Below are 56,311 nucleotides of genomic sequence, written 5' to 3' on the forward strand. Positions count from 1 at the left end.
ATCTGCGCCAAGCATAGGGAATCACATCATACGTGATCTGGGAATCCTGAATCTGAAAGCCCGCGACACGCTCTAGTCCGTCTTTTCTCCAAACACGGATTGAAACTTTTCCCAAGCCTCCTCGTCGATTGATCGCTCTTCGTGAATGCCAAGAGCACGACCATGCTTTAAAATTTCATCTCTCTGCGATCGGCTAAATTCAACTTCATGCTCCAAATACCAAAGAAATGCACCTTCAAATGCTATCTCTAGCTCTCCAAGGGTTATGTATTCGTGAAGCGCCTCTTGAAGGCCCTGATCACTGATAGGCTTCATATCTAGAATCATATTCAGGAAAGATTCTGCACGATAATATGTCTGATCTACCATACCGGATATGCCGACGATATGGTTCCAGGATATTTAGAATTGGCTGGGAAGTCATCGACCACGATATTTACTCCATCTCGGTTCCCGTGATAAACATTTTGCGCCCATGTACCTGTCGTAACAGAGGTTGGATTGTCCTTCACGTCCTGAACGTTGTGAATGATACGATCATCACTCCAAGACTTCGGGAACTGCGTTTTATCTGGATATTTGTGCCTACCATTCTAAGAATGTCTATTCAAAATATGGACATCTCGGTGATTTTCCAAAGACTTAGGGTTAGTGATAGGCGAATGCGTCGGTGCTTGCGTGAACCTGCCCTGGTCATCTCGCCAGCGCTTCGCATTCGGATCGTAGCGTGGGCACCCCGCGAGACCGAGAGGATCAATCCAATCGTTGGGATTAGTCACATAGCCATGTGGTCGTGTCCCGCCAGCCAAACCTAGCGGGTCGCTCGACAGGTATTACCCCGCTTCTGCATCGTAGTACCGGAACCGGTTGTAGTGCAGCCCGCTTTCTTCGTCGGCCCATTGACCCTGAAAGCGGATCTGATAGGTCACATCTTCGCCATTGGCGACCTCCAACCGCCAGATGTCGATCTTTTCTTCGTTGCCTCAGAGCCCGAACTTTGCCCGCCAGGCTTTTCGTTTGCCGTCTTCTGACACGAGTTCGTGGAGCGTGCCGATGTGGTCGGTCACTACATAATAGAGCTCATCCCCAGCGAGCTTTGCCATGGGCCGGAAGGTACCCTCCTCATAGACCCAAGCCGCTGTTCCGTCTGCATAAATCGGGGCGTCAGAGACAATCTGGTCGCCGTCCCATTGATAGACCGGGATGTCGTTGACTGAGTATTACAGGACATCAGAGACTAGCCCTCTCACCCATAAATATGGCAGATAGCTATGGCAAGCGGCGCACGCTTCGCTTGTTCTGAACTTGCCAAGAAATCAGCTTTCCCGCATTTCCCAACCAAGCATTTACTTCATCAAGTCGCTGCTGGGGTACTTCCCACAGAAAGTGCCCATTAGGCCAAGCGGTCAGTGCGCCAAGATCAGAGGTATTCTCGACCCCGTCTTTCAATGTCTTTCCTTCGATGACCATCTGACATTGCGTTTCATTCAAAATGTTGATTGGATAGACCATTCTTAGCTTCGCTGTCAGATAGCTCTCCTTGCCATCAAAGCGGCCTGGCTGTTCTTGTGTGAATTTGAAGACGTTTTCGTTCGGCAGGACCCCAACCGATCCTTCGCCTGCACAGTAACTTGTGGCAAGAGAAGCAGATTTGATATCGAAACCGATTGCGTACCGATATGGTACCATCTGACTTATCTCAAAAAAGAAGTCTTTCAGTTGCAGCGCATTATCAGAGATACTTCCTGGAACATTACCGCCGATATGCGGGAACGAGCCATACGCATAGCTGGAGTGATAGAACATAGCGCGCCAAGGTTTTTCGGAAGTAGCCGTGTCGTAAATGTAAAAGCTTTCGTGGCTGTCGATGGACAACCGGTTTCTTATCTCGTCAAGCGTAGCTTCAACTAGATGAAGGGTCTCTCCATCTGCATCCGGCTTAGTTTCTTCGTATCTTGTGACCTCCGATATACTAAGCGAAAAAAGCTCAAATAGTCTTTCTCCCGCCGTTAAGGCCTTTTCGCCCGCATCAGTTGCGATGCCATAAATTACCACACCTATCATCAGATACCTGCAATCAGATTATCTAACTGGCTTATAATAGTTGATGCACTGTATGGATGATCAATAACAACGACCTGTCCCTGCTGGCTTGCCGGCAATTTGTTCATTGCATTCCTGTTCCGCGACATCAGATTTGGATAGCGGCTTCCCATATCGGTCTTTGAAGCAAGTTCAATTGAATGTACACGACCATTGCTGTCAATCGCCATGACATCGGGCCGCCTCCGTGATTGCCCTGCACCCGAGTTGTACTGCCAGTTCATGTGAATCTCTCGGAACTTGCCACTCATAGCCAGCTTGTTTGCAATGACTTCTGAGAATTGGTCATGACCCGGTGTTCCATCCCTCTGGCCTTTGCCATAGATAGGCGTGTCGTTGACGACCCTCACGGGGCAGCTGGCCAAACCAAATGGATCAATCCAGTTATTGGGGTCATCAACATAGTTGTGTGGTGTGATCCCACCTCGCAGCCCAATTGGATCGTATGACAAATACTGCGCCGCTTCAGCAACATAGTAGCGATACCTATTATAAAGCAGCCCGGACTCTTCATCTTCCCACTGACCCTGAAATCTTATCGAGCAAGTCGCGCCATCTTCGCCCGCTGTCTCAGAGCGCCCGATGTCGACTTTCTCCGCGTTCCCCCAGAGCCCGAATTTCGCCCGCTAGGCGGTGTGTTGGCCGTCCTCCTATCGTTATTTTGACTTTTCGCTTTTGTAGATAGCAGCTGCCGCACTACCGTCGTGCGCGTAGACCGTTTCGAACGACTGGGGCAGGCCAGAACTTATTTGCGCTAGATAGGTTTCGTATTTGTCCAATAGTTGTAAGAAATCGTGGGTGTGCATCATGACTTGTTGTTCATCAACATATTCACAGAAAATATAGACGTAAGGCCCAACAATATAAACATGATGCGCATTGCCAGAGCCCAGATAAACGATATTTTCATTAGAAATTCTCGCAATTTTTTCTCTCCAAAACGATATTCCATCTACGCTTACGACGTCGTCTTGAAGCCATGACCCGATTTCGAGTCCACCGTTGGTGAGAGGATTTGACACGAGATACAAACGTTCAGTGTTCTTTGCTGGGCTAGGAGTAAGAGTTAATTTCATCTCATCCACCATATACTGGCCATGCAGCATCCGCACCACCGGTACTGGAGTAGTAACCCTCCATGGGCACCCCTGATGGAGAAGTGCCTTGCCATTTGCTCGGGTTGCCCGGCATTGGCGATGCATTTTGGAATGCACCGGCGATTTCTTGCTTAGTTTGTCGTCTAGACCAATGATCAGGGAAGAACGAAGTCGTAGCGTTCTTATCTACCCACCGCCCAGTTGCAGGATCTCTTACTTGTATTTTCCCCGTTGATACGCCGTTCCTGTCGGGGCCATTGATTTGTTCCCGGACGCGTGTGTTACTCGATCTACTATAGTGCCCCCCAGAACCGTTCCCCATGCCGTTAATGTTTCCGTCCAGAATATGGTCATACCTGATATTACAACTAGCAAGACCAAGCGGGTCAATAAAATTATTTGGGTCAGTTACGTAGCTTTGCGGGCGACTGCCTCCAGCCAAAGCTAACAGATCGCTAGAACAATACTGCCCAGCTTCCGCGTCATAATACCGGAAACGGTTGTAGTACAGCCCGCTTTCCTCATCCGCCCATTGTCCCTGGAAACGGATTTGACAGGTGACATCCTCGCCGTTTGCGACCTCGCCCCGCCAGATGTCGATCTTTTCCGCGTTCCCCCACAGGCCGAATTTCGCCCGCCAGGCCATCCTCGGACACCAGTTCGCGCGGTGTGCCGATGTGGTAGGTCACAACGTAGTAGAGGTCATCCCCCGCCAATTTCGCCATCGGACGGAACGTGCCAGGTTCGTAGACCCAGGCCACTGTTCCGTCCGCATAAATCGGCGCGTCGGCGCTGATCTGGTCGCCGTCCCACTGATAGACCGTTTACTCAGTTGTTAGGGTGAAATCTTCTAACCCGAACTGAAAAAGGTGACGAGCTTCCTATAAAAGTCGTCCACGTACATTGTTTTCTCGTTCAAGTTCAGTGCTTCTGCATGCGCTAAGATAAGCTATTTTTCCTTACTACTAAATTCAGTAGGTTGCTGCATATAACACAGCATGGCACTTTCGAAGGCAATTTCGGTTTCTCCAACACCTATAAATTTCTTAATTTCATCTAATATACTTGAATTTGAAATTTGGTATTTATCTAACAATTCCGTCAGAAAAATCTCCGATTGCTCCAAGGTAAAATTCATTGCACAGGGTACCCGGTTGATATTTTGCCAGCGTGAGTATGGCCAGGTGAATAATCATAGACCTCGATGTTCACACCGTCACGTTGACCCCGATAATACGTCGCCCCGTGCGCTCCAACACCCGTTGACGTCGGATTGTCCTTAACATCTTGGATATTATGCAAAATGCGATCATCGCTCCAACTCTTGGGAAATTGGGTTTTGCCCGATTTGCGGTGCCGAGCCACCCAATTCTAGCGAATGTCTAGTCGACGCTATATGAGATCAGGGGGGGGGTTCCTGAATCAACGGAAAAATTATTTACAACCCCTATGCAGTAAAGAATATTGAGCGCAAAATCATTCTCGAGTTGAGAGAACTTGGAAAATCCATGCATTCTTAGAAGCAAGACTTCTTCTTCGCCCAACGCAAATTTACTTAACCCATCCTTAGGAGAGCGCAACGACCTCATACAGTCAATCCACGCATGCATGTTGCGACCATAAAAATCTGGGAACCCGAAAACCTGAGAAAATAGATCATGAAAGTCTTCCCGACTAGCTATTTTGGCGAAATCGACATCAATGGTCTTAAACATTTTCAATCTCAGTAACTCGGATCAAGTTCGATAAAGGTTCGATAGTGATCAGGTGTGAAGTATTGCCGCCCAGTATTGGTTTCACGAACAATCCTCATAGGACCGGACTGGCTAGCCCCATGCCAAGCACGTACTGTCCATTCTGTGTAGCTACCTGACTGGAGTATAGATGAATTTGGGTCAACCAAAGAACTGTTATCATATGGCGTACCATCTCGATCAAACTGAGATGTATCACCCCTTCGAATTCTGTCGCGCGTGGCGTTTATCTCGCGCATTTGCGCGGGCGTGAGGTCAACGCCCGCACGCTGTCTTGTCTGGGCAAAAAGTTGTGAAGGATTCTCGGCATAGGCGCATGCTGCTAGCCCGCGTGGATCTATCCAATAATTTGGATCAGTCACATATCCTTGAAGCCTAATACCGCCTTTGAGTCTAATCGGATCACTCGACAGATACTGCCCCGCTTCTGCGTCATAATACCGGAACCGGTTGTAGTGCAGCCCACTTTCCTCGTCGGCCCACTGACCCTGGAACCGGATGTTGCAGGTGACTTCGCCGCCGTTGGCAGCCTCGCCCCGCCAGATGTCGATCTTTTCCGCGTTCCCCCGCAGGCCGAATTTCGCCCGCCAGGCCGTCCGCTTGCCATCCTCGGACACCAGTTCGCGCGGCGTGCCGATGTGGTCGGTCATGACGTAGTAGAGGTCATCCCCAGCAAGCTTCGCCATGGGCCGGAACGTCCCCGGCTCATAAATCCAGGCCTCTGCCGCGTCCCAGGCCACTGTGCCGTCCGAATAAATCGGCGCGTCCGCGACGATCTGGTCGCGGTCCCATTGTAGGCGCCCACTTCGCCGGGGCGTCTCCGTCATCAGTCTGCTTCTATCCAATCCTGTAATCCAGCCTGCTTCAAGGCGTTACGAACTTCGACAACCTGTGGATCGGTTGGGTCAATTGCCGCGCTTCGATAGACGTCGTTTCGTATTTTTCCTCTATCCAAACCAGTAAGTTCGGAGAATAGTAGGACCATATGCTCGTCCGAAAGTTCATCGTAGAATACACGCATGATTAAAGGCAGTTTAGTTAACCACGTGCGTTCGGGATGCGAGTTTTCGATTAGGTTTTGAGCGCTTTCAACAAAGTGGGGAATCTCAGACATGCTACGTTCCTGTAAGCGGGACGGGATCATGTACAATTACATCGAAATCGACTCCTTGAGCCGATGCACCTCGTACAAACTTCGCGTCACTGGTTATAGTCGGAATAGACATATTGTCTCCTGTACCGAAGATAACCTTATCATTGGCGCCCACCTTCTTTGTCGTTTGAAGATTGGCAGCCCGTGAAGATGGGTTGCCAGGAACAACCGTCACACGATACATAAACCGTTGCGCGCGCGCTTTTTCTTGGGGGCCAGCAACTCTTATCATGTTATCAAATTCGGCCTTTGCTGTCTGTGTCATTACCATGTCACGACCATTCAGCTCGGCCTTTAGCTTGTGCCGCATGGGGGAATTTTGCGAAACAAACGCTGATACGGTACCGGTATCAATGTTTACTTGGCCAGGGCAACCAGACAAACCTAGTGGGTCTACCCAATTATTTGGATCGGGAACATAACTCTGAGTTCTTGTTCCCCCTGATAGGGCCACAGGATCCCTCGACAGATATTGCCCCACCTCTGCGTCATAATATCTGAACCGATTATAGTGAAGTCCGCTTTCTTCGTCGGCCCATTGCCCCTAGAACCGGATGTTGCAGGTAACTTCGCCTCCGTTTGCGGCTTCGCCTTTCCAGACTTCGATCGCTTTCTCGTTACCCCACAGCCCGAACTTGGCCCGCCAGGCAGTCCTCCGCCCGTCTTCGGACACCAGTTCGCGCGGGGTGCCGATGTGGTCGGTCACAACGTAGTAGAGATCCTCCCCGGCGAGCTTCGCCATGGGCCGAAAAGTGCCGGGCTCGTAGACCCACGCCTCCGCCGCGTCCCAAGCCACTGTTCCGTCTGCGTAAACCGGGGCGTCGGCGATGATCTGGTCGCCGTCCCATTGATGGGCCGGGATGTCGTTGACTGAGTATTACAGGACATCGGAGACTAGCCCTCTGGCCCGTAAATATGGCAGATAATTATGGCAGGCGGCGCGGGCTACGCTTGCTCTGAGCTTGCCAAGAAATCAGCTTTCCCGCATTTCTCAACCAAGCGTTCGTGTTCGCAAGCCTGTCATCGGGTACATCCCACAAAAACAAATCGCGAGAAAGATGTGATATCTGGCCCAATTCAGTAGATTCCTGCACCCATTCCTTCAACGTCTTGCCATCGATTGATATTTCGCAATGCTCTTTGTTGATTACATTGAGCGGGTACACAATCCGAAGCATTCTTCCGTTATACCGGCCTTCGCCACCCCTTAATTCTGGTATCTCTCGTGCGAACAAAAAAACATTTTCATTGATATCAACCTTCGTTATCCCACTCCCTGTGGCGTAATTCCAGGCGGACGAAGTCTTGTCCGATGGATAGAGAATTGCGTAACGAAAATCGAGCATTTCAGCCAAAAACGACAGAAAGTCGGCCAAAATTTCCTTCGCCGTTTCACCTGGATCGGCGAACTGAGCACTGATGTAAGGAAAGCTTCCAAAGTCATTTATATTCTGATGAAATGCAGCGCGCCAGGGCTTGTGGTTTTCGTCCTCATGAAACAGCGCGAATGCCTCAATGTGCCCTTTAGACACATTCGAGGTTAAGTCTTCTAACCCAATATCATGTACTTCGAAATCGCCGGGATGGTCGCCCCTTTCAAGCAGTCTTGGCGTTGTTGCATGCGTTATCTCAAGACCAATTCTCTCAAAATATGCCCTTCCCGCTTCAAGGATTTTGCGGGTTTGGCCTGATGTGACCCCATAAGCTGCGATCCCAAAGCCCATTGGTCAGATTCCACCGATCAGGTTATCAAGCGCCGACTTGTAAGGATGCTCAAGAACAACAACTTCTCCCCTTTGATTCGGCGGCAGTCTATTCATAGCAGTGTTATTTCGTGTTGTTAGATCTGGCAACTTGCGTCCCATATCGGTTTTTGAGGCTAGCTCAATAGAATGCACACGACCGTTGTGGTCAATGGCCATAACGTCCGGCCGCCTCCGTGATTGCCCCGGCCCTACACCCGAGTTGTACTGATGGTTCATGTGAATCTCTCGGAACTTGCCACTCATAGCCAGCTTGTTTGCAATGACTTCTGAGAATTGGTCATGACCCGGTGTTCCATCCCTCTGGCCTTTGCCATAGATAGGCGTGTCGTTGACGACCCTCACGGGGCAGCTGGCCAAACCAAATGGATCAATCCAGTTATTGGGATCGGTAACATATCCTTGGGGTCTGGTTCCGCCGGACAAACCCAGCGGGTCGGTCAACAGATACTGCCCCGCCTCAGCGTCATAGTACCGGAACCGGTTGTAGTGCAGCCCGCTTTCTTCGTCGGCCCATTGGCCTTGGAACCGGATCTGGCAGGTGACTTCGCCGCCATTGGCGGCCTCGCCCCGCCAGATGTCGATCTTTTCCGCGTTCCCCCACAGCCCGAACTTTGCCCGCTAGGCCGTGCGTCGCCCATCTTCGGACACCAGTTCGCGCGGGGTACCGATGTGGTCCGTCACCACGTAGTAGAGATCATCCCCAGCGAGTTTGGCCATGGGCCGGAAAGTGCCGGGTTCGTAGATCCAGTCCTCTGCCGCGTCCCACGCGACTGTGCCGTCTGCATAAATCGGGGCGTCCGCGACGATCTGGTCGCCGTCCCACTGGTACGCACGGCTTTCGCCGGGTTGCAGGTCGACTTCTTCGTCGCGCCGTCCGGCGACAACCTTCAGCCGCCGCCCGAGGGCGTCATAGCCGAAATGCCAGGCCGACCTAAAGCTGCAGCGGAATCACCGAGTCCCTAAGTTCTAGGTCGCTTCCTTAGGGGCCCTTCTAGACTCCGACGCTGACCGGGTACCATCAAAATAGAATGTCAATGTCGGCCCGTAGTCTTCGTATCTTTCAACGACAAACTGCCCGTCGAGCGCCGCCAACCTTTTTCGCCAATTCCTTTCTAGTTCGTCCGCAATTCTCTGATAAGTCTCTTCAGAATAATCGCGAAGCGATGCAAGGTCGTAGACATGCAGGTGATTTAGCAGCTTCTCAAGAGCGATACGGTCATTGCTCCTTTCCAGCCAATCGTCAATCGTCTGGCGATTATCCACATTCTTATTCAGGTGAAGTCCGCGATACTTATGGACTTCCAGAACGGAGTGAGACTCGATCTCCTCTGCCAATATCTCGTCCAATTCTTCCATCATGGTATTTCGCTAGATAATGCAGGCCGAACAGTGGATTGCTTTCGGACAAACACTTGGCCATTCGGCGCAGTGTTACGATCATAGTGAACCACATGAGGTGTTGGAACGCCCCCATGAGCGGCACCGGTGACATCAACACGATACAACGGAAGGCCATCGTCGCCCCAAACTTGATAGTGTGTCACATTACCTGAAGAGTCCTTGCGATACATTACCGAATTCGGCGCCTGTGGCGTCTTTGGGAAGTGCCCGCCGGTATGTTGAGTGCCGGCGGTCGTTACGTCCCTTCCAGCGACAGGGGGCCCTGCGAATCTTCCCTTAGAGTCACGCCAACGACCTGCGTTGGCGTCCCATCTTAAAGGGCAACTGGCCAACCCCAAAGGATCAACAGAGTAGTTGGGGTCACTAACGTATCCAATAGGTCTGGGTCCGCCTTCCAGCTTAATTGGATCACTCGACAGATACTGGCCCGCCTCCGCGTCGTAATACCGGAATCGGTTGTAGTGCAGCCCGCTTTCCTCATCTGCCCATTGCCCCTGAAAGCGGATGTTGCAGGTGACTTCGCCGCCGTTGGCGGCCTCGCCCCGCCAGATGTCGATCTTTTCCGCGTTCCCCCACAGGCCGAATTTCGCCCGCCAGGCCGTCCGCTTGCCATCCTCGGACACCAGTTCGCGCGGCGTGCCGATGTGGTCGGTCACGACGTAGTAGAGGTCATCCCCAGCAAGCTTCGCCATGGGCCGGAACGTCCCCGGCTCATAAATCCAGGCCTCCGCCGCGTCCCACGCTACGGTCCCATCTGCATAGATCGGCGCATCGGCGACGATCTGGTCGCCATCCCATTGATACGCGCGGCCCTCGCCGGGCTGTAGGTCGATCTCTTCGTCGCGCCGTCCGGCGACAACTTTCAGCCGCCGTACCCGCCGCCCCAAGGCATCATAGCCATAGTGCCAGACCGATCCATCAGGAGCCGAGAGCCGCACAAGCCGGTCTTCGCCGTTCCATTGCATGCGCCAGATACGGGGGCGGAAGCCGGGTTCTTCGACCCGTTTTTCGATCACCCGCCCGCAGCTGTCGTGAGTGTAATACGTCCGGCCCCGGGATTTGACCCGGCCGCCAGCGGATTGCTGGACCGGGGCAAAGCCGCTCGCGTCAATGGTGGCCGATAGGTTGCGGGCGGGGTCGTAGTGATAGCCCATACGCGCCACTTCGGCACCGCTGCGGTCAAGCTGGCGGGTTGCCGCGACTTGGCCGCGCTTGTCATAGTTGAACTGGGTTTGGCCCCAATGGCTGTCCATCTGCGAAATCGCCCGACCCGCCTTGTCCCAGTCATAGCTGCGATGGGCGCGGGTCATGCCGCCCGCTGCCGCGACGCCGGCTGCGCTGGATTTAGAAAGATCGCGGATCGCCTCCGCCGGACCGGCGATCTGGGTCCGCAGATAGCCCGCAGCTGTGTAATCCTGCGCCAAGGTAAAGCCAGCAGGACTGTGCCGCAGCGTCTCAAGCCCACGCGCGTCGTGCCGCAGGCTAAGCGGTGCGTGATCGCCGATGGTGATCTCTGCGGGCAATCCGGCGGGCGTGTATCCGGTAGTCAGCGGCAGCACGTCACCCGCCCGTTTCGTCCGCATACCAGAGCCGGGGGCGTATTCTGATTTGATCTCGCGCCCGTCGATTTTCTCGCTGACAATCCGGCCCAGCGCATCATAGGCATATGCAATGGTTGCGGTATCGTTCTGCGCCATCGTCATCATGCCACGCGGGTCATAGGTGAACCGTGTGACAGACGGCCCGTCAGCCCCCAGCACCCGCATCTCTTGCAGTTCGCCACGCAGGGAATAGTGATACTGCGTCTCCGTACCGTCCGGGGCAAGCTTGCGGGTGACCTGACCGGCGGCATCCCGGACGTAGCGGGTCACAAGCCCAGAAAAATCCCGCTCTGCCATCAGCCCGCCAGCGGCGTCATAGTGGTATTCGTAGCGTTCACCCAGCGCGTTGATCACGGCGGTCAGACGCATTTCGCTGTCATGCTCCAGCCGCATGGTGTTGCCCATGGGATCAGTCACTTCGACGGGCAGGTCAAAGGCCCCAGCCTTGAAGTGGCGGGTATTCCCTTCGGCGTCCGTAACGGACGAGAGTTGCCCCTCCCCATCCCATGACATCTGCATGGTGGCCCCGCCGGGCAGTTCAGCCTGCCGGACCCCACCGCGCGGATTGTCCGGACCGCGCCGCACGTCATAGCGGGTGACCGCACCGGCGGCATCCTCTACCCGGATCAGCCGCCCTTCGCGGTCATAGTGCACGCGATCTTCACCCCCATCGGGGTTCACATACATCCGTGGCCGCAGGAATTCGTCGTAGTAAATACGGTCCTGTGCACCACCGGGGCGTTCGACACGCAGCACTTCGCCCCGGTCGCCCCGGCGAAAGGCCACATCATCGCCCATCGCATCGGTGATCCGGCTAAGATTGCCATTGTCGTCGTAATAAAACCGCTCGGTCCCGCCTGCCGCATCAGTAAAGGCGCTTAGCAAACCGCCGCTGTCATAAGTCCAGGCTTGTGTATCGCCTACCGGATCTGTGACCGATGTCAGATTGCCCGCCTCATCATAGGTCATTTCGTCCCGGCGGCCCAATGGGTCAACACGCGCAGTCACGTTAAAGCTGCTATCCCATTCGGTCAGCCATTCGGCCCCGTTTTCGTCGATATGCTTCCAGACAAGTCCGCGTTTGTGGAAATGCGTGCTCTGATGACCCAAGGAGTTGGTGACAACGGTCTTGCCGCCTGCGGGGTCATGGTCCAAGTCCACAGCCATATGGCCGCTTTTCGACCAAGAGCGCACGATCCGATCATTGCGGTCATACTGATAGAAAACCTCGGTCGCGTTGGTATCCGCCCAGCGGTTGATGCGCCCGTCGCCGTCATAGCCATAAAACAATGTGCCGAATTGCGAAGACCGTGCTTCGCTCAGCTTGCCGGTTGTCGTGTAGCCCCATGTGAAGTTGCAATCGCCATGATCGTGATCGACCATCGAAGCAGCACGCAAAACCCCATTTTCGCATTTGATATCAAGAACAAAGCCGTCCGAATGGCTGACACTGACCAAGTTCGCGCCGTGATAGCGAAAGCTGATCTTGTTGCCGTTGCGATCCTCAATCGCAGAGAGCAAAATACGCTTATCCAGCCGGTGCGCGAATTTGTAGAACAGCTGTTCACGGCGGTTAAAAATGTAGATATCGCCATCCCGCTGCCCCATCATTTCCAGATGTGGCATGCGGATATTTTCCGACATGATTTCGGGGTCAGGAGTGTGGAACACCACTTTGGTGCCATCAGGATCCTGATAGGTGGTTATCTCGCCGTCAGTCTGCAAATGCTGGGACCAAGTGCAGGCCCAGTCATGGCCCATCATCCCAGTTGCGCCACGAGCATAGGCGCGGGACAGTGCCAGCGGGATTGTCCCGGGGATGAACAGGTCCGTCCGATACTCCATCAACTGACCAGTTGCGACATCAATCGGGTCACCACAGCCATTCCGGCAGGCCCGTGGATTCGGGCCATCTACATCTGCACTGCGCCGCCGTCCCTTGCTGCCGCGTGGGATCGGCAAAAAGTTCAGAACACCAAGCCCGATCCGGGTCCAACGTTGCGCCCAGCCACCATCAATGTCCAACGCGATCGGGCTGGTATCCATGTCGATGGCGATGGATTTACATCCATCGTTGATGACACCCGCACAGGTCGTTTTATGCCCGATACGCGACATGGGCATCCCATTGACGGCGACAGTCTCGGCGCCTTCGGCGACGGCCATGACCTTGTGAACGCTGCACAACACGGGTGCGCCAACAAATGCAACGGGTTTGCCTTCAAAGAACACATTGGGCGAACCTAAAGTGATGGTGCCTTGATTGGTCCCGTATTGCCCGGCGGCCGATGCAAAACCCATTCCCAACCCGGCGACGGCACCAGCGGCAAGCCCAGCCGCCGCGATCACGATCAGGGCCGTACCGCCAGTGGCAACGATCAGCGCACCAACAGCCACCGCTGCGACAGCCCCCAGCGCCATGGCACCCAAAGTGGCCATTGGGCTGGTATGCGCAATCGGATGGCCCATGGTTGCGGGCATTTCACCTTGTTCCGGCAGACGCTGCCAGCCAAGAAGATCACCCATGACGGCATGACCCAGTTTGTCACCCACCCAGGCACCCGCGATGCCACCTGCGATCCCCGCGGCGATGCCAACAGCAACAGGTGCGGCAGCAGCCATCGCACCTGCACTAACACTGGTGCCCGCAGCAGCGGCAGCGGTGCCGCCGGAATAGGCGGCATACCCCAGCATCCCGCCACTAAGGGCGTAATTAAAGGTATTCCCCTCAACCACGTTGAGCGCATTATCAATGAACATTTCACCGCCACTGCGGTCAAATTCACTGCGCAACGTACCGCGCGGGGCGGATTCCAGCGGGCTGTTCGCCGCAGTGCTGTGGCGGCTTGCATTCTGACCAACGGTCATCCCTGTGAGCAAACCACCAGCCATCAGATCAGCCTGTCGGTTCTGTCAGTTGCAGCGTCGCGGTGATCCGGCGGACCTCGGCCTTTTGGGTATCGCTCATCTTACCGGGCATGGAAGCGGTCAGCACCATTGCGTGTGCGGGCGCATCAACAGTGGTGATGATCTGATGCATCGGACCTTGCTTTGCATTCCATGTGCATTCCAGTTCAACCGCCTGACGGCCCGAAATATGCAGCCCGCTTTGCTTGATGATGGTGAAATCGGTCAGCGCTTCGCTGGCCTTTTCAATCTCGCCGATCACATATTCTTCGAACTGCATGCCCCATGGGACATCATCGCGCGTGACAGTGAAGGACAGGCCTGGCACAGACCCCGAACCACCGCTGGCAATGATGTTGATCGACTGGTCTTTCCAGCTTTCAGGAAGATCAATGCTTCCTTCATTCATGTGGTACATACGTGTTTATCCGGCACTGTCTTTGTTAAGGTGGATCATGCCCGCAACCTGATCAATGAAGCCTTCGTTCAGCAGGATTTGAGAGCTGCCATGACGGATCACCACCGCGTCAGGCGTCAGAACGATAGTGCTGTTGCCCACGGTCAATGAAATCTCATCCGTCGCGGTATAGCTGATCACGCCCGGCCCGGCTTCGCCCCCATTGGCGGTGGCCTGAACAACGGTCGCCGTGACAGCGCGGGTCAGCGCAACATTCTCGGTCAGATTGCCGGAATCAACATTTGTTGTCTTGTGGCCTGTTTGCAGGACTTTCAGCTCATCCCCGGTTTTCAGATCAACCTTGCGATTACCGTCGCGCAGGAACGTTGTTTCATTATCAAGGATCGTGCGGTTCAGGTCTTTCTGCGCATGAACGCGAATTTCCTCTTTGCCTGCCTGATCCTCGAACATCATCTCGTTATAACCGCTGCCCTCATGTGTATTCGTGCGGAAACCGCTTTGGGTCTTAGAGGCAGGCAGCCCGGCATTCGGCATGTTTTTCTGGTTATAGACGCAGCCTGTCACGACAGGGTTGTCCGGATCGCCTTCAAGGAACTGAACGATGACCTCCATCCCGATCCGCGGGATCACCATGCCACCCCAGCCGCCGCCAGCCCAATTCTGGGCAACGCGGCAACGCATGGATTTCGCACCGCTCAGGTCCCAATGAAAGCGGACAAGGATGCGCCCGAATTCGTCGCAATCAATCTCACCATCGCCCACAACCATCGCCGTCTGCGCGCCTTGGATCACCGGCGACTGCGTCTTGCGGCGCGGGGCAAGCGGGGCAGTATCGGGCATCAGCACATAGGACCCGGAATAAGCCATTCCGTCACTTTCAGCGCCGCCCGACCCATAGGAATCGGACACATAGGAATGCGTGGCCGACAGACAGACAAATGTACTGCCAGTGACACCAGACAGTTGATCGCCGCTAACACTCACCTTCATCCCGGCACCAAGGCTGGTACAATCGCCCACTGCCCGGTGGCGTATATCACCACCACGTTCCTGTGCCGTGCGCAATGCGGCCACCTGTTTGCCGTCATCACCTTCAAGAAAGCCGCCGGGATAGTCGAAGCTTTCGATCTGACCATTGGCATATGCGGCATCACCGACTTGATCGACCTCCATCGCGGCCATCGGCTTTTTGAAGTTGTAGTCAATCATGCGCACCGCGCCGGTGGTCATGTTGCGTTCAGGGGCCCATTCCCAGAAATGCTCTTCTGCGTCCTGCGCAGCACCTTCGAACGGTTTATAAATCCGGGCTTCACCGACCACAAAATCATGCTGTTCGAGCGAATCCGTCAGCACCATCGTGTGCGATCCGACCTGATGGGTGAAATGGTAAGAAATGCCAAAGCGTTCCATCAGGCGGGTTGCGAAATCCAGATCGCTTTCGCGGTATTGAACGGTATATTCCAGTTCCGGGTAGGATTTGGTCAGACGGTTGTCGAGCGCGGGATTACCCATGCTGCTATAAGTGGAAAACAGCTCTTCCAGAATTTGAACAACGGTCTTGGTGTGAAAGATCCGCTGGTTACGCCGCTTGCTGGCAACCCAAAGCCACGGGCGCAGTATCAATGCATAGCGGTAGCCGTTTTCACCAACACCGGCCCATTTCGCCTGTGTGACCAGACCATCAAAGACCTTCGGATCATGATCCTGCGTCTCAATCTCAACCGTGGCATGGGTGCCGATCAGCGCATCGAAATCCAGCGCAGGTGTCGGGCTCAGTGCATCCACGGAATATTCGAACAGCTTGTTGACGTAGTCAGAACCGTTGAATCGTAGCAGGGCCAGATTTTCCTGACCCAATGTTGTTGTCAGCCGACCTGCGCGTGTTTCTTGCTGAAAAGGAGCGTTCATTGTGAAAATCGCTTTTGCATCTGCATCCAATTAACCATAGGCACTCAGGGTTACATTGTCATGTCAGAATGCGATACTTGACAAGCATATCCCATTGCTTTCGGCGAGAAATCGCCCTGTTCCGGTCAGGACACGCCGCGATGCATGCGGCGACACAGCAATATCACCGGGATCAATCCAATCGCCGCAATAACCAGACTGGGGACCGCAGCGCCGTTCAGCCGCTCGTCCGACGCAAGCCTATGCGCCTGCACCGCAAGCGTATCATAGTTGAACGGGCGCATGATCAGCGTCGCGGGCAATTCCTTCATCACGTCAACAAAGACGATCAGCCCTGCCGTCAATAGACTGGTCCGCAGGATTGGCACATGCACACGGCGCAAAAGCCGGGGCAAATCCGCCCCCAATGTCCGCGCCGCCGCATCAATATTCGGCCCGACAGAGGCGATCCCGCCTTCGTAAGCCCCAATGGCCGCCGCCAGAAACCGGATCATGTACGCAGCAACCAGCAGCCAGATCGACCCGGTCAGCAGCAAACCGGTCGAGATATCGAATGTCGCGCGCATCCACTCATCCAGCGCGTTGTCGAAGATCGCGAACGGCACCAGAAGACCCACAGCAATCACCCCACCGGGCACCGCATAGCCAAGCCGCCCAAGATAAAGCGACATCTGGGTCAGCCGCGTCTGCCGGACCCGGTGCAGCGTCCCCAGCACAATGGCCGCAGCCACAGTAACCAGTGCCGCGACACTCGCCAATGTCAGTGAGTTCCGGATAAACCCAAGATAGCGCGGGCTAAGCAGGTCCTGTTCAGAACCAATGGCCATGGTCGTCAGCGCGACAACCGGAACGACCACGCCCAGCGCGACAGGGATTGAGCAAAGCAAAAAGACACTGATTTGCGCAGACCGCCCCAGCCTAATCCTGTCCATCGGCGCTTTGCGCTGGTGGTCGATATAGGCGGCATTCCCGCGGTTATAGCGCTCCATCATCGCAAGCAGCAGGGCAAACGCCAAAAGCCCCAGCGACAGCTGCGCAGCAGCAGCGCGATCCGCCATGGCAAACCAGCTTGTATAAATACCAACGGAAAAGGTCTGCACCCCAAAATAGGACACCGTGCCAAAGTCAGCGATGGTTTCCATCGCGACCAGAAAAATCCCCGCCGCGATAGCCGGGCGGGCCATAGGCAGCGACACGGCGATGCAGGCTTGCAGGGGATTGCGTCCCAGCACGCGGGCGGCAAGAAAGGCCGATCCGCTTTGCGCCGAAAACGAAGCGCGCGCCAGCAGGTAGACATAAGGGTAAAGCACAAGGATCAGCATCGCAGCCGCGCCGCCCAATGATCGGATTTCCGGAAACCAGTAATCGCGGGGGCCCCAGCCCATCATATCCCGCAGTGTCGCCTGCACGATGCCCGGATGGTCCAGAATATGCGTATAAGCATAGGCCAATACATACGCAGGAAAGGCAAGCGGCACCGCCAGTGCGATCTCGAACCAGCGGCGACCGGGGAATTCGGTCATCGTAACGATCCATGCAGCACCAACACCCAGCATGGCGCTGCCGCTCATCACGATCACAACAAGGATAAGCGTATCGCGGATATAGCGCCCAAGCACAGTATCCGCGAGATGCGCCAGCGTATCAAACGATCCCGCCAGCGCAGCGGTCAGGACGGCAAGATAAGGCAGGACGCATAGTGCCGTTACCAGAACCGCAAAGATAATAATCCCGACTCTCAGCACAGGCCGGGCGGAAAAGGACTTATACGCTGCGATTGTCATGGCATCGGGCTAAACGAAGCGTTGGCAAACAGCAAGATTATCAAAGGGCGCAGTCTGTGCCGCGCCCCTCAAATAGCAGGTCGGGATTACTCCCAACCCACCTGATTAAAGATCTCCTGCGCGGTCGCGATGTTCTTGGCGACGTTGCTCAGGTCCACCGCATCCGGGCGGAAAAGGCCCAGTTTTGCGACGGACTCGGACAGGCCGACACCGGGCACGGCAGGGTATTCGTCATTGCCAGCGCTGAAATATTGCTGCGCCTGATCAGAGGAAAGATATTCAAGGAACTTGATCGCATTGTCGCGGTTCGGTGCGTTTACCGCAACGCCACCACCCGACAAGTTCACATGCGCACCTTCGGCATTCTGCGCAGGGAAAACCCAGCCGATGTTTTCAAGCGCCTCATCGTCAAGCCCATCCACATCTGTACGCAACGCACGCGCAAAGTAATATGTGTTGGACACAGACACAGCACATTCGCCAGAGACAAGACCACGCAGCTGATCGGTATCACCACCCTGCGGATCACGGGCAAAGTTGTTCACCACGCCCTGCGCCCACTCCTGTGCGGCTTCTGCACCATGATTTTCGATGATCGCGGAAAGCAGGGTTTGTGTGTAAACATTGGTCGAGGACCGGTGACACACCATGCCTTCATAAGCCGGGTCTGCCAGTGAAAGGTAATCCAGCGGCGGGTTCGTCACATCTGTTTTGTTATAAAAGAAGATACGGGCGCGCTGGCTGAAGCCGAACCATTCATTGTCCGAATCCCGCAGCGATGCAGGCACGCGGGCTTCCAGCACGTCACTGTCGATAGATTGCAGAACACCGGCATCCTTTGCGCGTTCCAGCCGTGAAGTATCAACCGTCAGCAATACGTCTGCGGGCGAATTGCGGCCTTCGGCCTGAATACGGGCGATCAGCTCGTCCGCGTTACCTTCGATCCGGTTGATTGTGATCCCCGTCAGATCGGTGAAGTCGGAATACAGGCGTTCATCCGTGTCATAGTGGCGCGACGAATAAAGGTTCAACTCGCCCCCGTGTGACTCGGCGTATGTCGCCTGGCCCACCACCGAAGCGGCAAGGGCGAGCAGTGTCGATTTTACGGTATTCATGATCTGGCTCCTTTGTTTGGCAAAGAGTTGCTAACAAGCTTTTTACGCTTTCATTCAAGGATGTCCAGTTACCTGATTAAAATTGTCGGATTGACATGGTTGATTAAATCGCTCAGGATTAAATCCAACTCTAGCCACCCCGCCTATACAGCCGGGGAAGCCCGAATGATCGTCAGATAGCAAGGACTTCCCGGAATGCCTCAGCGAAACACAGTTCCAGAATCGAAACATCATCGTAATGCTCCGACCGTTCCTAGTAAGGCAGAAATCATTGCCTCGCTTCAGCATGATCAGGGTCGTGCCGGAATGCAGCTTGAATGGGTGCTCGACCGATGCGCCTGGCGCGAGGGAGAAGTATGATGAGAGCCGAACCAGTGACACAAACCACACGTCCCGCCCTGACCCAACTTCCCACCTACGATGCACAGGATCTGACCCAAAACGGGGATCAGGCCTATATCGTGCTGAACGATCAAACGTATACCCTGCGGATCACCCGCGCGGGCAAGCTGATACTGACAAAATGACCACATCTGCGCAGCGGCGCGGTGGCGCCCCGGTGGGCCTTTTGGCTGATCTGGATGCGGTTTCGGCTGCATCCGTCATTTATCTGCGCATGTGGTGCAACGGGGTCCGGACCCAAGCGGATGTCTGGAACGATCTGGCCGGCACGCTCGGCCCCCAGCGCGGACGTCAGGCGTTGCACTCTTTCGAACAACTCTGCGATCTCTGCGCCCGTCATGGGCGGCGACCTTTGGTACGCCATTCACTGAAATGCAAATGCCTCGGCGCGGATGAGGCCTGTTTTGCCAACTTTATCGCCACAGCTGTGGATGGTGAACGCGACGACACGCTTCTGATGGCAACCCTGCTGGTGCGCGCGGATGTTGCGCCTGTCATTGCATCACTCGCGACAGAATTCGGCTTGGCTCTGAAACAAATGAACCTTGCTGCACCCCGGGAAGCGGTCGAAGTGCGTCCGCCACAATCCACCCTCCACTAAATAGGAATGCGTTATGAAACCCAACCATCTTGCGTCAACGGCACTCTGCTTGGCACTCGCGACGCCTGCTTTTGCAATCGAAAAAGCAGAGGTGCTGCAGACTTACGCCGATATCGCCGCCGCGAAATACGCAGACAGCCTTGCCACAGCGCAGGTCCTGCAAACTGCTGTCAACGCGCTGCGCGCTGACCCGTCCGCAGAAAACCTTCGAGCCGCGAAAGAGGCTTGGTTGGCCGCACGCGTGCCCTATCAGCAGACCGAAGTTTACCGGTTCGGAAACGCCATCGTGGATGACTGGGAAGGCAAGGTAAACGCGTGGCCTCTGGATGAAGGGTTGATCGACTATGTGGACGCCTCTTATGGTGGCCCATCGGATGAAAACGCCTTTGCGGCGCTGAACGTCGTCGCCAACCCCAGTTTCACACTCTCCGGGTCCGAAGTTGACGCGGCTGAAATTACGCCTGCATTGCTCGAAGAAGCACTGCACGAGGCAGATGGCGTCGAATCAAACGTCGCCACCGGTTATCACGCCATTGAATTTCTGCTGTGGGGTCAGGACCTGAACGGGCACGGCGACGGCGCGGGGAACCGGCCTTGGACCGACTATGCCCAAGGTGACGACTGCACCAACGACAACTGCGACCGGCGCGGCGATTACCTGATCGCGGCAACCGACCTTTTGGTGTCTGACCTTGAATGGATGACAGCCCAATGGGCAGACGACGGCGCCGCACGTGAAGAGCTGATGGCAGATGAAAACACCGGCATTTCGACCATCCTGACAGGGATGGGGTCGCTGTCTTACGGCGAACAAGCCGGTGAACGGATGCGGCTTGGGCTGATGCTCAACGACCCCGAGGAAGAGCATGACTGCTTCTCTGACAACACCCATAATAGCCATTATTACGATGGGCTGGGCGTGCAGAACGTCTATCTGGGCGAATATGTACGGGTCGATGGCAGCCTTGTTTCCGGGCCATCGCTATCCGATCTGGTCGCCGAAACCGACGCCGATCTTGATGCGGAACTGCAAGGCAAACTGGCCACCACCATGATGATGCTGGGCCGGATCAAAACCGCAGCAGAGGCCGGGTTCAGCTACGACCAGATGCTCGAACGCGGCAATGACGCAGGCGAGGCGCTGGTGATGGGCGGCGTGAACGGTTTGATCGACCAGACTCGCTCGATCGAGCGTGTCGTGACAGCGCTGGACGTCGAACAGATCACATTCGAAGGCTCTGACAGCCTCGACAACCCCGACGCTGTCTTTCAATAAGATCCACACATCCTAGATACAAAGGGCAGTCCCGAAACACGGGGCTGCCTTTTCCATGGACCTGATATGCCCAAAACACCCAGCCCCTGCATCGATGTCTGCAAGTTCAAGCGCGAAGGGCATTGCATCGGCTGCTCGATGACAAAGGCGCAGAAGTCGCTGTTCAAAAGCCTTAAAAAGAACGACCATCGCGCGGCCTTTGTGGACATGCTGATGACCCAGCAGGCTGTAATGGGAAAATACGTAGGCTGGCAGATCGCCTACGAAAAGAAGTGCAAGAAAAAAGGCGCCAAGGCGCCTTTCTGATACCTCACAATTTTCGCAACGCTTAGCGCAGGTGTGCCCGCAGGAACCATGCGAATTTTTCATGGGTCTGACCACGTGCAATGCACAGATCCTCGGTCAGTGTATCTCCATGAGACGCGGCCAGTTCACCACAGCCAGCGACCGTCGCGGCAAGGGTTTCCTGTGCTTCAAGCATCATCTTGATCATTTCTTTGTCGGTCGCATGCCCGTCATGTTCAGCAATCTTGGACCGTTTGATCATACCGGCAAGTGTACCTTCGGCATGCGCATCAATCGCCTTGATACGTTCCGCCAGATCGTCCTGTGCAACGAAATGATCTTCGTAGATTTTCTGGAACATATCGTGCAGCGGGCCAAATGCCATGCCGGTCACATTCCAATGAAAGTTCTGTGCGAGCATCGTCGTGACGGCTGTTTCAGCAACTGACTGATTCAGTGCCTCTGCAATGGCCGCCTTTGCGTCTGTGCTCAGTGAAATCGCTGTTTGTGTCATTCCAACCTCCGATGATAAGTAAGCTGGCTGGCGTCTAGCTTGCTTGCTGACGCCTTAATTATACCGCTCGAAACGATAATCAAGTACTTTTTAGAATTATTCTAAATCTGAGAAAACTGCTCGGATATACCTTTGATCAAAAACGCCACATGACGCTGAAAAAGTTTTGGCACGCGCGACCTGACAAGAAACGCCATACTGTCCAGGTCAGCTGCTTTTGCGGCATCAATCGCGCGCATCAGCCAAGCCTCGTCAAAAGACAACTCTTCCACACCAGGGCGAAAGAAGACAGGGCGGTGCCCGATTGCCGGCGCAAGGCATTTGATCAGCGCACGCGCATGGGCATCCCGCGCCGTGTCTTCCTTGTTGGACAACATGGCACAGGCTTTGAACAGGTCAGCGCTTGCAGCGGTCCGGCATTCCAGCGCGATCATCCGCAACGCATTCAATCGCGCACGCCAATGCACTGGTATTGCTGGCTCTTGCGCAGGGCTGCTATAGGCGGTTTGATGAAGGGCCAGTGACGTCATGTCGCAACTCTATTGATTGTGGAACACGATGAGGGACTCGCCGTTTCCGTTTCCTGACTATAATTATAGGAAATAATCGTAATTGAAAGGTTTCCTGTGCTTTTGTCAGTAAATTTTCACGCTTCTATGATCATCATGCTCGCTGCGGCTGCTCAAGCAGATCCGTTAAGCGACCTGCATTTGAACATTATTCCGCGCACAGCCGACGAAATCGCACGTATTGCTGCCGTTACGGCACCCGTCGATGATTTCACACAAGCCGCCCGGTTTGAGGATCTGCCCGCAGGTGCAGCCACCGTGCGCGCCAATCGAACCGCTGATGCGTTCTCGCAGGCATCCGGCAATATCTCATTTGAGGACGAGCTTACCTTCAAGGTCGGGAATGGTCTGTTCCGCAAGATTTGGGTGTCAGCGCCGTCTTCTAACCTTGCCTCGGACGGGTTAGGGCCATTGTTCAACGCTCGATCCTGTCAGCGCTGCCACATCAAGGATGGGCGCGGGCATCCCCCCGAACCCAATGATGACACCGCCGTGTCGATGTTTCTGCGGGTGTCGATTCCCGGCGAATACACCGATAGAAGCAGCGATATCGAAGGCTACATCGCAACCCTTCCTGATCCCACTTACGGCAGCCAGCTACAGGATTTCGCCGTGCAGGGGCACCCGGCTGAATACCAGCTTGGCATCACTTACACCGAAAATCCCATCACCCTGTCAGATGGCGAGGTCGCGCAGCTGCGCCACCCCAGCTATCAAGCCGAAAACCTTGGCTATGGCCCCTTGCACCCCGATGCCATGCTCAGCCCGCGCGTCGCCAATCAGATGATCGGTCTTGGCCTGCTCGAGGCAATCCCGGCCTCCGATATTCTTGCGGGCGTCGATCCAGACGATGCGGATGGCGACGGCATTTCCGGGCGCGCCAATATCGTCTGGTCGGAAGAATACGACCAACCCATGCTCGGCCGGTTCGGTCACAAGGCAGGCAAGCCAAGCATCCGCGAACAAACCGCCGCCGCATTTTCCGGTGACATCGGGATATCATCGCCACTTGCGCCGAATGGGGCAGGGGAATGCATGGTCGCGCAGGTCGCCTGTCAAGACGCCCCGCATGGGGATGGCGATGACCGGGTGTTCGAGATTGATGACGAAATTCTTGATCTCGTCACCTTCTACAGCCGCAATCTTGGCGTCCCAGTCCGACGGAAGTCCGACGATCTTCAGACACTGCGCGGCAAGCAGATTTTCTATGAAACCGGCTGCATCAGCTGCCACACACCCAGCTTTGTGACCCACCGTCTGGAAGACCAGCCAGAGCAAAGTTTTCAACTGATCTGGCCTTACACCGATATGCTGCTGCACGATATGGGCGAAGGGCTCGCGGACCATCGGCCCGAAGCCCGCGCAACAGGTCGTGAATGGCGCACGCCCCCACTTTGGGGCATCGGTCTGACAGAGCAGGTCAGCGGCCATACCTATTTCTTGCATGACGGGCGCGCCAGATCGCTATTGGAAGCCGTTTTGTGGCACGGGGGTGAGGCTGAAGCACAACGCGACGCAGTTATCGCAATGCCCAAGACAGACCGAGATGCACTTATTAAGTTCTTGGAGAGTCTATGAAAAAGCTCGTCACTACACTCGCCTTCATCATCGCCCTGCCGGTTATCAGCAGGGCACAAACGGCGGATATCGTGGAAAACCACATTCTGCCCCGTTTCGCAGAACTGGCCGAAACAAGCGCAGCCCTCACTACCGCCGCCGATGCAGATTGTGCGCCAGAGTCGCAAGATTTGCAGGATGCCTATCTCACTGCCTTTGACGCTTGGATCGCTGCAAGCCATCTACGATTTGGCCCAACGGAAATCGATGATCGGGCCTATGCGCTGGCCTTTTGGCCCGATAGCCGGGGCGTCACACCCCGAAGCCTGGCAACCCTGATCCGCGATCAGGATGCGATCGCCGAAAGCGCTGATAACTATGCAGATATGTCGATTGCGGCGCGTGGTTTTTATGCAATGGAATTCATGCTTTACGATGAAACGATCCGAGAAATGGGCGCCGCAAACTATCGTTGCAAGCTGACCCAAACCATCGCCGCCGACATCGCGCAAATCACAGCAGCGATCTATGCTGACTGGCAGCGCGATTATGCCACGCAGATCACAAACCCATCCACATCAGGAGCATATCGCACCGAAGCCGAAGCGCTTCAGGAAATGTTCAAAGCGCTGACCACCGGGCTGCAATTCACATCTGACACCCGCCTTGGCCGCCCCTTGGGCACATTCGACACACCGCGCCCCACAAGGGCCGAAACTTGGCGATCTGGTCGGTCGGCACGCAATGTGGCTATTTCACTGAAATCATTACAAGATCTGGCTGACCGGCTGTCAAACGCTGACCCTGACATCCACGCATCCTTCGACAGGGCGCTGGAACGCCTTGATGCGCTGAACGATCCGATTTTCGCCGGTGTGGCTGCGCCGCAAAGCCGGATTAGGGTCGAAGCGGTCCAGCAGCTGATCGACGGTATCCGAAACACAGTCGCGCTTGACCTTGGGCCACAGCTTGGCGTGGCAGCCGGGTTCAATTCGATGGATGGCGACTGATGCCCAACCGACGACAGTTCATCGCCGGAATGCTGGCAACCGGGCTCGCACCCACATCGTCATGGGGAGATGCGGGTGCCCCTGCATATTTGTCAGCAGCAGCACACAGCGATGGATCATATGCGCTGTGCGGGATCAGTGACGCCGGTGATGTTATTTTCGAAATCCCACTGCCCACACGTGGCCATGCTGCGGCAGCGCATCCAACCCGGCCCGAAGCTGTGGCTTTCGCCCGCCGCCCCGGCACCTATGCCATTGTTATCAATTGTGCAACAGGCGCACAGCAAGCCGTGCTAGATGCGCCTATAGGCCGCCATTTCTATGGTCATGGTGTTTTCAGCCAGGATGGGGCTTGGCTTTTTACAACTGAAAATGATTACGCGGCAGGCCGTGGCCGGGTCGGTGTCTGGGACGCTGCCAATGGATATGCCCGGGCAGGGGAATACGACAGCGGCGGCACTGGCCCGCATGATATCAAACGTCTGCCGGGGTCTGATATTTTGGTCGTCGCAAATGGAGGGATCGACACGCATCCGGAGAGCGGACGCGCCAAGCTGAACATCCCCACGATGAAACCCAACCTGACCTATATCCGGGCGGGTGAACTGCTTGAAACGGCAGAGCTTTCGCCCGAATGGCACAAGAATTCCATCCGCCATCTGGCGATCAGCCGTGAAGGTCAGGTTGCGTTCGGCATGCAATGGCAGGGCGATCAGCCTGAACCGGCATTGGTTGGCGTGCACCGGATGGGCGAAGGCATTCAACTGCTGACCGCACCGGACAATGCCCTGCGCAACATGCAAGCCTATGTGGGCAGCATCGCCTATTCCAGCGATGAACGCGAAATCGTGGTGACCTCGCCGCGCGGTGGGATTGCCCAGCGCTACAATGCACAAAGCCGACAGCTGACCGCAGAAATAAGCCTGACGGATGTTTGCGGCGCGGCAACCGCGCCGCAAGGGGTTCTGGTTTCAACCGGCACAGGGGCACTGGTGCATTTGCAAGGGGAACAGATGGTAACCCTACGCGGCGGAGGTCGACAATGGGACAACCACCTGATCGGGCTAAAACTAGACACTGCGAAAGCCTGAATTTCTTGCTTTTGCCGTGGCTGCCTTGCCCCTTCTAGCGAAACCCGATATCGCCGTTGATAAGATATACCTGACGCAAAGGCCCGCGCATGACCGCTCCGAAGAAAGTCGTTCTCGCCTATTCCGGCGGACTTGATACCTCGATCATCCTCAAGTGGCTCCAAACGGAATATGGCTGCGAGGTGGTGACCTTCACCGCCGATTTGGGGCAGGGCGAAGAGCTGGAACCAGCCCGCAAAAAAGCCGAGATGATGGGCGCAAGCGCGATCTATATCGAAGATCTGCGCGAAGAATTCGTGCGCGATTTCGTGTTCCCGATGTTCCGGGCCAATGCGCTGTATGAAGGGCTTTATCTGCTCGGCACATCCATCGCCCGCCCGCTGATTTCCAAGCGGTTGGTCGAAATTGCTGCCGCCGAAGGCGCTGACGCTGTGTCGCACGGCGCAACAGGTAAGGGCAACGATCAGGTGCGCTTTGAGCTGGCCGCCTATGCGCTGAACCCCGAAATCAAAGTTGTGGCCCCATGGCGCGAATGGGATCTGGGCAGCCGGACCAAACTGATTGAATTTGCTGAAAAACATCAGATTCCGATTGCCAAGGACAAACGTGGCGAGGCGCCGTTCAGCGTCGATGCAAACCTTCTGCACACATCGTCAGAAGGCAAAGTACTGGAAGACCCGGCACAGATCGCCCCTGAATATGTGTATCAGCGCACCGTCGCACCCGAAGACGCCCCTGATACGCCAGAGATCGTCGAGATCGGCTTTGAACGTGGCGATGCCGTTTCGATCAATGGTGAAGCTATGTCGCCCGCGACAATCCTGACCAAGCTGAACGAGCTTGGCGGCAAGCACGGGGTTGGCCGCCTTGATCTGGTGGAAAACCGGTTTGTCGGTATGAAATCGCGCGGTATCTACGAAACCCCCGGCGGCACTGTGCTGCTAGAGGCGCATCGCGGGATTGAGCAAATCACGCTGGATTCGGGCGCTGGCCACCTAAAAGACAGCATCATGCCCCGCTACGCAGAGCTGATTTATAACGGTTTCTGGTTCTCGCCCGAACGCGAAATGCTACAGGCGCTGATCGACAAGTCGCAGGAGCATGTATCAGGCATCGTTAGCGTGAAACTTTACAAAGGGTCATGCAACACCGTTGCCCGCTGGTCGGAAAATTCTCTATATTCCGAAGCACATGTGACCTTCGAAGAAGACATGGGTGCTTATGATCAGACCGATGCACAAGGCTTCATCCAGTTGAACGCGCTGCGCCTCAAGCTGTTGGCGGCCCGGAACCGGCGTCTTTCCAAGTAATGGATGATGACGAACTAGATCTCTTTGTCGAGGCGCAGGACACCGTTTGGAACGATGTTTTGGCCGAACTGTCTGCCGGGAAAAAGCAGACCCATTGGATGTGGTTTGTTTTTCCCCAGCTTGCTGCATTGGGTCAATCTGATATTTCGCAGCTATACGGGTTGAACGATCTGGCAGAGGCGACAGACTATTACGATCACCCCGTTCTTGGGCCACGATTGGATACTGTGATCGGGTTGTTGCTGCAACACACGGATCGCAGCGCCGAGGATATCCTTGGTAAGGTCGACGCGAAAAAGCTGAAATCCTGCGCGACGCTCTTCGCCGCCGTCCCCAGCGCACCGCCTGCGTTTTCACAAGTGCTGACCGTCTTTTATGACGGCGCGCAATGTGAGCAGACATTGGCAGAGCTTAACGGCCAATAGCGGTCAGCGTCAGGCCGACAGCTTACGATCTGCCAGTCTTTCATAATGCGGCAACGCAGCAGCAAGCAAATCTGACGACACATCCGGCAGCGGCCCTTCGGGGCCTGCAAAACCAGTGCTTTGATGAACAGCGTTATACCAGTGTTTTGCCCAGATACCGTCATCTTTTCGCGGACCCGCAGGCCAAGACAGCATCGCGTCATCAAATGGCAGACCTATTGTATCGCAAAGCTTTTTCAGTATTTTCGCGGGGTTTGCACGGATATCTGCGCTATCAATCACGATCCCACCCAGCATATCATAAAGCCGCGTTTGCGCTTCAAAACCGATATCGGCAGCACCCATCTGCGCGCGCTTGGCCCCATAGCTGGCAATAACCCGCGCCGGATGGCGGATCAGGTGCACGTTAATGCACGCCTTTGCCCAATCACGCGGGACACCCGCTATCATGTGGTGCGGCATGTGTTTCATGTAAAAATGCTGTTTTCCGTCGGGGATCGTGCCGGCACAGCGCCGGGCAACACTATGCGGGTCCGTTTCATGTGCGCTGATAATCTCGGATTTCATCGGGTGATCAATGCCAGTGGCCGCAAGATAGGGGGCATAGAACGGCTCATCCCAGATCGCGAAATCAGGACGGTTGCCAAAGGCATACATCATCGCCGTTGAAAGGTTGCGCGGCCCCGACCACATGGCAATTTTCATGGTGCTGACCCTATGCAGACATCACGCACATCATGAGCGCGCGACAAGATCCTTGTAAAGCGCGCGCAGCCGGGTTGTTATCGGTCCAAGCTGACCCGTTCCAATCTGCCGCCCGTCGATACTGCTGACAGGGGTTTGTGCCCCGAATGTGCCGGTCAGAAACGCCTCATCCGCGCTGTAAGTGTCAACCAGACTGAAGTTACGCTCAAACACAGGGATGCCATCAGCACGGCAAAGGTCGATCACCTTTTGTCTTGTGATCCCGTTCATGCAGTAGTCCCCGGTACTGGTCCAAATCGCCCCCTTTTTCACGATAAAGAAGTTGCAGGCATTGGTCGTGTTCACAAATCCATGCACGTCCAGCATCAACGCCTCATCCGCGCCCGCCTTTTCAGCGGCAATGCAGGCCAGAATGCAGTTCAGTTTGGAATGACTGTTCAGCTTTGGGTCCTGTGTCATCGGCAAGCCGCGCTGGTGCGGCACGGTGGCAAGTGTGATGGGCCGGGGAATATGCGGTTTGGAATATTCCATGATGATGACAAAGGTCGGCCCTTGCCGCGACAGTGCCGGATGTTGGAAAGGGCGCATCTTGATGCCGCGCGTGATCATAAGCCGGGCATGGGCATCGGTGGTCATGCCGTTGGCCTTTTGCGTGGCGCGCAGCGCACCGATCACGCCATCCCGGTCCATGCCAATATCAAGATCAATAGCCTTCGCCGCCTCGAATAGCCGGTCGATATGTTCATCAAGAAAGGCCCATTTCCCGTCATAAAGCCGCAAACCTTCCCAAACGCCGTCGCCCAGCATAAAGCCGCTGTCATAGACGCTGACCATCGCCTCGACCTTGGGCCGGATATCCCCGTTCATATAGATCAGGATATTATCATTGCGCAGGTCTTCTTCGGCTTGATGCGTGGTAACTTTGGACATGGCGGCTTTCTGCGAACCCTTTGATGATGACCCGCGTATGATCGGGCAGGGGGGCAGAAGTGTCCAAGACTATTCGGATGCTCTATGCAAAATCATGCAGAACACGGCATTCCACCCGTCGAAATCAAAGTAAACAGCCTGTGAGATCACGCCGCCGTGCATTGCGTCGTCAGCGCGCGGCACTGCAAGTTCGCGTAAAGGAGTTTAACTATGTTCAAAACACTCAGACCGATCGCCATCGCCCTGACACTGGCCCCCGGTGCGGCACTGGCCGAAGATATCCGCACGGCCGTCGTCGCTGGCGGATGTTTCTGGTGCGTCGAAAGCGATTTTGAATCCGTACAAGGCGTGCGCGAGGTTGTTTCTGGATATACTGGCGGCACGACCGAGGACCCGACCTATCGCACCTTGAAAGGGTCCGGCCATTACGAGGCTGTGGAAATCACATATGATGCAGATGTGGTCAGTTATGACAACCTGTTGCACGCGTTCTTTCGTTCGATTGACCCAACGGATGCAGGCGGCCAGTTTTGCGACCGGGGCGACAGCTATCGCACAGCGGTTTTCGTGAGCAATGCACAGGAACGCAGAGAGGCAGAAGCCGCGAAAGCCAACGCACAATCGGCATTGGGCCAACAGATCGTGACGCCCATTCTGGATGCCGCCACCTTTTATACGGCAGAGGCTTATCATCAGGATTACTACCTCGGCACAAACACGATCCTGACCCGGCGCGGCCCAAAGAAACAAAGCGACGCCTACAAGTTCTACCGTGATAGCTGCGGGCGTGATGCGCGCGTGCAGCAGCTATGGGGCGACGCGGCACCATTTGCAGGTGGTCACAGCTGAAAGGCTTGCACCTCTGACAGATCAGGGATCACGTCCGCTGTGCCATGGCGTGTCACCATCAGCGCACCCGCCTTAAGTGCCATGCCGATGGCCTGTTCCATCGGCATCCCGCGATCCAGCCCCGCCAGCACATAACCGGTGAACGTATCGCCCGCACCTGTTGTATCGACCGGATCAACTTTGATCGCGTCGAAATGTTGTTTGTCGGCGCGCCCATACCAATCTGCACCGTCCGCGCCGCGCGTGACGATCACATCTTGAACCGGCAAATCGGCAGGGGCTTGGCCGGTTGCCGCTTCCAATTGCGATGCCTCGACCGCGTTCAGGATCAGGAAATCAAGATGCGGCAGCACCGCCATGACCCTGTCGGCATCGAATGGGGCCGCTGCATAGGCAACCTTCAGCCCCATTTTCTTGCCAAGGTTTGCCCCGGTCCGCTGAAGGTTGGTTTCATTCTGGATGACCAGCCAATCGCCTGTCTCTGCCTCGGCCATGGCGGTTTGCAGTGTTGTCTGGGGAATTTCCGCATTGGCACCAAGATGCAGCAGAATCGCGTTTTCGCCTTTGGGATCAACCATGATGATCGCCTGCGCGGTCTCTGTCGCGATTTCGGTGATGTTGCGGGTATCCACACCGTACTCAAGCAGCCGTTCGACCGCCCAGCGCCCATCCGCCCCGACCGCACCAATGTGGTTCACCCGCGCGCCTGCCCGCGCCGCGGCAACAGACATATTGGCCCCTTTGCCCCCCAGGTAGGTTTGCCGTCCGGTGGATGACAGCGTTTCACCCGGCGCAGGGATGTGCGGCACAGAGTAAACAATATCTGCATTGATCGAGCCGAGGTTCCAGATCGCCATGGGAAAACTCCATTTTCTGCGCATCCGGACATGTGTCGCCGGACCAGTGTCGGTAGCGTGTTAGCAGTGTCTCGCATGGAAAAGAAACTGGCGTTTGCAAATCATTCTGCAAGATGCTGATACAATAATGGCGCTGGCTCAATCCACCTTACAGGCCGCGATCACCGCCATGTTCAGGATGTCGTTTACGGTGGACACGGTCGAGCAAATCTGGATCGGCTTCCCGATCCCCGATAGGATCGGCCCGATCACTGTTGCCCCCGCCATTTCCTGCATCAGTTTGACCGAGATTGACGCCGAATGGCGCGCAGGTACCACCAGAACATTCGCGGGGCCGGTTAGCCGTTGGAAAGGGTAGTTTTCCTGCGCTTTGGTGTTCAACGCCACATCGACAGTCATTTCACCTTCGTATTCGAAATCCACATTGCGCTGATCCAGCACACAGGGCGCTTTCTGCATTTTCTCCGCTCGCTCAGAAAGCGGCGAACCAAATGTGGAAAAAGACAGGAAGGCCACGCGCGGGTCGAGCCCAAGTTCACGCGCCACCGCCGCCCCGCGTTCAGCAATATCCGCCAAATCATTCTCGTCAGGCCATTCATGCACCAAAGTGTCCGAGATCAGTACGATCCGTCCTTTGTTTAACACGGCTGTCACCCCGACAGCGCCGTCATGTGGTTGCGCGTCAAAGACGTGGTTGATCAGTTCAAGGATATGCGCAGATTTCCGGGTTGCCCCGGTCACCATGCCTTCCGCATGCCCATGCGCGAGTATGAGCGCCGCAAAGACATGTCTATCTCGTGCAGCCAAGCGGTGCACATCATGACGATCGAACCCCTTGCGCTGAAGCCGCCTATAAAGAAAATCCTTGTAAGTATCCAAATGCGCCGTCTTGGCCGCATTGATGACTTCCAGATCGTCAAACGCATCCGCCAGACCCTCTGCCGCGAGTTTTTCCTGCACATCATCATCGCGCCCGACCACCAACGCCTTGCCCATGCCCGAGCGCTGATAAAGCACCGCTGCGCGTAACACGCGCGGATCATCACCTTCGGCAAAGATCACCGTGGACTGGTTGGCACGTGCCCGCGCGTTAAGGCTGCGCAAGATTGACGCAGTTGGGTCCATGCGCGCTTTTAGTGACAGCTCATAAGCATCCATATCCACGATTGGCCGCCGCGCAGCCCCGGTTTTCATACCGGCCTGCGCGACAGCAGTTGGGATGCGGTGGATCAGGCGCGGATCGAACGGGGTCGGGATGATGTAGTCACGCCCGAATGTCAGTTTCTTGCCATAGGCCATCGCGACCTCATCCGGGACGTCTTCACGAGCGAGCGCGGCCAATGCTTCTGCACAGGCGATTTTCATTTCCTCGTTGATGGCGCGCGCATGAATATCAAGCGCACCACGGAACAGATAGGGAAAGCCAAGTACGTTATTGACCTGATTGGGATAATCACTGCGCCCGGTGGCGACGATCGCATCGGGCCGCACCGCATGCGCATCTTCGGGGGTGATTTCCGGATCTGGGTTGGCCATAGCAAAGATAACCGGATTGTCGGCCATGCTTTTCACCATGTCTTGCGTCACGGCACCTTTTGCAGAGACACCCAAGAAAACGTCACAATCCTTCATCGCCTCTTTAAGGTTGCGCAGGCTGGTGTTGACCGCATGGGCAGATTTCCATTGGTTCATGCCTTCGGAGCGGCCCTGATAGATCACACCTTTGGTGTCACAAACGATGCAGTTGTCATGCTGCGCGCCCATGAATTTCAGCAATTCGATACAGGCGATACCCGCCGCACCGGCCCCGTTCAGAACGATTTTCACATCTTCGATCTGTTTCCCCGATAGATGCAACGCGTTCAGCAAACCGGCGGCACAGATCACCGCCGTGCCATGCTGGTCATCGTGGAACACTGGAATATCCATTTGTTCCTTCAATGTCTGTTCGATGATGAAGCATTCCGGGGCCTTAATATCTTCAAGGTTGATCCCGCCAAAGGTCGGCCCCATCAGCTTGCAGGCTTCGATAAACTTGTCCGTATCTTCGGTGTCCAACTCGATATCGATGGAATTCACATCCGCGAACCGTTTGAAAAGAACGGATTTTCCTTCCATCACCGGCTTTGCGCCCAGCGCCCCAAGATTGCCAAGACCCAACACTGCCGTTCCGTTCGAAATCACGGCGACCAGATTGCCCTTGTTGGTATAATCATAGGCCAGCGCCGGGTTGGCGGCGATTTCTTCGCAAGGGATCGCGACCCCGGGCGAATAGGCCAGCGACAGGTCCCGCTGTGTTGTCATCGGTACGGTGGCCTGAATTTCCCATTTTCCCGGAACCGGTTCCAGATGAAATGCCAGGGCGTCTTCGCGGGTCAATTTGGTCTTGGACATTCAATCTCCACAGTGTTGAGCGCGCGGAAAGCATACGTTTCAAGACATAGCGGGATCAGATGCGTTCTGACAATGTGATTTCGGGGTGTCACCCGACTCCGGGACTGGTAGTGTCGCAGCCGTTGATCCCGGGGGGCACATGAACACCGCTAAAACCAATGTCACGCCCATGATGGCGCAATACCTTGAAATCAAGGCGCAATATCCTGATGCGCTTTTGTTTTATCGTATGGGTGATTTCTACGAGATGTTCTTTGACGATGCGGTCGCTGCCGCCGGGGCGCTGGATATCGCCCTGACGAAACGTGGCAAGCACGAGGATGAAGATATCCCGATGTGCGGCGTCCCCCATCACGCAGCCGAAGGTTATTTCCTGACCTTGATCCGCAAGGGATTCCGCGTCGCCGTCTGCGAGCAGATGGAAAGCCCCGCAGAAGCAAAGAAACGAGGCTACAAGGCTGTCGTGAAGCGCGAAGTCGTCCGACTGGTCACGCCCGGCACATTGACCGAAGATTCGCTACTGGATGCCCGCCGTCATAATTTCCTGGCCGCCTATCACGCGGTACGTGACGAAGCGGCGCTGGCCTGGGTCGATATTTCGACCGGCGTCTTTCACGTGATGCCCTGCTCATCCGTACAGTTAGCACCCGAACTGGCCCGTCTGACACCGCGTGAAGTGATCGTGGTTGATGGATCAGAAGCGGAATGGTCCGAAACTGTGGAAGAGTCAGGGGCAACGCTGACATCCCTCGGCGCGGCGGCCTTCGACAGTACCGCAGGCATGAAACGCCTTTGCGCGCTTTATAAAGTCGGGTCGCTGGATGCCTTTGGCAGTTTTTCCCGCGCTGAGATTGCTGCGATGGCAGCCGTTGCCGAATATCTTGATATTACGCAAAAAGGAAACCTTCCGCTGTTGCGGCCACCGGTGAAAGAAAGCCAATCAGCCGCCATGCAAATCGATGCCGCGACCCGCCGGTCGCTGGAGCTAACCCATGCGATGAATGGCGGGCGTCAGGGCTCCCTTTTGCATTGCATTGACCATACGGTCACCGCCGGTGGGGCCCGGTTGCTGGAACGCCGTCTGGCCGCGCCTGCCTGCGATTTAGCCGTCATCGCGGCACGTCAGAATATGATCGGATATGTGTCGGACAACGCCCCCTTGCGCGGCGACATTCGTGATGCCCTGCGGGGTGTGCATGATCTGGATCGTGCCTTGTCGCGTCTGGCGCTGGATCGGGGCGGCCCGCGTGACATGACCGCCATCCGCAACACACTGGGGCAGGCGGCGGCGCTGGCCCAGTTACTGCCAGACGATCTGCCAGATATGTTGCAAGACGCCGCACGGAACCTGACAGGGCATGAAGACCTGCTCACCCTGCTTAATGACGCCCTGATCGCGGAACCAGCCCTGCTTGCCCGCGATGGCGGCTTTATCGCGTCGGGTTACGATACCGAATTGGATGAGGTGCGCAAACTGCGGGACGAAGGCCGGTCAGTCATTGCCACCATGCAGTCCCAATATGTAGATCAGTCAGGGGTCACCTCCCTGAAAATCAAGCACAACAATGTCCTTGGCTATTTCATCGAAACCACCGCGACCCATGCGGACAAGATGATGGCACCGCCGCTGAGCGAAGTCTTCATCCATCGCCAGACCACGGCCAATCAAGTCCGCTTTACTACTGTAGAGCTAAGTGAAATTGAAACCCGTATCCTGAACGCCGGTGGCAGGGCGCTGGAAATCGAGAAACGTCTTTATGCCAGTCTGCGGCAGGTCATTGTCGACCAGGCGGGCCCCCTTGGTGCACTGGCGCGGGCGCTGGCAGAGTTTGATCTGGCCGCCGGATTGGCAGAGCTCGCAGTATCTGAAAATTGGGTCAGACCCAAGGTTGATGACAGCCGCGCCTTTGCCATAACCGGCGGTCGCCACCCGGTGGTTGAAGCGGCGCTGCAAAAAGGTGGAACACCCTTCATCGCCAATGACTGCAACTTGTCCGAGGCGCATATCTGGTTACTGACCGGCCCGAACATGGCCGGTAAATCAACCTTTCTGCGGCAGAACGCCTTACTGGCGATCCTTGCACAGATGGGCAGCTTTGTTCCCGCAACAGAGGCGCATATCGGGGTGGTCAGCCAAATATTCAGCCGCGTGGGCGCATCGGACGATCTGGCGCGGGGCCGGTCGACCTTTATGGTTGAAATGGTCGAAACGGCAGCGATCCTCAATCAGGCCGATGACCGGGCGCTAGTGATCCTTGATGAAATCGGGCGCGGCACCGCCACCTATGACGGTTTGTCGATCGCTTGGGCCACACTGGAACATCTGCATGACGTGAACCGGTGCCGGGCGCTTTTCGCCACGCATTATCATGAGATGGCCGCGCTATCGGCCAAACTTGACGGCGTCGATAACGCCACTGTGGCTGTGAAAGAATGGGAAGGCGACGTGATCTTCCTGCATGAGGTACGGCAGGGCACGGCGGATCGCAGCTATGGTGTGCAGGTCGCCCGTCTGGCCGGATTGCCGACCGTCGTGGTGGAACGGGCAAAGGTCGTGCTTGAAGCGCTGGAAAAAGGTGAACGCGAAGGGGGCAGCGCGAAAAAGGCGATTATCGACGATCTGCCATTATTTTCAGCCACGCCAGCGCCCAAGCCGGTCGCGGCAAAGGACTCCGCTGTTGAAAACAAGCTCAAGACGGTTTTACCTGACGAACTTAGCCCCAAAGAAGCGCTTAACTTAATCTATGAACTACAGAGCCTCCTGTAAGGTGGATCTTGATCCACCCTACCTTGGGCTGCGTTTTGCTAAAATGCGCTGCAAGGTCCGGCGGTGCATCGAAAGGCGGCGGGCCGTTTCAGACACATTGCGATCGCACAGTTCATACACCCGCTGAATATGTTCCCAGCGGACCCGGTCGGCGCTCATCGGGTTTTCAGGTGGCGGCGGTAGTTCGTCGGTTCGGGCCAATAGTGCATTGGTGACATCCGTGGCATCCGCAGGCTTTGACAGATAGTCCGTCGCCCCGATCTTGACCGCCGCCACCGCCGTGGCGATGGCACCATAGCCTGTCAGCACGACAATCCGGCTTTCAGGACGGCGGTCGCGCAGGGTTTCCACAACATCAAGCCCGTTGCCATCCTCCAACCGCAGATCGACAACCGCATAGGCCGGCGGGCGGGCTGTCACGATGGCCTTTCCTGCGGCAACCGATCCCGCCATTTCCACGGCAAAACCCCGTTTTTCCATAGCTTTGGCCAATCGGCGCAGAAATGCCTCATCATCATCCACAAGAAGCAAGCTTTTGTCTTCGCCGATATCCAATGCCGTGCTGTTCATCATCTCACCCTTGGTTTTGGGCTTTAATTAGACCTAACAAGTTACGCGTCAACTGAAAGCGGTATTAAACGAAGCCGCATAATGGTCGCATTGATCCCACAGGTCCCGATCCCTATCAATGACCCTACATGAGCGCACCATTTGCGGGTTGATATGGCCGTTTCCGAATTTCAGATGTTTCAGGACCAGCAACGCAGCAACTGGGTCCGTCTGCGCACGCTTGTGACCTTGCGATGGTTCGCTGCGGCCGGTCAGGCAATCACAATTATCGTCGCAGTCAGGGTGTACGGCCTTCAAATCGAAGTGGGCTTGGCCGCAATGGTGATCGGCGCATCCGCGCTGGCCAATATCGTTTCGCTTTTCATTTACCCCGAAAACAAGCGCCTGTCAGAGCGTGAAGCGTCTTTCTGGCTGGTCTTCGATATCCTTCAGCTAAGTGCCTTGCTGTTTCTGACCGGCGGGCTGAACAACCCTTTTGCGATGCTGGTGCTTGCGCCTGTGACAATTGCGGCCACCGTGCTGCATCTACGCAGCACGGCGGTTCTGGGTTTGGCCGCCATTGTACTGATTACCCTTCTCAATCATTTCAGCCTGCCGATTGAAACAAGGCATGGCATCACCCTTGCCTTGCCCGCGCTGTTCCGGTTCGGATTCTGGATCGCCTTGCTGATCGGGGTGGTCTTTCTGGCAATTTACGCCCGTCAGGTCACCACCGAAATGCATGTGATGGGTGAGGCATTGGTCGCAACGCAATTGGCGCTCGCCCGTGAACAAAAGCTAACAGATCTTGGGGGTGTCGTGGCCGCGGCCGCGCATGAATTGGGAACCCCTTTGGCCACGATCAAACTGGTCAGCGGCGAACTGAAAGAAGAATTGGAAAACTATCCAGAGCTTCTGGAAGATGTAGAGCTGATCCGCCAGCAGGCGGACCGCTGCCGCGATATCTTGCATTCCATGGGCCGCATGGGGAAGGACGATCTGCACCTGCGTCACGCCCCGCTGGAAACCGTCGTGCAAGAGGCCGCCGAACCACATATGGACCGGGGCAAATCCGTGATTTTGCAATTGGCGCCCGGCGATGGCGCAGAGGCAACCCAACCCACGATTCCCCGCCGCCCGGAAATCATTCACGGGCTGCGCAACCTGATCCAGAACGCCGTAGATTTTTCGCGCAGTGAGGTACAGATTGAACTGTCGTGGTCGGATAGCGCCATCGCTGTGCGCATTGCCGACGATGGCAAGGGATTTCCGCAATCGGTCATCGGGCGGATCGGCGACCCATATGTGCGCCGCCGCCGCATCACCGAAGATCGCGGGCGCAGGCCCGGCTACGAAGGGATGGGTCTGGGGCTGTTTATCGCCAAAACCCTGCTGGAACGCTCTGGTGCAGAACTTAGCTTTGCAAATAGCGGCAAACATGGCCTCGGGGGCAGGGCCGGACAGGCGACTGGCGGTGCGATTGTCACCGTGCGCTGGCCCATAGAAATTCTATCCCCCGGTGATAGCCAACATGGCGGCGCTTTGGGCGAAAACAAGCGAAACAATCCATGGCCTTAGTCAAATTTCAGACTTAACCATCCATTAACCTTAATGATCGATTTTCCACCCAGTCAACGACGGCAGGATATGTCATGGGTTTGGGTGAATTGATTTTGGTGGCAGTGATCGCAGTCGTTGCCGCTGGCATCATGTTCTGGGCGCTGATACGTGCGCGTCTGAACGCCACACGTCAGAAACCATTGACTATCGCAGACAGCGCCGGTCCGATCTTTCTTTTTCAGGATAAGGTGCTGATCGACGCCACCCCCGATGCGCTGGCGATGCTGCCTTCATATACCAGCCGGATGACAGAATATGAGGCTACGCTTCACGTATTGGCACCGCATTTTCCCGATCTGCGCAATCGGATCGCCGCGCTGGAAGATGGCCATGACCAAATTGCGTATCAACGGGGCGAAGGGCTGCAACTCGCGCTAGAACAACGCAAAGGGATATTGCGGATCGCGGTAAAGGGCACCGTTCATGCCGAACGGCGCGATATGATCGACCACGACGTTAGAATAGCCGAACTGGACATGCTGCGCGACATCATACAGCACACGCCGCAACTAATCTGGCGCGAGGATAAGGCAGGCAAGCTGATCTGGGCGAACCATGCCTATCTGGCATTTTCAGATATGATGACGACGTCGGACAAGACTGCACAGGCAACATGGCCCGACAAGTCGATCTTTCCAGAAACCAATGATTCCGTGCTGAAACGTGGCAACGCCGTCCGCCGTGTTTCTATCACCCAGCCCGACAAAAAAGCGGAACACTGGTTTGATGTGACAAGTGTGGCACAGCCAGATGGATTTCTGCATTTCGCTTCAGATGCGAACGCGGTGGTGCGTGCGGATCAGGAACGGCGCAACTTTGTGCAAACGCTTAGCAAGACCTTTGCGCAGCTTTCCACAGGGCTTGCGATCTTTGACAAGCGGCGCCAGCTGGCCATGTTCAACCCGGCCCTATTGGATATGACCAACCTGCCGTTTGAGTTTCTCAGCAGCCTCCCGTCCATTGACACCGTCCTCGATAAACTACGCGAATCCAGAATGTTACCCGAACCGAAAGACTATGTGTCCTGGCGTGATCGGTTCACGGCCGTCGAAGCCGCCGCCAAGGATGGCACCTATTGCGAAAACTGGAATTTGCCAGCCGGGCAGACCTATCGGGTCACTGGCCGCCCCCATCCGGATGGTGCATTTGCGTTCCTCTTTGAAGATATCAGCGTAGAGGTTTCGCAGACCCGTCGCTTCAGGTCCGATATCGAAACGGCGCAGTCAGTGCTCGATTCACTGCCCGAAGCCATCGCCGTCTTTTCAAGCGCCGGAACACTGGTCATGTCCAACAGCGCTTATGCAAATCTTTGGTCGACATGCACCAGTATCAGCATAGAACAACGTGAAATCGGCACTGAAATCGACGCTTGGCGCACCCGATGCACGCCCACAGGGATCTGGTCTGAATTGCGCAATTTCGTCCATACACTCGGGACCCGGCAATCTTGGTCGAAGACGGCAATCCTTTATGACGGACGTCGGTTGCGCTGTCAGGCGAACCCGCTATCTGGCGGGATGACGATGGTGCAATTCAGTATTGCTGGCCCGGCGCAGCCGGTCATCCAGAAATTGACCAGCGGAGACCCGGCCATTCGCATGGCAAAGCGCTGATTTCGACTTGCAGCTCTTGTGCCAAACCATAGTGTCTGGCCATGATGATCGACCCTATTCAGATTGCCTTGCCGACCGAAGAGACAACAGCAGCCTTGGCCGCAACGATTGCGCCACGGCTTGTGCCAGGTGACGTTATCCTGCTGGAAGGGTCGATTGGTGCGGGAAAATCCGCCTTTGCACGCGCGCTGATCCGCGCACGACTGGGTCGGATGGAGGACGTTCCCTCGCCCACATTCACGCTGGTGCAAACGTATGAAGACCCGGATGGAGATCTTTGGCATTGCGATCTTTATCGTCTGACCGACCCGGATGAAGCATTCGAACTGGGTCTGGATGAGGCATTCGCGACAGCGATCTGCCTCATCGAATGGCCGGACAGGCTGGGTACGTTAACCCCTGACGGAGCGTTGCAGATGCATTTTGCAGCAGGCGACACATCCCACGCGGTGACTATTGCGATGACGCCGGAATGGCAGAAAAAACTGGGGCCGCTGCATGTCTGACCGGTCTGATTTTGTTGATGATTTCATTGCGGGCTCTGCATGGGCAGACTGGCAAAGGCACCCTCTTGCAGGAGATGCGTCCAGCCGCCGCTATGAACGGCTGAGCAGTGGCAGCCAATCAGTGATCCTGATGGACGCGCCTGACGACGCACCAAAGGGCATACGACGTTTCGCCGATATGGTTGCTGTGCTGGAACAGCAGGGACTTTTCCCGCCATCGGTGCTAGCACACTCGACGGACACAGGCATTATGGTTTTGTCGGATTTAGGACCGTTGCATTTTGCGGCATGGCTTGTAAAGCGCCCGGCGGATGAACATGACCTGTATTCAGCGGCAATTGATGTGTTGGCGCGGTTGCATGAAGTGCGCGCCCCTGAATTGCTTTCGCGGATAACACCGGACGTGGCCGCGCAAATGGTTGAAATTTCAGGGACATATTACGCGGAATGTGATGTGTCCGATCTGGCAGGTGAGATGAAGCTTGCCATGGCAACCTATGCGCCTGTGGCCGAAACGCTGGCGCTGCGTGATTTTCATGCGGAAAACCTGATTTGGCGGCCGTCGGAAAAGGGTATGAAACGCGTCGGACTTTTAGACTTTCAGGATGCGTTCATCGCGCCTGCGGGCTATGATCTAATCTCGCTTCTGCGCGACGCCAGGCGCGATGTACCGCCGGAAATCGTAGAGATGATGATCACGCGTTTTATTGAACAGACTGGCAGCGGGCCTGAAATGCGGGCTCAATTGGCTTGTCTGGGGGCCCAGCGCAACCTGCGTATTCTTGGCGTGTTTGGCCGTTTGGCGCGCGAGATGGGAAAGCGCAGCTATGTCGATCTGTTGCCACGGGTCTGGTACAATCTGATGTGCGATCTTGACCATCCAGCGTTGGCCAATCTGCGACAGGCCACGCTTGAGACGCTGCCACCACCGACAGATGATCTGCTGCACAGGCTACGCCAATGACGATGCCCGCGCTTTTATTCGCGGCGGGTTTGGGCACGCGTATGGGGCCGTTGGTGGCGGACCGGCCCAAGCCGCTGGTGCAGGTTGCGGGCCGCCCGCTGATTGATCACGCGCTTGAACAGATTGATATTCCCGCCGTCGGCGCCCGCGTGGTCAACCTGCACTATAAACCCGACATGTTACGCGATCACCTGCAGGGGCGCGGGATCACGTTTTCGGACGAAAGCGAACGCCTGTTGGAAACCGGGGGCGGGCTGCGACATGCTTTGCCACTGCTGGGGTCTGGTCCTGTGATCACGATGAATACTGACGCGGTTTGGAAAGGACCAAATCCCGTCCAGATCGTGCTTGATGCATGGCGCGATGAGATGGAGGCGCTGCTGTTGATCGTCCCGAAAGCACAGGTTTCGGGCCATCTGGGCAAAGGCGATTTTCGTATTGATGACGCAGGCCGGCTGCATCGCGCGCCAGAGTCGATTTATACCGGGCTTCAGATTATCCGGACGGAAACGCTTGATCAGGTTACAGAAGATGCGTTTTCGATGAATGTGGTTTGGAACCAAATGGCTGCGCGCGGCGGGCTTTATGGCGTTAGCTATACCGGGCAATGGTGCGATGTGGGCCAACCGTCCAGCATTGCACTGGCCGAGGCGATGCTGGATGTTTGACCCCGCTGACAGCGCCCGGGTTTTCGGAGTCCCCCCCGGTGTTGATTTTGCGCAAGCGCTGGTGACGGGTTTGCTGAACCGCATGGGGCCGATGACGCCGGATCAATGGGCCCGGACAGAGATTTACGTGAATACCACCCGCATGCGGCGCCGTATTCGCACCGTGTTTGATGCAGGCCCCGCGCGACTGCTGCCGCGTATCAGGCTGATCACCGATCTGGCAGATGACCGAGTACCCTTGAATATGAATATCCCGCCTGCGGTGTCACCCCTGCGGCGGCGGCTGGAATTGTCGCAATTTGTCGCCAAGCTGCTGGAACAGGCCCCGGACCTTGCCCCGCATACGGCGCTTTATGATCTGTCCGACAGCCTTGCCGATCTGATGGATGAGATGCAGGGCGAAGGTGTCAGCCCTGACGCGCTGATGGGTCTGGATGTTTCGGACCAATCCGGCCATTGGGACCGCGCTCTGCGTTTTTTGAAAATCATCACGCCGTTTTTTGGCGAAACTGACGCGGCACCCGACAAGGAAGCCCGCCAACGCCGAGTGATCGAAGTGTTGGCCGCGCGGTGGGCTGAACAACCGCCGTCACATCCGATCATCGTTGCGGGTTCCACCGGGTCACGCGGCGCGACGGGATTGTTCATGCAGGCCGTCGCGAAACTGCCGCAAGGTGCGATCATATTGCCCGGATTCGATTTCGATCTGCCCCAGCTGGTCTGGGACAGCATGGTTGACGTAATGACAGCCGAAGATCACCCGCAATACCGTTTCCGCCACCTGATGGATTTGCTGCACATCGACCACACTGACATTGGGATGTGGACAAAGACTGCGCCGGTGCGCGTTGCGCGCAATCGGCTGGTATCGCTGTCATTGCGCCCTGCGCCTGTAACCAGCCAGTGGTTAGAAGAAGGGCCTAAACTGGGCGATTTAACGGAAGCAACCGAAGGGTTAACGCTGGTCGAGGCTGCATCGCCACGGGCAGAGGCCGAGGCAATCGCGCTGCGTCTACGGCAGGCCGTGGATGAGGGGATCACCGCCGCGCTGATCTCTCCCGACCGGATGCTGACACGGCAGGTGACGGCGGCGCTGGATCGTTGGAATATTGTGCCCGATGATAGTGCTGGCACGCCGCTGGCCTTGACGCCGCCCGGTCGGTTGTTGCGCCATGTGGCAGAGATTTTCGGAAAACCGCTGACGTCTGAGATGCTGTTGGTTTTGCTCAAACACCCGCTGACCCATTCCGGCGGGACAGATCGCGGGCCGCATCTGCTTTATACCCGCGAGCTGGAGCTGCATTTGCGGCGGTATGGACCCCCCTTTCCGACCGCCGAAAGCTTTGCCAAATGGGCGGGGGGCGATGAAGATAAGCAGCGTTGGGCAGGGTGGATTGGCACATTACTTTGCGCGCATGAAGATGTGGGGCCGCTGCCCCTTGCTGATCATTTGGCTGCCCATCTTGATTTGGCCGAACGGCTGTGCGCTGGATTCAGTTCGTCGGGTGCTGGTGAACTGTGGGAAAAAACCGAAGGCAGAAAAGCCAAAAGCGTTTGTGCTACATTAGAACATGCTGCAGATGCCGGTGGTATCATGTCGGTCAGGGACTATACTGCGCTATTCAACACGATTATTTCCGACGAAGTCGTTCCAGAGCATGATAAGGGTCATCCAAATATTCTGATCTGGGGCACGTTAGAAGCCCGCGTGCAGGGCGCTGATCTGACCATATTAGGCGGCATGAACGATGGTGTTTGGCCAGCAGCCCCATCCCCCGACCCTTGGCTGAACCGCGTCATGCGCAAGGATGCCGGGTTGTTGCTGCCTGAACGCCGCATCGGTCTGTCGGCCCATGATTACCAGCAAGCCATCGCGGGCAAAGAGGTGTGGATCACGCGCGCCAAACGGTCGGCGGATGCGGAAACAGTGCCGTCGCGCTGGGTGAACCGGTTGACCAATCTGTTGCAGGGGCTGCCTGCACAAGGGGGTGATGCAGCCTTGTCCCGGATGCGCGCGCGTGGCGATGACTGGCTGGCAATGGCCGCAGCGCTGTCGTCGCCATCGGAACGCACTGCGCCCGCGCCGCGCCCTGCGCCTTGCCCGCCTGTTGCGGCCCGCCCCGATCACCTGTCGGTCACACAGATCAAAACATTGATCCGCGATCCTTTTGCCATTTATGCCCGCAAGGTACTGCGCTTGGATTCACTGGATCCGCTTGTCCCAGAGGCGAACGCGCCATTGCGTGGGATCATCGTGCACAATATCCTCGAACGATTTGTCAACGCGGGTCACGATGCCAGCGACCGCGATGCGTTGATGCAAATCGCGACCGAAGAATTCACGCAGCAATGTCCATGGCCAACGATCCGCGCACAGTGGATGACGCGGATGGAACGCGCGGCGGACGTATTTTTGGCCGGTGAGGCAGAGCGGCAGGCGCAGGCCACACAACATATGATCGAGCTGAACGGCAAAATCACCATCCCCTTGGTTGGTGTCACCCTGACCTGCAAGGCGGATCGCATTGATTTGACGGCGGCCGAGGATGCCTTGATTTACGACTACAAAACCGGTGCGGTACCCACCGGACCGCAGCAGGAAAAATTTGACAAGCAATTGTTGCTAGAGGCCGCGATGGTCGAGCGTGGTGCTTTTGAGGCGTTGGGACCGCGCCCGGTCAGTCGTGCCCAGTTCATCGGGGTCAATGCATCAATGAAGGTTGTGGATGCCCCATTGGACAAGCAGCCCCCGGATGAGGTTTGGGTAGAGCTGGAAAAGCTTTTCAGTCGTTGGCGTGATCTTGATCGCGGGTATACCGCCCGGCTGGCGCTGTTTTCCAAGTTGGATTTCAGCGATTTTGACCATTTGTCCCGCTATGGCGAGTGGGAGACGAGCGATGATCCGGTGCCGCAGGTGCTGAAATGATCCGCGATGCGGCCACGCAGCGGCAGGTGGATGCCGCCGATCCGCGCAGCTCCACATGGCTGTCGGCGAATGCGGGTTCGGGCAAGACCCGCGTGCTGACTGATCGGGTGGCGCGGTTGTTGCTCGAAGATGTCTCGCCCCAGAATATCCTGTGCCTGACCTATACAAAGGCCGCCGCCGCCGAGATGCAGAACCGCCTGTTCAAACGGCTCGGCGCTTGGGCGATGATGGCGGATGATGCGTTGCGTGCCGAATTGCAAAGCCTTGGCGTGGACCGTGCGATCGACGCGGACAGGCTGCGTGCCGCCCGGACGCTGTTTGCCCGTGCGATTGAAACGCCCGGCGGGTTGAAGATCCAGACAATCCATTCCTTCTGCGCCAGCATTTTGCGCCGCTTCCCGCTCGAGGCAGGGGTCAGCCCGCAGTTCCGTGAAATGGAAGAGCGCGCGGCAGCGCTGTTGCGGGCCGAGGTGATGGATGGGTTGATTACCGGGGCTGGGGCCGCAGTTGTCACGGATCTGCTGACCCATTTCACCGGGGACGATCTGGAACGGTTGACCGCGGAAGTGGCCGGAAAGCGCGCTTATTTTCAACGTGACGTGACCCGTGCAGAAATTTACACGGTCGTCGGGATCGCACCGCATCTGACCGCTGAAACCTTGCTGGCAGAGGTATTGGACGCAGACGATCTGCGCCTGATCCATGATCTGCGGCGGGCCTGTGACAAGGGTAGTAAGACAGATGCCACCGCTGGTGCGAAGCTGACCGCGATCTCGGTCGCTGGCCCGCCCACATTGGCCGATCTGAAGGTGTTGGAAGACGTTTTTCTGACCGGCGCAGGGGCAAAGGAGCCGTTTTCAGCCAAGATCGGAAAGTTCCCGACAAAGGCCGTGCGCGAAGCCAATGCTGATCTGATGGCGGATATCGAACCGATCATGGAGCGGGTTGCGGAAATGCGCGACACCCGTCTGGGTCTGATCGCGGCAGAGCGGACTTGGGCCATGTACCGCTTTGCCCAAGCCTTTATCCCGGCTTATGAAGCGCGGAAACTGGCGATGGGGATGCTGGATTTCGACGATCTGATCGGCAAGGCCAAGGCCTTGCTGACGGATCGGGACGTGGCGCAATGGGTGCTGTTTCGGCTGGATGGCGGCATCGACCATGTGCTGGTGGACGAAGCGCAGGATACCAGCCCGACGCAATGGGCCGTGATCGAACAGTTGACGCAGGAATTTGCCAGCGGCGAGGGCGCGCGACCGGATCAGAAACGCACCGTGTTTGTCGTGGGCGACAAGAAACAGTCGATCTATTCTTTCCAAGGCGCGGACCCTGCGGCCTTTGACCAGATGAAGGACCATTTTCACAGCGCGCATATGGCGGTGGACAAGCCGTTCGCTGTTACCTCGCTCGACCATTCGTTCCGGTCATCGCAGGCGATCCTGTCGGTCGTCGATGAAACCTTTACCGGCGACCGGGCCGCGGGCATGGATGACAGCCTGACCCATATTGCATTTAAAACTGAAATGCCGGGCCGGGTCGATCTGTGGCCGGTGATTGAGAAATCAACCGAAGAGGATGATCGCCAGTGGTTTGAACCGGTCGATCAGCCCAGTGGGACGGATCACACTGTGCGCATGGCCCAGCGCGTGGCAGAACAGATCAGGCGCATGATCACGGAAGAAATGATACCTGTCGAAATCGGCAATAGCGGCCAGTACCAGCGTCGCCCGATCACCGAAGGCGATTTCCTGATACTGGTGCAGCGCCGGTCAGACCTGTTTGCCGAGATTATCCGCGCCTGCAAGGCGGCGAACCTGCAAATCGCGGGGGCGGACCGGCTGCGCGTGGGTGCTGAACTGGCCGTCAAGGATCTTGCTGCGCTGCTGCGCTTTCTGGCTTTGCCAGAGGATGATCTGTCGCTTGCTTGCGCGTTACGTTCGCCGCTGTTCAACTGGTCAGAGCAGGATTTGTTCACACTGGCCCATCGTCGGACATCAAAATTCCTGTGGCCCGCATTGCGCGATGGGCATTATCCCGAAACACTTTCCATCTTGCATGACCTGCGCGGTCAGGCTGATTTTCTGCGCCCTTATGACCTGATTGAACGCATCCTGACCCGCCATGACGGGCGGCGGTCCCTGCTTGCCCGATTGGGACCAGAGGCCGAAGACGGGATCGACGCGCTGCTGTCACAGGCGTTGGCCTATGAAAGTAACGGCGTTCCCAGCCTGACCGGATTCCTGAGCTGGATGGACACGGATGATCTTGAAATCAAGCGTCAGATGGACAGTCAAGGTGATCGCATCAGGGTGATGACGGTGCATGGTGCCAAAGGGTTGGAAGCACCGATTGTCATTTTGCCCGACACGGCGAAACGTCCGATCAATGTCAATGCAGAGCTGCTGCCCGCCGGGGATCATCTGGTCTGGAAAACACCCGCTGCAGAGTCTGTGGCCGCTGTGGTTGACCTGCGTGAAAACGTCATTTCCGATCAGGCCCGCGAACGTCTGCGCCTACTGTATGTCGCCATGACCCGCGCTGAAAAATGGCTGATTGTCGGGGCTGCTGGGGATGTGGGTGACGGGGATGCAAGCTGGTACAACATCGTTGCCGACGGCATGCGCCAGCGCGGCGATGTTGATGCGCCGGCGGGTGATTTGACAATTAAGCGTGTGGAGCATCTAAATTGGAACGCAGGTGATCTGGTCAGTGTAAGCAGACCAGTTGAACCTGAAGTATCGCCCCCTGATTTCGCACCCGTGGTTCAGCCTGCCCCCCTGCGCACCATCGCCCCGTCAGAGCTGCCGGGGCCAAAGGTATTGCCGGGGGATCAGCCCGGTGATGCCGAAGCGCTGGAGAAAGGCACGCTGATCCATCGGTTATTGGAACATCTGCCACTGGCCGCGCCAGAGGATCGCCATGCGCTTGGCCTGCAACTACTTCAGGGGGCGGACCCAACCCTATCCGATCTGGTGGTCGCTTTGCTGGAAACCCCTGCACTTGCGCCGTTATGGACCGAAACTGCATTGACCGAGGTTGATATCACAGCCGAAATCGCTGGTCTGGGCCGGATACACGGTGCAATTGACCGGCTGATCGTGACCCCGGGCAAGGTGCTGGCCGTCGATTACAAATCAAACCGGCTTGTCCCCGAAACACCGCAACAAACCCCATCGGGACTGGTGGCACAGATGGCGGTTTATGATGCCGCATTGCGCCAGATTTACCCGGATCAGGATATGCAGATGGCTATCCTTTGGACAGAAACGGCGCAGCTGATGGTTTTACCGCCAGCGATGCTTCACGAAACGCTGAATACGATCAGCGTACCTTGACCAAAGGGTTCAGTGTTCTTAGGTCTGGTGACCAATGCTTTTCCCAAGGAGTAGCCTGATGGCAACCGTAGCTGTGACCGATTCCACCTTTGACGCCGAAGTCCGTCAATCCGATATCCCTGTTGTCGTGGACTTCTGGGCAGAATGGTGCGGCCCCTGCAAACAGATCGGCCCGGCATTGGAAGAACTGTCGGACGAGATGGCTGGCAAGGTGAAGGTCGTCAAAGTAAACATCGACGACAACCCCAATTCACCCGCGCAACTAGGTGTGCGCGGCATCCCGGCGCTATTTGTCTTCAAAAACGGCGAAGTCGTATCGAACAAAGCTGGCGCCGCCCCGAAAGCGGCCATTCAAGGCTGGATCGAAGATTCGATCTAAAGGCGGGATCATATCCGTAGACAGGGCGCCCATGTGGCGCCCTTTTTCGTATCAAACCGGCCAACCGTGACCCTGTAAAACGGTGCGGATACGGCGCAGCGCCTCTGGTCGGCCTGCGTTGATCGCACGTTTCTGCAAAAACCAGTAAAGATAGGTGGCATAATCTGGTGTGTGACTGCCAACGGAGGCAAAAGCCGTTTCGACGCCAAGGTCGTGCACTTTCAACGCGATATGGTGGAAGTCGATTTTTCCAAACAAAATCAAGGGCTTGCCGAAAAAATACCCATCAAAGCCGACACCGGAATTTTGGGTAACGATATAGTCGCAGCATTGCAGATACCGCTCTGTCCCGCTGCTGCGCACGTAAAGCCTTTCATGCTGATCCAGCAGGGTTTCCAGCGCGTGCCGGTCTTCGTTGCTATAGATTTCAGAGGGGTGCAATGTCGCCAGCACATAGCGTTCGCGGTCATGCTCCAACACGGCCCGAAGCATGTCGATCGGGCTACAGGACTGGAATGAGCGTTTCCGCGTCAACTGCCCTTGCAGTGGTACAAAAACAAAACCGTCCTTACGAATACGATCCGTCGCCCCGTCGAACAGCCGTTTCTGCCAGAACCGATAGAAATTTGCGGCTTTGCGCGGATCGCTTTCCGCCGGGTCAAACCGGTCTTGTGCGACCGGCCAGTCCCAGCGCCGCCCATGTTTTTCGATATGCCAGAACGGATAATGATAGGTGCTGCGAAAGGTCAGCCCGCGCGGCGTGACCGGTTCCTGCATCAGGAACATACTATAGCCGGGCCGTTCCGCAGCGCGCAGCCGGGCCGCATCGTCATCTGCATCAAAATCGATATCAAGACCTGAGGCCGTCACCACCTCACAAATTTTGTGAATGAAATTGTGACGCCCGGCTGCCGCTTGTTTACGAAGTTTCGGATGCAGATAAAATGTGATTGTGTCAGCGCCGGTCATGCGCGCGAAGCTAGCCGCAGAGCGCCCCCATCACAAGATGCCGGGGTTGTCGGACATGGGTGGACCAGCCATATAAGTCTGAACCTTGTAAGGAGCGGACGATGGCAGAAGAGAAGTTTCCCGGTTGGCACGGCACCACGATCATTGGTGTGCGCAAAGACGGCAAGGTTGTCATCGCCGGTGATGGGCAGGTCAGTCTGGGGCAGACCGTGATCAAAGGCACCGCCCGCAAGGTACGCCGCCTGTCGCCCGGTGGGCAGGACGTCATTGCTGGTTTCGCCGGGTCCACCGCCGATGCCTTTACCCTGCTGGAACGACTGGAAAAAAAGCTGGAGGCCACGCCGGGTCAGCTGGCCCGCGCGTCGGTCGAGCTTGCCAAGGACTGGCGCACCGACAAATACCTGCAAAAGCTGGAAGCGATGCTGATCGTCAGCGACGGCAAGGAATTATTCGTCATCACCGGCGCGGGTGATGTGCTGGAACCAGAGCATGATATCGCCGCCATCGGCTCTGGCGGGAACTATGCGCTGGCCGCTGGGCGCGCGCTGATGAACACCGAGCTATCCGCCGAGGATATCGCCCGCCGCGCTATGGCGATTGCGGCGGATATTTGTGTTTACACCAATGGCAATCTGACTGTCGAAGAGCTTGGGCAGGGTTAACACATGATCGAACGTGATGATCTGAAAGCCGCGATTGGCAGCGGGCTGTTGACTGAAAAGCAGGCCGCAGGGCTGATTGGGCTTGCTGACAGCCGCCGCGGTGCCCGCAATGATCTTGCGCCGGGTGATGAACCGTTTGAGCTGTTCAAAGGGTTCAACGAAATCTTCATCGTGATTGGGATGATTATTCTGGCCACCGGCTGGGCTGGGGTCTGGGCTGCGACGACCGCGCTGGATGTCTATAACGCGACCCGAAACATGGTAATCGCTGCTGTCATCGGTGCCGCACTGCTTTGGTTGCTGTCGGAATATTTCATCAGCAGGCGCCGTATGGTCGCGCCTGCCATCACGCTATCTGTGATGTTTGCGGTGAATGCCGCCATCGGCTTTATCGCCAGCATGTCTGACGTGTTTATGGTGCCGCAAGGCGACTACACCAGTGTGCCGCTGCCGCTGTTCCTGACCACGATTGCACTGCTTGTCTATTGGTGGCGCTTTCGGGTGCCCTTTGCCATGGCGATGATTGCCGTGGGGCTTTTCATCGTGGCCATCGTGTTTACCGCCAGCCGGGGCGGGGATGTGGGCGGTATCAGCGATCTGTTCTTGCTGTCAGCGGGCGGACCTTTTGCCTGGATCACCTTGGTTCTTGGGCTTTTGGTTTTTGCCGTCGCTATGATGTTCGACATGAGCGATCCGCACCGTGTGACCCGCCGTTCGGCCAATGGGTTCTGGCTGCATGTGGTGGCCGCACCTGCGCTTGTGAATACTATCGCGCTGAGCCTGCTGGATCGGGAGACATTTGGCGCGAACCTTCTGTTGCTGTTCATCCTTGGGCTTTTCGCTGTTGTCGCCATCGTGATTGATCGCCGCTCTTTCCTGATCGCTGCAATCGGCTACATCGTTGCATTGGCCGCAGGCGTCATGGGCGGCGAGGGTGCCTCAATCACCGTACTGATCCTGGGGATCGTGCTGCTGCTGCTTGGTGCGTTCTGGGAAAGAATCCGTGCGCTTATTTTGCGCCTGATGCCGGGCTTTGTCCCGCTGCACAGGCTTCCACCATCTCATGTTTAAGGACTGATATGACAGACCTCACCCCCCGCGAAATCGTTTCGGAACTTGATCGGTTTATCATCGGACAAAAGGACGCCAAGCGCGCCGTGGCCGTGGCCCTGCGCAACCGTTGGCGGCGCAAGCAATTGGGCGATGATCTGCGTGATGAAGTGTATCCCAAGAACATCCTGATGATCGGACCCACCGGCGTCGGCAAGACAGAAATCAGCCGCAGGTTGGCCAAACTGGCGCGCGCACCCTTTATCAAGGTAGAGGCGACGAAGTTCACCGAGGTCGGCTATGTCGGTCGCGATGTGGAACAGATCATCCGCGATCTTGTTGATACCGCCATTCTGGATACCCGCGAACATATGCGCGAGGATGTGCGCGCAAAGGCCCATCAGGCCGCCGAGGATCGAGTGATCACTGCCGTGGCCGGCACTGATGCCCGCGACAGCACCCGCGATATGTTCCGCAAAAAGCTGAAATCCGGAGAGCTGGATGACACGGTGATCGAGCTTGAGCTGACCGACAGTTCGAACCCTTTGGGCGGCTTTGAAATCCCCGGCCAGCCCGGTGGTGGTATGGGCGGCATGATGAATCTGGGCGATCTTTTCGGTAAAGCCATGGGTGGCCGGACCGTAAAGAAAAAATTGACCGTCGCCGAAAGCTACGAGACGCTGATCGCAGACGAGGCGGACAAGCTGCTGGATGATGAAGCGGTTTCCAAAGCTGCGCTGGAAGCGGTGGAGCAGAACGGTATTGTTTTCCTTGATGAGATCGACAAAGTCTGCGCCCGTGCCGACGCGCGTGGTGCCGATGTCAGCCGCGAAGGTGTGCAGCGTGACCTGCTGCCATTGATCGAGGGTACGACCGTCAGCACCAAACACGGCCCGATCAAGACCGACCATATCCTGTTTATCGCGTCCGGCGCTTTCCATGTGGCCAAGCCATCTGATCTGCTGCCCGAATTGCAGGGCCGCCTGCCCATCCGCGTCGAGCTGCGTGCGCTGACAGAGGATGATTTTGTACGGATCCTGACCGAGACGGATAATGCGTTGACCTTGCAGTATACCGCGCTGATGAAGACCGAACAGGTCACGGTAAGCTTCACCCCCGAAGGCATTCAGGCGCTGGCCAAAATCGCGGCAGAGGTCAACGAAGCCGTCGAAAATATTGGCGCGCGCAGGCTTTATACCGTGATGGAACGGGTGTTTGAGGATCTGTCTTTCAACGCGCCCGATCAGGCGGGTGATGAGATTGCCGTCGATGCGGATTTCGTCGAGAAACATCTGGGCGAATTGTCACGATCTATGGATGTCAGCCGTTACGTGCTGTGAACAATCGCGCGGCGCTTGTCACGCAACGGCGTCGCGCGACATTATGTTGGTGTGATCAGCAAAAATGGTCTGATCACGACCCGCGTTTTTCGCACGGTAAAGCGCGTCATCCGCACCACGGATCGCGCGATCGATGCGCGTGTCGCTTTCCTTGCTAAATCCACCGATAGAGATCGACACGCTGATCAGTTTATCGTCAAACTGTACAAATGTTTCGGCAACACTTTGTCGCAGTCTTTCGGCGGCCGCATAGCCATCGACAACGGTATAATCTGACAGGAAAATCAGGAACTCTTCACCGCCAAAACGGCAGACGATATCATTTTGACGGGTCCCTTCGGCCAGCACTTTTGCAACTTTCTGAATGACGGCATCCCCGGCCAAGTGCCCATAGGTGTCATTGATCCGTTTGAAATGGTCGATGTCGATCATCAACGCCACGCCGCGCAACTGCGGAGCTTGTTCCATTTGGTTGAAAAAATATTCGCGCGTCGCCACATCGGTCAGCCTGTCGCGATTCACCAGACGCTGCAATTCGCTGTTCAGGCGGATATTTTTGCGTACCTGCGCCCATACGAACAGGCAAAATGGAAAGGCTGTGATCAATGTGACGATGGGCGCATATCGCATAGATCTGACGGCCAGATCTGGCGGATAGATGAGGTAAATTAGCACTTGAGCAACAAAAATTGCACTGATGGTGGTCAAGACCGCCACAACGCTTACCCCGCGCCAAGATTCTAGCTTGCGCTTCATTCATTCATCCATTGTTGAGCGCCCCCAATAGCCCATCGAGTATGAGAATTTCCTTAACGTAGCCGCCGCCTGTACCGCCGCTAAGAAAAGATCAGATCTGGTCTGTCTTTTGCTTTCGCTTCCCCGCTGCCCGGCGCACAAAGGCACGATGATCATACAATCAACTTACGTCCAATTTTTGCGCGACAATGCCCCGTTTCTTGCTGCCGGGGCGCTGCTGGCGGCGCTGTCGAGCTTTGGCCAGACTTTTCTGATCTCTGTGTTCGCTGGGGAAATCCGGGCAGAGTTCGGTCTGTCTAATGGCGATTGGGGGTTGCTTTACATGGTGGCGACCATGGCTTCGGCGGCAGTCATGGTCTGGGGCGGATCGCTGACAGACCGGTTTCGGGCCCGCGATTTGGGCGTAACGATCTTAGGTTTGCTCGCACTGACCTGTTTGGCGATGGCATGGAACACCCATGTGATCGGTCTGCTTTTGGTCATTTTTTTCCTGCGGTTTTTTGGGCAGGGGATGTCGAGCATGATTTCAGTCGTGGCCATCTCGCGTTGGTTCATCGCCACGCGCGGGCGCGCGTTGGCGATTGCGGCGCTGGGGTTTATCAGCGCGGAAATGGTGCTGCCGGTCACAACGGTCTGGATCAAATCCCATGTGGACTGGCGCAGTATCTGGGTTGGGTTTGCCTATATCATTTTGGCGTTGATTCCACTGCTTTGGATGCTTTTGAAACTGGAGCGGACGCCGCAGGCCACGGCGCAACATGACATCGCGACCGGCATGAATGCCCGCCACTGGACCCGGGCACAGGCGCTGCGCCATCCGTTGTTCTGGGTTCTTGCGCTTTCCATGGCGCTGTTCCCGATGATGGCGACCACATTTTGGTTTCATCAGGTGCATTTCGCCGAGATCAAGGGCTGGGATCATTTGACACTGGTTGCGGTGCTGCCGTTGGGCACCGCGAGTTTTATGGCATCGAATTTCCTGTTTGGCTGGGCCGTTGACCGGTTTGGCGTATCCCGTCTTTTGCTGGTCTATCTGCTGCCCTATACCGTTGCTTTCGTCATGCATGGCTTTGCGACCAGTATCGTGTGGACAGCGATTGGTGTGATGCTGATGGGTTTGGCCGGGGGCGGGCAATCGACCTTGCCCGGTTCAGTCTGGAGCACCTATTTCGGGACCGCACATATCGGGGCGATCAAATCTGCGGCGATGGCACTTGCTGTGCTGGGATCCGCGATCGGGCCGGGCTTGTCAGGCTGGTTGATTGATGCGGGTGTCGGGTATGAAAACCAACTGCTGGCCTATTCGTCTACTTTTGTCTTTGCATCGCTTGCAATGATTATACCGCTACGGCGCGCGAACGCACAGCTAGCGGCCCCGGCGTAGATAGACGTAATAGGCCCCGTGCCCGCCATGTTTGATATGCGCCGGGGTCACCTGCAAGATCACGTGGTTTAGCGGCGGCAAGGCCAGCCATTGCGGAACCTGATGACGCAGCACGCCGTGCCGCGTCGGGATCGGCCCGCCATCGTCGCGATCTTTGCCTTTGCCAGTGATCACCAGCACAAGCCGTCGCCCAAGTGACTGTGCGCCCAAGATAAAAGAGACAAGTTCCGGATGCGCCTCTGCCATGGTCATACCGTGAAGGTCGATCCGCGCCTCTGGCTTCAGCTTGCCCCGTTTCATTTTGCCAAAGGATTTATGGTCCATATGGACGGGCGCTTTGCCAAGTCGGTCGTTGATGTTCGGGAGCAGGTCATGTGGCCGTGCCGCGCGCGCGCTTTGACCAACACTGAAATCCGGGGCGGGGTCGCGGGGGGCGGGGGGTTTTTTCGGTGCGCTCACAGGCGGCGATTGTTTGGGTTTCTGCGGGTCGAGCGGGACCGCGCGGTCTGCGACCTTGTCCCAAAGCGCACGCTCTTCCGGCGACAGATGACGGGGGCGGCGCATTAGGATTTTGTCACGATCTGATGGGCAAGTGCTTTTGGTAAAAGCAAAATCATGCGCCCGGGATCGTTAATCTGACCGGCTTGCTGACCCGCCTGGTCGCCTGTGCCAAAAAAGATATCGGCGCGTTGTGCGCCTTTGATTGCTGATCCGGTGTCTTGGGCGATCATGAGGCGGGAAAGGGGTGCATTGCCCAGCTTTTCGATCCAGACCGGCGCGCCGAGTGGTGTAAAATCCGGATCGACCGCGATGCTGCGCCCGGCGCTGACAGGGCGGCCCATTGCGCCGATGGGTCCGTGACTGTCGGGTAAATCATTGATCTCACTAAAGAAAACATAGCTTTCATTTTCCCACAGCAGCGCGCGGCCTTGATCCGGGTTGTCGCTGACCCATGCGCGGATCATGTCGGCGGAGACCTCAGCCGGTGTCATAATCCCGCGTGCGATGAGCATTTTTCCGACCGATTGGTAGGGATGACCG

The 56,311-nt window shown here is 56.4% G+C and carries 55 protein-coding genes and 2 pseudogenes (1 of these 57 cut by a window edge); 23 read left to right on the plus strand and 34 right to left on the minus strand.

Features of this window, described 5'->3' with window-relative positions; translation table 11 throughout:
* Positions 1-72: 72 nt before the first annotated feature.
* From ACJ5NV_RS06550 to ACJ5NV_RS06660, 23 genes and pseudogenes are all read right to left on the minus strand, one after another.
* Positions 73-369 carry a hypothetical protein gene (locus ACJ5NV_RS06550; protein WP_411642837.1) on the minus strand — a complete coding sequence of 99 codons (297 nt, stop codon included), beginning with the start codon at positions 367-369 and terminating at the stop codon, positions 73-75.
* A pseudogene (locus ACJ5NV_RS06555) lies at positions 363-569 on the minus strand (EndoU domain-containing protein); the annotation flags it as partial. The pseudogene ACJ5NV_RS06555 and the gene ACJ5NV_RS06550, both read right to left, overlap by 7 nt.
* A 264-nt stretch (positions 570-833) precedes the next feature.
* Entirely contained in the window at positions 834-929 is a 96-nt protein-coding gene (locus ACJ5NV_RS06560) for an RHS repeat-associated core domain-containing protein (RefSeq protein ID WP_411642838.1), read from the minus strand.
* Between the two features lie 340 nt (positions 930-1,269).
* Complete coding sequence (locus ACJ5NV_RS06565; RefSeq protein WP_411642839.1) at positions 1,270-2,064, minus strand: hypothetical protein; 795 nt, start codon at positions 2,062-2,064, stop codon at positions 1,270-1,272.
* Positions 2,064-2,687, minus strand: a complete 624-nt coding sequence (locus tag ACJ5NV_RS06570; RefSeq protein ID WP_411643120.1) for an RHS repeat-associated core domain-containing protein — start codon at positions 2,685-2,687, stop codon at positions 2,064-2,066. The genes ACJ5NV_RS06565 and ACJ5NV_RS06570 overlap by 1 nt, the downstream gene beginning before the upstream one ends.
* 72 nt (positions 2,688-2,759) lie before the next feature.
* Entirely contained in the window at positions 2,760-3,179 is a 420-nt protein-coding gene (locus ACJ5NV_RS06575) for a hypothetical protein (RefSeq protein ID WP_411642840.1), read from the minus strand.
* Between the two features lies 1 nt (position 3,180).
* Positions 3,181-3,846: an RHS repeat-associated core domain-containing protein gene (locus tag ACJ5NV_RS06580; RefSeq protein WP_411642841.1), complete on the minus strand. Its 666-nt coding sequence runs from the start codon at positions 3,844-3,846 to the stop codon at positions 3,181-3,183.
* 303 nt (positions 3,847-4,149) lie between these two features.
* Entirely contained in the window at positions 4,150-4,338 is a 189-nt protein-coding gene (locus ACJ5NV_RS06585) for a hypothetical protein (protein WP_411642842.1), read from the minus strand.
* Positions 4,335-4,565, minus strand: coding sequence for an EndoU domain-containing protein (locus tag ACJ5NV_RS06590; RefSeq protein ID WP_411642843.1), 231 nt, complete (start codon positions 4,563-4,565; stop codon positions 4,335-4,337). Before ACJ5NV_RS06590 ends, ACJ5NV_RS06585 begins: the two co-directional genes overlap by 4 nt.
* A 17-nt stretch (positions 4,566-4,582) precedes the next feature.
* Positions 4,583-4,915, minus strand: coding sequence for a barstar family protein (locus ACJ5NV_RS06595; RefSeq protein ID WP_411642844.1), 333 nt, complete (start codon positions 4,913-4,915; stop codon positions 4,583-4,585).
* 8 nt (positions 4,916-4,923) lie between these two features.
* Complete coding sequence (locus tag ACJ5NV_RS06600) at positions 4,924-5,781, minus strand: RHS repeat-associated core domain-containing protein (protein ID WP_411642845.1); 858 nt, start codon at positions 5,779-5,781, stop codon at positions 4,924-4,926.
* Positions 5,781-6,068, minus strand: coding sequence for a hypothetical protein (locus ACJ5NV_RS06605; protein WP_411642846.1), 288 nt, complete (start codon positions 6,066-6,068; stop codon positions 5,781-5,783). The genes ACJ5NV_RS06600 and ACJ5NV_RS06605 overlap by 1 nt, the downstream gene beginning before the upstream one ends.
* A gap of 1 nt (position 6,069) precedes the next feature.
* Complete coding sequence (locus ACJ5NV_RS06610) at positions 6,070-6,489, minus strand: DUF1308 domain-containing protein (RefSeq protein ID WP_411643121.1); 420 nt, start codon at positions 6,487-6,489, stop codon at positions 6,070-6,072.
* 9 nt (positions 6,490-6,498) lie between these two features.
* Positions 6,499-6,639, minus strand: a pseudogene (locus tag ACJ5NV_RS06615) (RHS repeat-associated core domain-containing protein); the annotation flags it as partial.
* Positions 6,640-6,651: 12 nt separating this feature from the next.
* A complete protein-coding gene (locus tag ACJ5NV_RS06620) occupies positions 6,652-6,849 on the minus strand; it encodes an RHS domain-containing protein (protein WP_411642847.1) in 198 nt (65 codons plus the stop codon).
* Positions 6,850-7,033: 184 nt separating this feature from the next.
* Complete coding sequence (locus ACJ5NV_RS06625) at positions 7,034-7,831, minus strand: hypothetical protein (RefSeq protein ID WP_411642848.1); 798 nt, start codon at positions 7,829-7,831, stop codon at positions 7,034-7,036.
* A gap of 3 nt (positions 7,832-7,834) precedes the next feature.
* Positions 7,835-8,476, minus strand: coding sequence for an RHS repeat-associated core domain-containing protein (locus ACJ5NV_RS06630; RefSeq protein WP_411643122.1), 642 nt, complete (start codon positions 8,474-8,476; stop codon positions 7,835-7,837).
* A 363-nt stretch (positions 8,477-8,839) separates the two neighbouring features.
* Positions 8,840-9,232, minus strand: a complete 393-nt coding sequence (locus ACJ5NV_RS06635; protein WP_411642849.1) for a hypothetical protein — start codon at positions 9,230-9,232, stop codon at positions 8,840-8,842.
* Positions 9,229-13,767, minus strand: coding sequence for an RHS repeat-associated core domain-containing protein (locus ACJ5NV_RS06640; protein ID WP_411642851.1), 4,539 nt, complete (start codon positions 13,765-13,767; stop codon positions 9,229-9,231). The genes ACJ5NV_RS06635 and ACJ5NV_RS06640 overlap by 4 nt, the downstream gene beginning before the upstream one ends.
* Before the next feature lie 4 nt (positions 13,768-13,771).
* Entirely contained in the window at positions 13,772-14,191 is a 420-nt protein-coding gene (locus ACJ5NV_RS06645; protein WP_411642852.1) for a DcrB-related protein, read from the minus strand.
* A 15-nt stretch (positions 14,192-14,206) separates the two neighbouring features.
* Positions 14,207-16,108, minus strand: a complete 1,902-nt coding sequence (locus ACJ5NV_RS06650) for a type VI secretion system Vgr family protein (protein ID WP_411642853.1) — start codon at positions 16,106-16,108, stop codon at positions 14,207-14,209.
* 125 nt (positions 16,109-16,233) lie between these two features.
* On the minus strand, positions 16,234-17,892 hold the full coding sequence (locus ACJ5NV_RS06655) for an ABC transporter permease (RefSeq protein ID WP_411642854.1): 1,659 nt from the start codon (positions 17,890-17,892) through the stop codon (positions 16,234-16,236).
* An 86-nt stretch (positions 17,893-17,978) separates the two neighbouring features.
* The gene (locus ACJ5NV_RS06660; RefSeq protein WP_411642855.1) at positions 17,979-19,007 is read right to left on the minus strand and encodes an extracellular solute-binding protein; all 1,029 of its coding nucleotides are present in this window, start codon (positions 19,005-19,007) and stop codon (positions 17,979-17,981) included.
* A gap of 359 nt (positions 19,008-19,366) precedes the next feature.
* Between ACJ5NV_RS06660 and hemP the strand changes: the two genes are divergently transcribed.
* The 4 genes from hemP to ACJ5NV_RS06680 all read left to right on the plus strand — a co-directional run bounded on the left by hemP (position 19,367) and on the right by ACJ5NV_RS06680 (position 21,592).
* Positions 19,367-19,534, plus strand: coding sequence for a hemin uptake protein HemP (gene hemP, locus ACJ5NV_RS06665; RefSeq protein WP_411643123.1), 168 nt, complete (start codon positions 19,367-19,369; stop codon positions 19,532-19,534).
* Positions 19,531-20,010 (plus strand): hypothetical protein, encoded by a 480-nt coding sequence (locus ACJ5NV_RS06670; protein ID WP_411642856.1) that lies wholly within the window; start codon positions 19,531-19,533, stop codon positions 20,008-20,010. The genes hemP and ACJ5NV_RS06670 overlap by 4 nt, the downstream gene beginning before the upstream one ends.
* A 13-nt stretch (positions 20,011-20,023) precedes the next feature.
* On the plus strand, positions 20,024-21,286 hold the full coding sequence (locus ACJ5NV_RS06675) for an imelysin family protein (protein WP_411642857.1): 1,263 nt from the start codon (positions 20,024-20,026) through the stop codon (positions 21,284-21,286).
* A gap of 66 nt (positions 21,287-21,352) precedes the next feature.
* Positions 21,353-21,592 carry a DUF1289 domain-containing protein gene (locus ACJ5NV_RS06680; RefSeq protein ID WP_411642858.1) on the plus strand — a complete coding sequence of 80 codons (240 nt, stop codon included), beginning with the start codon at positions 21,353-21,355 and terminating at the stop codon, positions 21,590-21,592.
* Between the two features lie 22 nt (positions 21,593-21,614).
* Here the strand turns inward: ACJ5NV_RS06680 and ACJ5NV_RS06685 are convergent, their stop codons facing one another.
* Together ACJ5NV_RS06685 and ACJ5NV_RS06690 are read right to left on the minus strand one after the other, a co-directional pair.
* Complete coding sequence (locus ACJ5NV_RS06685; RefSeq protein ID WP_411642859.1) at positions 21,615-22,085, minus strand: Dps family protein; 471 nt, start codon at positions 22,083-22,085, stop codon at positions 21,615-21,617.
* 101 nt (positions 22,086-22,186) lie between these two features.
* Positions 22,187-22,615: a hypothetical protein gene (locus ACJ5NV_RS06690; RefSeq protein ID WP_411642860.1), complete on the minus strand. Its 429-nt coding sequence runs from the start codon at positions 22,613-22,615 to the stop codon at positions 22,187-22,189.
* Between the two features lie 126 nt (positions 22,616-22,741).
* Between ACJ5NV_RS06690 and ACJ5NV_RS06695 the strand changes: the two genes are divergently transcribed.
* The 5 genes from ACJ5NV_RS06695 (at position 22,742) to ACJ5NV_RS06715 (ending at position 28,047) form a co-directional block, all read left to right on the plus strand.
* Positions 22,742-24,232: a di-heme oxidoreductase family protein gene (locus ACJ5NV_RS06695; protein WP_411642861.1), complete on the plus strand. Its 1,491-nt coding sequence runs from the start codon at positions 22,742-22,744 to the stop codon at positions 24,230-24,232.
* Positions 24,229-25,221, plus strand: coding sequence for an imelysin family protein (locus tag ACJ5NV_RS06700; RefSeq protein WP_411642863.1), 993 nt, complete (start codon positions 24,229-24,231; stop codon positions 25,219-25,221). Before ACJ5NV_RS06695 ends, ACJ5NV_RS06700 begins: the two co-directional genes overlap by 4 nt.
* Positions 25,221-26,312 (plus strand): DUF1513 domain-containing protein, encoded by a 1,092-nt coding sequence (locus tag ACJ5NV_RS06705; protein ID WP_411642864.1) that lies wholly within the window; start codon positions 25,221-25,223, stop codon positions 26,310-26,312. Before ACJ5NV_RS06700 ends, ACJ5NV_RS06705 begins: the two co-directional genes overlap by 1 nt.
* An 89-nt stretch (positions 26,313-26,401) precedes the next feature.
* Positions 26,402-27,622 (plus strand): argininosuccinate synthase, encoded by a 1,221-nt coding sequence (locus ACJ5NV_RS06710; RefSeq protein ID WP_411642865.1) that lies wholly within the window; start codon positions 26,402-26,404, stop codon positions 27,620-27,622.
* Positions 27,622-28,047 carry a DUF1810 domain-containing protein gene (locus tag ACJ5NV_RS06715; RefSeq protein WP_411642866.1) on the plus strand — a complete coding sequence of 142 codons (426 nt, stop codon included), beginning with the start codon at positions 27,622-27,624 and terminating at the stop codon, positions 28,045-28,047. The genes ACJ5NV_RS06710 and ACJ5NV_RS06715 overlap by 1 nt, the downstream gene beginning before the upstream one ends.
* A gap of 9 nt (positions 28,048-28,056) precedes the next feature.
* Here the strand turns inward: ACJ5NV_RS06715 and ACJ5NV_RS06720 are convergent, their stop codons facing one another.
* Together ACJ5NV_RS06720 and ACJ5NV_RS06725 are read right to left on the minus strand one after the other, a co-directional pair.
* Complete coding sequence (locus ACJ5NV_RS06720) at positions 28,057-28,752, minus strand: sulfotransferase-like domain-containing protein (RefSeq protein ID WP_411642867.1); 696 nt, start codon at positions 28,750-28,752, stop codon at positions 28,057-28,059.
* A 30-nt stretch (positions 28,753-28,782) separates the two neighbouring features.
* Positions 28,783-29,682, minus strand: coding sequence for a D-amino acid aminotransferase (locus ACJ5NV_RS06725; RefSeq protein WP_411642868.1), 900 nt, complete (start codon positions 29,680-29,682; stop codon positions 28,783-28,785).
* Positions 29,683-29,892: 210 nt separating this feature from the next.
* Between ACJ5NV_RS06725 and msrA the strand changes: the two genes are divergently transcribed.
* Positions 29,893-30,531 carry a peptide-methionine (S)-S-oxide reductase MsrA gene (msrA, locus tag ACJ5NV_RS06730; RefSeq protein ID WP_411642869.1) on the plus strand — a complete coding sequence of 213 codons (639 nt, stop codon included), beginning with the start codon at positions 29,893-29,895 and terminating at the stop codon, positions 30,529-30,531.
* Here the strand turns inward: msrA and ACJ5NV_RS06735 are convergent.
* Entirely contained in the window at positions 30,522-31,388 is an 867-nt protein-coding gene (locus ACJ5NV_RS06735) for a ribokinase (protein ID WP_411642870.1), read from the minus strand. The genes msrA and ACJ5NV_RS06735 overlap by 10 nt on opposite strands.
* Positions 31,389-31,526: 138 nt before the next feature.
* Positions 31,527-33,782 (minus strand): NADP-dependent malic enzyme, encoded by a 2,256-nt coding sequence (locus ACJ5NV_RS06740; protein WP_411642871.1) that lies wholly within the window; start codon positions 33,780-33,782, stop codon positions 31,527-31,529.
* Positions 33,783-33,921: 139 nt separating this feature from the next.
* Here ACJ5NV_RS06740 and mutS point away from each other — a divergent pair, with 139 nt between their 5' ends.
* On the plus strand, positions 33,922-36,549 hold the full coding sequence (gene mutS, locus ACJ5NV_RS06745; RefSeq protein ID WP_411642872.1) for a DNA mismatch repair protein MutS: 2,628 nt from the start codon (positions 33,922-33,924) through the stop codon (positions 36,547-36,549).
* An 18-nt stretch (positions 36,550-36,567) separates the two neighbouring features.
* On the opposite strand, the gene ACJ5NV_RS06750 is transcribed toward mutS, so the two are convergent.
* Complete coding sequence (locus tag ACJ5NV_RS06750; RefSeq protein WP_411643124.1) at positions 36,568-37,119, minus strand: ActR/PrrA/RegA family redox response regulator transcription factor; 552 nt, start codon at positions 37,117-37,119, stop codon at positions 36,568-36,570.
* Positions 37,120-37,272: 153 nt separating this feature from the next.
* Between ACJ5NV_RS06750 and regB the strand changes: the two genes are divergently transcribed.
* The 8 genes from regB to trxA all read left to right on the plus strand — a co-directional run bounded on the left by regB (position 37,273) and on the right by trxA (position 49,109).
* The gene (regB, locus tag ACJ5NV_RS06755; protein ID WP_411642873.1) at positions 37,273-38,676 is read left to right on the plus strand and encodes a sensor histidine kinase RegB; all 1,404 of its coding nucleotides are present in this window, start codon (positions 37,273-37,275) and stop codon (positions 38,674-38,676) included.
* Between the two features lie 74 nt (positions 38,677-38,750).
* Positions 38,751-40,331 carry a PAS-domain containing protein gene (locus ACJ5NV_RS06760; protein WP_411642874.1) on the plus strand — a complete coding sequence of 527 codons (1,581 nt, stop codon included), beginning with the start codon at positions 38,751-38,753 and terminating at the stop codon, positions 40,329-40,331.
* Between the two features lie 41 nt (positions 40,332-40,372).
* Positions 40,373-40,837 carry a tRNA (adenosine(37)-N6)-threonylcarbamoyltransferase complex ATPase subunit type 1 TsaE gene (gene tsaE, locus ACJ5NV_RS06765; RefSeq protein ID WP_411642875.1) on the plus strand — a complete coding sequence of 155 codons (465 nt, stop codon included), beginning with the start codon at positions 40,373-40,375 and terminating at the stop codon, positions 40,835-40,837.
* Complete coding sequence (locus ACJ5NV_RS06770; protein WP_411642876.1) at positions 40,830-41,801, plus strand: aminoglycoside phosphotransferase family protein; 972 nt, start codon at positions 40,830-40,832, stop codon at positions 41,799-41,801. Before tsaE ends, ACJ5NV_RS06770 begins: the two co-directional genes overlap by 8 nt.
* Positions 41,798-42,469: a nucleotidyltransferase family protein gene (locus tag ACJ5NV_RS06775; protein WP_411642877.1), complete on the plus strand. Its 672-nt coding sequence runs from the start codon at positions 41,798-41,800 to the stop codon at positions 42,467-42,469. Before ACJ5NV_RS06770 ends, ACJ5NV_RS06775 begins: the two co-directional genes overlap by 4 nt.
* Positions 42,462-45,395: a double-strand break repair protein AddB gene (addB, locus tag ACJ5NV_RS06780; protein ID WP_411642879.1), complete on the plus strand. Its 2,934-nt coding sequence runs from the start codon at positions 42,462-42,464 to the stop codon at positions 45,393-45,395. The genes ACJ5NV_RS06775 and addB overlap by 8 nt, the downstream gene beginning before the upstream one ends.
* Positions 45,392-48,730: a double-strand break repair helicase AddA gene (gene addA, locus ACJ5NV_RS06785; RefSeq protein ID WP_411642880.1), complete on the plus strand. Its 3,339-nt coding sequence runs from the start codon at positions 45,392-45,394 to the stop codon at positions 48,728-48,730. Before addB ends, addA begins: the two co-directional genes overlap by 4 nt.
* 58 nt (positions 48,731-48,788) lie before the next feature.
* Positions 48,789-49,109 (plus strand): thioredoxin, encoded by a 321-nt coding sequence (gene trxA / locus ACJ5NV_RS06790; RefSeq protein WP_411642881.1) that lies wholly within the window; start codon positions 48,789-48,791, stop codon positions 49,107-49,109.
* A gap of 51 nt (positions 49,110-49,160) precedes the next feature.
* Here trxA and ACJ5NV_RS06795 read toward each other — a convergent pair whose 3' ends face one another.
* The gene (locus tag ACJ5NV_RS06795) at positions 49,161-50,078 is read right to left on the minus strand and encodes a hypothetical protein (protein ID WP_411642882.1); all 918 of its coding nucleotides are present in this window, start codon (positions 50,076-50,078) and stop codon (positions 49,161-49,163) included.
* A 101-nt stretch (positions 50,079-50,179) separates the two neighbouring features.
* On the opposite strand from ACJ5NV_RS06795, the gene hslV reads away from it, so the two are divergent.
* The 3 genes from hslV to hslU are packed head-to-tail and all read left to right on the plus strand — an operon-like array spanning position 50,180 to position 53,130.
* On the plus strand, positions 50,180-50,740 hold the full coding sequence (gene hslV / locus ACJ5NV_RS06800; protein WP_411642884.1) for an ATP-dependent protease subunit HslV: 561 nt from the start codon (positions 50,180-50,182) through the stop codon (positions 50,738-50,740).
* 3 nt (positions 50,741-50,743) lie between these two features.
* On the plus strand, positions 50,744-51,811 hold the full coding sequence (locus ACJ5NV_RS06805; protein WP_411642885.1) for a hypothetical protein: 1,068 nt from the start codon (positions 50,744-50,746) through the stop codon (positions 51,809-51,811).
* An 8-nt stretch (positions 51,812-51,819) separates the two neighbouring features.
* The gene (hslU, locus tag ACJ5NV_RS06810; protein WP_411642887.1) at positions 51,820-53,130 is read left to right on the plus strand and encodes an ATP-dependent protease ATPase subunit HslU; all 1,311 of its coding nucleotides are present in this window, start codon (positions 51,820-51,822) and stop codon (positions 53,128-53,130) included.
* Between the two features lie 18 nt (positions 53,131-53,148).
* Here hslU and ACJ5NV_RS06815 read toward each other — a convergent pair whose 3' ends face one another.
* Positions 53,149-53,886, minus strand: coding sequence for a GGDEF domain-containing protein (locus tag ACJ5NV_RS06815; protein WP_411642888.1), 738 nt, complete (start codon positions 53,884-53,886; stop codon positions 53,149-53,151).
* A 148-nt stretch (positions 53,887-54,034) separates the two neighbouring features.
* On the opposite strand from ACJ5NV_RS06815, the gene ACJ5NV_RS06820 reads away from it, so the two are divergent.
* Positions 54,035-55,270, plus strand: coding sequence for an MFS transporter (locus ACJ5NV_RS06820; protein WP_411642889.1), 1,236 nt, complete (start codon positions 54,035-54,037; stop codon positions 55,268-55,270).
* On the opposite strand, the gene ACJ5NV_RS06825 is transcribed toward ACJ5NV_RS06820, so the two are convergent.
* Both ACJ5NV_RS06825 and mltA read right to left on the minus strand, forming a co-directional pair.
* Positions 55,253-55,834 (minus strand): Smr/MutS family protein, encoded by a 582-nt coding sequence (locus ACJ5NV_RS06825; protein WP_411642890.1) that lies wholly within the window; start codon positions 55,832-55,834, stop codon positions 55,253-55,255. The genes ACJ5NV_RS06820 and ACJ5NV_RS06825 overlap by 18 nt on opposite strands.
* Positions 55,834-56,311: the final stretch of a murein transglycosylase A gene (mltA, locus tag ACJ5NV_RS06830; RefSeq protein ID WP_411642891.1), read on the minus strand. It continues 494 nt past the right edge of the window; 478 of the gene's 972 nt are visible here — the last part of the coding sequence; its start codon lies off the right edge, out of view — the gene reads right to left on this strand; its stop codon occupies positions 55,834-55,836. Before mltA ends, ACJ5NV_RS06825 begins: the two co-directional genes overlap by 1 nt.

It is taken from the genome of Loktanella agnita (assembly GCF_046640325.1).
GTDB lineage: Bacteria > Pseudomonadota > Alphaproteobacteria > Rhodobacterales > Rhodobacteraceae > Yoonia > Yoonia agnita.

Coding starts and splice junctions, on each gene's coding strand:
- ACJ5NV_RS06550 (WP_411642837.1), bottom strand. CDS start 369: ATGGTAGATCAGACATATTATCGTGCAGAATCTTTCCTGAATATGATT.
- ACJ5NV_RS06565 (WP_411642839.1), bottom strand. CDS start 2,064: ATGATAGGTGTGGTAATTTATGGCATCGCAACTGATGCGGGCGAAAAG.
- ACJ5NV_RS06575 (WP_411642840.1), bottom strand. CDS start 3,179: ATGAAATTAACTCTTACTCCTAGCCCAGCAAAGAACACTGAACGTTTG.
- ACJ5NV_RS06580 (WP_411642841.1), bottom strand. CDS start 3,846: ATGGCCTGGCGGGCGAAATTCGGCCTGTGGGGGAACGCGGAAAAGATC.
- ACJ5NV_RS06585 (WP_411642842.1), bottom strand. CDS start 4,338: ATGAATTTTACCTTGGAGCAATCGGAGATTTTTCTGACGGAATTGTTA.
- ACJ5NV_RS06595 (WP_411642844.1), bottom strand. CDS start 4,915: ATGTTTAAGACCATTGATGTCGATTTCGCCAAAATAGCTAGTCGGGAA.
- ACJ5NV_RS06600 (WP_411642845.1), bottom strand. CDS start 5,781: ATGACGGAGACGCCCCGGCGAAGTGGGCGCCTACAATGGGACCGCGAC.
- ACJ5NV_RS06605 (WP_411642846.1), bottom strand. CDS start 6,068: ATGTCTGAGATTCCCCACTTTGTTGAAAGCGCTCAAAACCTAATCGAA.
- ACJ5NV_RS06620 (WP_411642847.1), bottom strand. CDS start 6,849: ATGGCGAAGCTCGCCGGGGAGGATCTCTACTACGTTGTGACCGACCAC.
- ACJ5NV_RS06625 (WP_411642848.1), bottom strand. CDS start 7,831: ATGGGCTTTGGGATCGCAGCTTATGGGGTCACATCAGGCCAAACCCGC.
- ACJ5NV_RS06635 (WP_411642849.1), bottom strand. CDS start 9,232: ATGATGGAAGAATTGGACGAGATATTGGCAGAGGAGATCGAGTCTCAC.
- ACJ5NV_RS06640 (WP_411642851.1), bottom strand. CDS start 13,767: ATGGCTGGTGGTTTGCTCACAGGGATGACCGTTGGTCAGAATGCAAGC.
- ACJ5NV_RS06645 (WP_411642852.1), bottom strand. CDS start 14,191: ATGAATGAAGGAAGCATTGATCTTCCTGAAAGCTGGAAAGACCAGTCG.
- ACJ5NV_RS06650 (WP_411642853.1), bottom strand. CDS start 16,108: ATGAACGCTCCTTTTCAGCAAGAAACACGCGCAGGTCGGCTGACAACA.
- ACJ5NV_RS06655 (WP_411642854.1), bottom strand. CDS start 17,892: ATGACAATCGCAGCGTATAAGTCCTTTTCCGCCCGGCCTGTGCTGAGA.
- ACJ5NV_RS06660 (WP_411642855.1), bottom strand. CDS start 19,007: ATGAATACCGTAAAATCGACACTGCTCGCCCTTGCCGCTTCGGTGGTG.
- hemP (WP_411643123.1), top strand. CDS start 19,367: ATGAGAGCCGAACCAGTGACACAAACCACACGTCCCGCCCTGACCCAA.
- ACJ5NV_RS06670 (WP_411642856.1), top strand. CDS start 19,531: ATGACCACATCTGCGCAGCGGCGCGGTGGCGCCCCGGTGGGCCTTTTG.
- ACJ5NV_RS06675 (WP_411642857.1), top strand. CDS start 20,024: ATGAAACCCAACCATCTTGCGTCAACGGCACTCTGCTTGGCACTCGCG.
- ACJ5NV_RS06680 (WP_411642858.1), top strand. CDS start 21,353: ATGCCCAAAACACCCAGCCCCTGCATCGATGTCTGCAAGTTCAAGCGC.
- ACJ5NV_RS06685 (WP_411642859.1), bottom strand. CDS start 22,085: ATGACACAAACAGCGATTTCACTGAGCACAGACGCAAAGGCGGCCATT.
- ACJ5NV_RS06690 (WP_411642860.1), bottom strand. CDS start 22,615: ATGACGTCACTGGCCCTTCATCAAACCGCCTATAGCAGCCCTGCGCAA.
- ACJ5NV_RS06695 (WP_411642861.1), top strand. CDS start 22,742: ATGATCATCATGCTCGCTGCGGCTGCTCAAGCAGATCCGTTAAGCGAC.
- ACJ5NV_RS06700 (WP_411642863.1), top strand. CDS start 24,229: ATGAAAAAGCTCGTCACTACACTCGCCTTCATCATCGCCCTGCCGGTT.
- ACJ5NV_RS06705 (WP_411642864.1), top strand. CDS start 25,221: ATGCCCAACCGACGACAGTTCATCGCCGGAATGCTGGCAACCGGGCTC.
- ACJ5NV_RS06710 (WP_411642865.1), top strand. CDS start 26,402: ATGACCGCTCCGAAGAAAGTCGTTCTCGCCTATTCCGGCGGACTTGAT.
- ACJ5NV_RS06715 (WP_411642866.1), top strand. CDS start 27,622: ATGGATGATGACGAACTAGATCTCTTTGTCGAGGCGCAGGACACCGTT.
- ACJ5NV_RS06720 (WP_411642867.1), bottom strand. CDS start 28,752: ATGAAAATTGCCATGTGGTCGGGGCCGCGCAACCTTTCAACGGCGATG.
- ACJ5NV_RS06725 (WP_411642868.1), bottom strand. CDS start 29,682: ATGTCCAAAGTTACCACGCATCAAGCCGAAGAAGACCTGCGCAATGAT.
- msrA (WP_411642869.1), top strand. CDS start 29,893: ATGTTCAAAACACTCAGACCGATCGCCATCGCCCTGACACTGGCCCCC.
- ACJ5NV_RS06735 (WP_411642870.1), bottom strand. CDS start 31,388: ATGGCGATCTGGAACCTCGGCTCGATCAATGCAGATATTGTTTACTCT.
- ACJ5NV_RS06740 (WP_411642871.1), bottom strand. CDS start 33,782: ATGTCCAAGACCAAATTGACCCGCGAAGACGCCCTGGCATTTCATCTG.
- mutS (WP_411642872.1), top strand. CDS start 33,922: ATGAACACCGCTAAAACCAATGTCACGCCCATGATGGCGCAATACCTT.
- ACJ5NV_RS06750 (WP_411643124.1), bottom strand. CDS start 37,119: ATGAACAGCACGGCATTGGATATCGGCGAAGACAAAAGCTTGCTTCTT.
- regB (WP_411642873.1), top strand. CDS start 37,273: ATGGCCGTTTCCGAATTTCAGATGTTTCAGGACCAGCAACGCAGCAAC.
- ACJ5NV_RS06760 (WP_411642874.1), top strand. CDS start 38,751: ATGGGTTTGGGTGAATTGATTTTGGTGGCAGTGATCGCAGTCGTTGCC.
- tsaE (WP_411642875.1), top strand. CDS start 40,373: ATGATGATCGACCCTATTCAGATTGCCTTGCCGACCGAAGAGACAACA.
- ACJ5NV_RS06770 (WP_411642876.1), top strand. CDS start 40,830: ATGTCTGACCGGTCTGATTTTGTTGATGATTTCATTGCGGGCTCTGCA.
- ACJ5NV_RS06775 (WP_411642877.1), top strand. CDS start 41,798: ATGACGATGCCCGCGCTTTTATTCGCGGCGGGTTTGGGCACGCGTATG.
- addB (WP_411642879.1), top strand. CDS start 42,462: ATGTTTGACCCCGCTGACAGCGCCCGGGTTTTCGGAGTCCCCCCCGGT.
- addA (WP_411642880.1), top strand. CDS start 45,392: ATGATCCGCGATGCGGCCACGCAGCGGCAGGTGGATGCCGCCGATCCG.
- trxA (WP_411642881.1), top strand. CDS start 48,789: ATGGCAACCGTAGCTGTGACCGATTCCACCTTTGACGCCGAAGTCCGT.
- ACJ5NV_RS06795 (WP_411642882.1), bottom strand. CDS start 50,078: ATGACCGGCGCTGACACAATCACATTTTATCTGCATCCGAAACTTCGT.
- hslV (WP_411642884.1), top strand. CDS start 50,180: ATGGCAGAAGAGAAGTTTCCCGGTTGGCACGGCACCACGATCATTGGT.
- ACJ5NV_RS06805 (WP_411642885.1), top strand. CDS start 50,744: ATGATCGAACGTGATGATCTGAAAGCCGCGATTGGCAGCGGGCTGTTG.
- hslU (WP_411642887.1), top strand. CDS start 51,820: ATGACAGACCTCACCCCCCGCGAAATCGTTTCGGAACTTGATCGGTTT.
- ACJ5NV_RS06815 (WP_411642888.1), bottom strand. CDS start 53,886: ATGAAGCGCAAGCTAGAATCTTGGCGCGGGGTAAGCGTTGTGGCGGTC.
- ACJ5NV_RS06820 (WP_411642889.1), top strand. CDS start 54,035: ATGATCATACAATCAACTTACGTCCAATTTTTGCGCGACAATGCCCCG.
- ACJ5NV_RS06825 (WP_411642890.1), bottom strand. CDS start 55,834: ATGCGCCGCCCCCGTCATCTGTCGCCGGAAGAGCGTGCGCTTTGGGAC.